At 36.8% G+C, this 57,671-nt stretch carries 57 protein-coding genes and 4 pseudogenes (1 of these 61 running past the window's edge); 11 read left to right on the forward strand and 50 right to left on the reverse strand.

The window, feature by feature from the left end:
• Positions 1-159: 159 nt before the first annotated feature.
• The 5 genes from GXK58_RS21825 to GXK58_RS21845 form a co-directional block, all read right to left on the reverse strand.
• Positions 160-438: a GNAT family N-acetyltransferase gene (locus GXK58_RS21825; RefSeq protein WP_237389746.1), complete on the reverse strand. Its 279-nt coding sequence runs from the start codon at positions 436-438 to the stop codon at positions 160-162.
• On the reverse strand, positions 348-845 hold the full coding sequence (locus GXK58_RS21830) for a DinB family protein (RefSeq protein ID WP_160725300.1): 498 nt from the start codon (positions 843-845) through the stop codon (positions 348-350). Before GXK58_RS21830 ends, GXK58_RS21825 begins: the two co-directional genes overlap by 91 nt.
• Positions 846-1,133: 288 nt before the next feature.
• Positions 1,134-1,742, reverse strand: coding sequence for a hypothetical protein (locus GXK58_RS21835; RefSeq protein WP_160725301.1), 609 nt, complete (start codon positions 1,740-1,742; stop codon positions 1,134-1,136).
• A gap of 11 nt (positions 1,743-1,753) precedes the next feature.
• On the reverse strand, positions 1,754-2,191 hold the full coding sequence (locus GXK58_RS21840) for a hypothetical protein (protein WP_160725302.1): 438 nt from the start codon (positions 2,189-2,191) through the stop codon (positions 1,754-1,756).
• Positions 2,184-5,798, reverse strand: a complete 3,615-nt coding sequence (locus GXK58_RS21845; protein ID WP_160725303.1) for an AAA family ATPase — start codon at positions 5,796-5,798, stop codon at positions 2,184-2,186. Before GXK58_RS21845 ends, GXK58_RS21840 begins: the two co-directional genes overlap by 8 nt.
• A gap of 290 nt (positions 5,799-6,088) precedes the next feature.
• Between GXK58_RS21845 and GXK58_RS21850 the strand changes: the two genes are divergently transcribed.
• On the forward strand, positions 6,089-7,189 hold the full coding sequence (locus tag GXK58_RS21850; protein WP_160725304.1) for a DUF4236 domain-containing protein: 1,101 nt from the start codon (positions 6,089-6,091) through the stop codon (positions 7,187-7,189).
• 204 nt (positions 7,190-7,393) lie between these two features.
• On the opposite strand, the gene glgA is transcribed toward GXK58_RS21850, so the two are convergent.
• The 18 genes and pseudogenes from glgA to GXK58_RS27390 form a co-directional block, all read right to left on the reverse strand.
• Positions 7,394-8,839, reverse strand: coding sequence for a glycogen synthase GlgA (gene glgA, locus GXK58_RS21855; RefSeq protein ID WP_160725305.1), 1,446 nt, complete (start codon positions 8,837-8,839; stop codon positions 7,394-7,396).
• Complete coding sequence (locus GXK58_RS21860) at positions 8,836-9,861, reverse strand: sugar phosphate nucleotidyltransferase (RefSeq protein WP_160725306.1); 1,026 nt, start codon at positions 9,859-9,861, stop codon at positions 8,836-8,838. Before GXK58_RS21860 ends, glgA begins: the two co-directional genes overlap by 4 nt.
• A 32-nt stretch (positions 9,862-9,893) precedes the next feature.
• Positions 9,894-10,997, reverse strand: a complete 1,104-nt coding sequence (locus GXK58_RS21865) for a glucose-1-phosphate adenylyltransferase (protein WP_442862494.1) — start codon at positions 10,995-10,997, stop codon at positions 9,894-9,896.
• A 143-nt stretch (positions 10,998-11,140) separates the two neighbouring features.
• Positions 11,141-11,367 (reverse strand): annotated as a pseudogene (locus GXK58_RS27380) (1,4-alpha-glucan branching enzyme); the annotation flags it as partial.
• A 180-nt stretch (positions 11,368-11,547) separates the two neighbouring features.
• Complete coding sequence (locus GXK58_RS21870) at positions 11,548-12,366, reverse strand: SDR family oxidoreductase (protein WP_160725308.1); 819 nt, start codon at positions 12,364-12,366, stop codon at positions 11,548-11,550.
• Positions 12,367-12,449: 83 nt separating this feature from the next.
• Positions 12,450-13,556, reverse strand: a complete 1,107-nt coding sequence (locus GXK58_RS21875; RefSeq protein ID WP_160725309.1) for a low temperature requirement protein A — start codon at positions 13,554-13,556, stop codon at positions 12,450-12,452.
• Between the two features lie 448 nt (positions 13,557-14,004).
• Complete coding sequence (locus GXK58_RS27775; RefSeq protein WP_442862495.1) at positions 14,005-14,088, reverse strand: putative holin-like toxin; 84 nt, start codon at positions 14,086-14,088, stop codon at positions 14,005-14,007.
• A 291-nt stretch (positions 14,089-14,379) separates the two neighbouring features.
• Positions 14,380-14,703, reverse strand: a complete 324-nt coding sequence (locus GXK58_RS21880) for a thioredoxin family protein (RefSeq protein ID WP_160725310.1) — start codon at positions 14,701-14,703, stop codon at positions 14,380-14,382.
• Between the two features lie 356 nt (positions 14,704-15,059).
• Positions 15,060-15,193: pseudogene (locus GXK58_RS21885) on the reverse strand (maltose acetyltransferase domain-containing protein); the annotation flags it as partial.
• 152 nt (positions 15,194-15,345) lie between these two features.
• Positions 15,346-15,789, reverse strand: coding sequence for a hypothetical protein (locus tag GXK58_RS21890; RefSeq protein ID WP_160725311.1), 444 nt, complete (start codon positions 15,787-15,789; stop codon positions 15,346-15,348).
• A 249-nt stretch (positions 15,790-16,038) separates the two neighbouring features.
• Positions 16,039-16,515 carry a PAS domain-containing protein gene (locus GXK58_RS21895; protein WP_160725312.1) on the reverse strand — a complete coding sequence of 159 codons (477 nt, stop codon included), beginning with the start codon at positions 16,513-16,515 and terminating at the stop codon, positions 16,039-16,041.
• A gap of 943 nt (positions 16,516-17,458) precedes the next feature.
• Complete coding sequence (locus GXK58_RS21900; protein ID WP_160725313.1) at positions 17,459-18,097, reverse strand: DUF2306 domain-containing protein; 639 nt, start codon at positions 18,095-18,097, stop codon at positions 17,459-17,461.
• A gap of 35 nt (positions 18,098-18,132) precedes the next feature.
• Complete coding sequence (locus GXK58_RS21905) at positions 18,133-18,789, reverse strand: VC0807 family protein (protein ID WP_160725314.1); 657 nt, start codon at positions 18,787-18,789, stop codon at positions 18,133-18,135.
• A gap of 60 nt (positions 18,790-18,849) precedes the next feature.
• The gene (locus GXK58_RS21910) at positions 18,850-19,350 is read right to left on the reverse strand and encodes a GNAT family N-acetyltransferase (protein ID WP_160725315.1); all 501 of its coding nucleotides are present in this window, start codon (positions 19,348-19,350) and stop codon (positions 18,850-18,852) included.
• Positions 19,351-19,695: 345 nt separating this feature from the next.
• On the reverse strand, positions 19,696-20,289 hold the full coding sequence (locus GXK58_RS21915) for a TetR/AcrR family transcriptional regulator (protein ID WP_160725316.1): 594 nt from the start codon (positions 20,287-20,289) through the stop codon (positions 19,696-19,698).
• A gap of 349 nt (positions 20,290-20,638) precedes the next feature.
• Positions 20,639-21,262 (reverse strand): class I SAM-dependent methyltransferase, encoded by a 624-nt coding sequence (locus tag GXK58_RS21920; protein WP_160725317.1) that lies wholly within the window; start codon positions 21,260-21,262, stop codon positions 20,639-20,641.
• A gap of 116 nt (positions 21,263-21,378) precedes the next feature.
• Positions 21,379-21,591 (reverse strand): annotated as a pseudogene (locus GXK58_RS27385) (IS1595 family transposase); the annotation flags it as partial.
• Positions 21,587-21,781, reverse strand: coding sequence for a hypothetical protein (locus GXK58_RS27390; RefSeq protein ID WP_237389754.1), 195 nt, complete (start codon positions 21,779-21,781; stop codon positions 21,587-21,589). The pseudogene GXK58_RS27385 and the gene GXK58_RS27390, both read right to left, overlap by 5 nt.
• Positions 21,782-22,252: 471 nt before the next feature.
• Between GXK58_RS27390 and GXK58_RS21930 the strand changes: the two genes are divergently transcribed.
• Complete coding sequence (locus GXK58_RS21930) at positions 22,253-23,434, forward strand: chromate transporter (protein WP_160725318.1); 1,182 nt, start codon at positions 22,253-22,255, stop codon at positions 23,432-23,434.
• Between the two features lie 219 nt (positions 23,435-23,653).
• On the opposite strand, the gene trhA is transcribed toward GXK58_RS21930, so the two are convergent.
• From trhA to GXK58_RS21945, 3 genes are all read right to left on the reverse strand, one after another.
• Positions 23,654-24,295 (reverse strand): PAQR family membrane homeostasis protein TrhA, encoded by a 642-nt coding sequence (gene trhA / locus GXK58_RS21935; RefSeq protein WP_160725319.1) that lies wholly within the window; start codon positions 24,293-24,295, stop codon positions 23,654-23,656.
• Positions 24,296-24,490: 195 nt separating this feature from the next.
• Entirely contained in the window at positions 24,491-24,913 is a 423-nt protein-coding gene (locus tag GXK58_RS21940) for a hypothetical protein (protein ID WP_160725320.1), read from the reverse strand.
• Between the two features lie 48 nt (positions 24,914-24,961).
• Positions 24,962-25,381: a DUF5677 domain-containing protein gene (locus tag GXK58_RS21945; RefSeq protein WP_160725321.1), complete on the reverse strand. Its 420-nt coding sequence runs from the start codon at positions 25,379-25,381 to the stop codon at positions 24,962-24,964.
• A 242-nt stretch (positions 25,382-25,623) separates the two neighbouring features.
• Between GXK58_RS21945 and GXK58_RS21950 the strand changes: the two genes are divergently transcribed.
• On the forward strand, positions 25,624-25,977 hold the full coding sequence (locus tag GXK58_RS21950) for a DUF898 family protein (protein ID WP_160725322.1): 354 nt from the start codon (positions 25,624-25,626) through the stop codon (positions 25,975-25,977).
• Between the two features lie 71 nt (positions 25,978-26,048).
• Here GXK58_RS21950 and GXK58_RS21955 read toward each other — a convergent pair whose 3' ends face one another.
• From GXK58_RS21955 to GXK58_RS21965, 3 genes are all read right to left on the reverse strand, one after another.
• On the reverse strand, positions 26,049-26,759 hold the full coding sequence (locus GXK58_RS21955) for an endonuclease/exonuclease/phosphatase family protein (protein WP_160725323.1): 711 nt from the start codon (positions 26,757-26,759) through the stop codon (positions 26,049-26,051).
• 79 nt (positions 26,760-26,838) lie between these two features.
• Positions 26,839-27,147: a hypothetical protein gene (locus GXK58_RS21960; RefSeq protein ID WP_237389747.1), complete on the reverse strand. Its 309-nt coding sequence runs from the start codon at positions 27,145-27,147 to the stop codon at positions 26,839-26,841.
• A gap of 211 nt (positions 27,148-27,358) precedes the next feature.
• The gene (locus GXK58_RS21965; RefSeq protein ID WP_160725324.1) at positions 27,359-29,266 is read right to left on the reverse strand and encodes a 3'-5' exonuclease; all 1,908 of its coding nucleotides are present in this window, start codon (positions 29,264-29,266) and stop codon (positions 27,359-27,361) included.
• 195 nt (positions 29,267-29,461) lie between these two features.
• Here GXK58_RS21965 and GXK58_RS21970 point away from each other — a divergent pair, with 195 nt between their 5' ends.
• Positions 29,462-29,848: an ABC transporter ATP-binding protein gene (locus GXK58_RS21970; protein ID WP_237389748.1), complete on the forward strand. Its 387-nt coding sequence runs from the start codon at positions 29,462-29,464 to the stop codon at positions 29,846-29,848.
• A gap of 379 nt (positions 29,849-30,227) precedes the next feature.
• On the opposite strand, the gene GXK58_RS27780 is transcribed toward GXK58_RS21970, so the two are convergent.
• From GXK58_RS27780 to GXK58_RS21990, 5 genes are all read right to left on the reverse strand, one after another.
• On the reverse strand, positions 30,228-30,308 hold the full coding sequence (locus tag GXK58_RS27780) for a putative holin-like toxin (RefSeq protein ID WP_413310078.1): 81 nt from the start codon (positions 30,306-30,308) through the stop codon (positions 30,228-30,230).
• Positions 30,309-30,488: 180 nt separating this feature from the next.
• Complete coding sequence (locus tag GXK58_RS21975) at positions 30,489-31,535, reverse strand: 5-methylcytosine restriction system specificity protein McrC (protein ID WP_160725325.1); 1,047 nt, start codon at positions 31,533-31,535, stop codon at positions 30,489-30,491.
• The gene (locus tag GXK58_RS27120) at positions 31,522-33,624 is read right to left on the reverse strand and encodes an AAA family ATPase (protein ID WP_202171427.1); all 2,103 of its coding nucleotides are present in this window, start codon (positions 33,622-33,624) and stop codon (positions 31,522-31,524) included. The genes GXK58_RS21975 and GXK58_RS27120 overlap by 14 nt, the downstream gene beginning before the upstream one ends.
• Before the next feature lie 236 nt (positions 33,625-33,860).
• Positions 33,861-36,278 (reverse strand): DEAD/DEAH box helicase family protein, encoded by a 2,418-nt coding sequence (locus GXK58_RS21985; RefSeq protein WP_160725326.1) that lies wholly within the window; start codon positions 36,276-36,278, stop codon positions 33,861-33,863.
• The gene (locus GXK58_RS21990) at positions 36,271-36,597 is read right to left on the reverse strand and encodes a nucleoside triphosphate pyrophosphohydrolase (RefSeq protein ID WP_160725327.1); all 327 of its coding nucleotides are present in this window, start codon (positions 36,595-36,597) and stop codon (positions 36,271-36,273) included. The genes GXK58_RS21985 and GXK58_RS21990 overlap by 8 nt, the downstream gene beginning before the upstream one ends.
• A gap of 108 nt (positions 36,598-36,705) precedes the next feature.
• Here GXK58_RS21990 and GXK58_RS27125 point away from each other — a divergent pair.
• Positions 36,706-36,824, forward strand: a pseudogene (locus GXK58_RS27125) (D-lyxose/D-mannose family sugar isomerase); the annotation flags it as partial.
• Between the two features lie 208 nt (positions 36,825-37,032).
• Complete coding sequence (locus GXK58_RS21995) at positions 37,033-37,563, forward strand: type 1 glutamine amidotransferase domain-containing protein (protein ID WP_160725328.1); 531 nt, start codon at positions 37,033-37,035, stop codon at positions 37,561-37,563.
• A 449-nt stretch (positions 37,564-38,012) separates the two neighbouring features.
• Here GXK58_RS21995 and GXK58_RS22000 read toward each other — a convergent pair whose 3' ends face one another.
• Both GXK58_RS22000 and GXK58_RS22005 read right to left on the reverse strand, forming a co-directional pair.
• The gene (locus tag GXK58_RS22000) at positions 38,013-38,690 is read right to left on the reverse strand and encodes a hypothetical protein (protein ID WP_160725329.1); all 678 of its coding nucleotides are present in this window, start codon (positions 38,688-38,690) and stop codon (positions 38,013-38,015) included.
• A gap of 287 nt (positions 38,691-38,977) precedes the next feature.
• A complete protein-coding gene (locus GXK58_RS22005) occupies positions 38,978-39,421 on the reverse strand; it encodes a GmrSD restriction endonuclease domain-containing protein (RefSeq protein ID WP_237389749.1) in 444 nt (147 codons plus the stop codon).
• 1,299 nt (positions 39,422-40,720) lie between these two features.
• On the opposite strand from GXK58_RS22005, the gene GXK58_RS22010 reads away from it, so the two are divergent.
• Positions 40,721-41,197, forward strand: a complete 477-nt coding sequence (locus GXK58_RS22010; RefSeq protein WP_160725331.1) for a pyridoxamine 5'-phosphate oxidase family protein — start codon at positions 40,721-40,723, stop codon at positions 41,195-41,197.
• A gap of 287 nt (positions 41,198-41,484) precedes the next feature.
• The gene (locus GXK58_RS22015) at positions 41,485-41,868 is read left to right on the forward strand and encodes a MazG nucleotide pyrophosphohydrolase domain-containing protein (RefSeq protein WP_160725332.1); all 384 of its coding nucleotides are present in this window, start codon (positions 41,485-41,487) and stop codon (positions 41,866-41,868) included.
• Between the two features lie 111 nt (positions 41,869-41,979).
• Here GXK58_RS22015 and GXK58_RS22020 read toward each other — a convergent pair whose 3' ends face one another.
• Together GXK58_RS22020 and GXK58_RS22025 are read right to left on the reverse strand one after the other, a co-directional pair.
• Positions 41,980-42,813, reverse strand: a complete 834-nt coding sequence (locus GXK58_RS22020; RefSeq protein ID WP_160725333.1) for an NAD(P)-dependent oxidoreductase — start codon at positions 42,811-42,813, stop codon at positions 41,980-41,982.
• 49 nt (positions 42,814-42,862) lie between these two features.
• Positions 42,863-43,435, reverse strand: coding sequence for a carboxymuconolactone decarboxylase family protein (locus tag GXK58_RS22025; protein WP_160725334.1), 573 nt, complete (start codon positions 43,433-43,435; stop codon positions 42,863-42,865).
• 115 nt (positions 43,436-43,550) lie between these two features.
• On the opposite strand from GXK58_RS22025, the gene GXK58_RS22030 reads away from it, so the two are divergent.
• Positions 43,551-44,423, forward strand: a complete 873-nt coding sequence (locus GXK58_RS22030) for a LysR family transcriptional regulator (RefSeq protein ID WP_160725335.1) — start codon at positions 43,551-43,553, stop codon at positions 44,421-44,423.
• A gap of 165 nt (positions 44,424-44,588) precedes the next feature.
• On the opposite strand, the gene aroE is transcribed toward GXK58_RS22030, so the two are convergent.
• Both aroE and argH read right to left on the reverse strand, forming a co-directional pair.
• Positions 44,589-45,485 (reverse strand): shikimate dehydrogenase, encoded by an 897-nt coding sequence (gene aroE, locus GXK58_RS22035; protein ID WP_160725336.1) that lies wholly within the window; start codon positions 45,483-45,485, stop codon positions 44,589-44,591.
• A 45-nt stretch (positions 45,486-45,530) separates the two neighbouring features.
• Complete coding sequence (gene argH, locus GXK58_RS22040; RefSeq protein WP_160725337.1) at positions 45,531-47,054, reverse strand: argininosuccinate lyase; 1,524 nt, start codon at positions 47,052-47,054, stop codon at positions 45,531-45,533.
• A 435-nt stretch (positions 47,055-47,489) separates the two neighbouring features.
• On the opposite strand from argH, the gene GXK58_RS22045 reads away from it, so the two are divergent.
• Positions 47,490-48,389 carry an RCC1 domain-containing protein gene (locus GXK58_RS22045; RefSeq protein WP_160725338.1) on the forward strand — a complete coding sequence of 300 codons (900 nt, stop codon included), beginning with the start codon at positions 47,490-47,492 and terminating at the stop codon, positions 48,387-48,389.
• Positions 48,390-49,135: 746 nt separating this feature from the next.
• Here GXK58_RS22045 and GXK58_RS22050 read toward each other — a convergent pair.
• The 7 genes from GXK58_RS22050 to kynU form a co-directional block, all read right to left on the reverse strand.
• Positions 49,136-49,273, reverse strand: coding sequence for a YjcZ family sporulation protein (locus GXK58_RS22050; RefSeq protein ID WP_160725339.1), 138 nt, complete (start codon positions 49,271-49,273; stop codon positions 49,136-49,138).
• A 211-nt stretch (positions 49,274-49,484) separates the two neighbouring features.
• Positions 49,485-49,586: a YjcZ family sporulation protein gene (locus tag GXK58_RS22055; RefSeq protein ID WP_160725340.1), complete on the reverse strand. Its 102-nt coding sequence runs from the start codon at positions 49,584-49,586 to the stop codon at positions 49,485-49,487.
• 243 nt (positions 49,587-49,829) lie between these two features.
• Positions 49,830-50,231 carry a YndM family protein gene (locus GXK58_RS22060; RefSeq protein ID WP_160725341.1) on the reverse strand — a complete coding sequence of 134 codons (402 nt, stop codon included), beginning with the start codon at positions 50,229-50,231 and terminating at the stop codon, positions 49,830-49,832.
• Positions 50,232-50,472: 241 nt separating this feature from the next.
• Positions 50,473-51,096 (reverse strand): arylformamidase, encoded by a 624-nt coding sequence (kynB, locus tag GXK58_RS22065; RefSeq protein WP_160725342.1) that lies wholly within the window; start codon positions 51,094-51,096, stop codon positions 50,473-50,475.
• Positions 51,097-51,163: 67 nt separating this feature from the next.
• A complete protein-coding gene (gene kynA, locus GXK58_RS22070) occupies positions 51,164-52,012 on the reverse strand; it encodes a tryptophan 2,3-dioxygenase (RefSeq protein ID WP_160725343.1) in 849 nt (282 codons plus the stop codon).
• A gap of 64 nt (positions 52,013-52,076) precedes the next feature.
• Positions 52,077-53,495, reverse strand: coding sequence for an amino acid permease (locus tag GXK58_RS22075; RefSeq protein ID WP_160725344.1), 1,419 nt, complete (start codon positions 53,493-53,495; stop codon positions 52,077-52,079).
• A gap of 13 nt (positions 53,496-53,508) precedes the next feature.
• Positions 53,509-54,783: a kynureninase gene (kynU, locus tag GXK58_RS22080; RefSeq protein WP_160725345.1), complete on the reverse strand. Its 1,275-nt coding sequence runs from the start codon at positions 54,781-54,783 to the stop codon at positions 53,509-53,511.
• Between the two features lie 205 nt (positions 54,784-54,988).
• On the opposite strand from kynU, the gene GXK58_RS22085 reads away from it, so the two are divergent.
• Positions 54,989-55,603, forward strand: coding sequence for a TetR/AcrR family transcriptional regulator (locus GXK58_RS22085; protein ID WP_160725346.1), 615 nt, complete (start codon positions 54,989-54,991; stop codon positions 55,601-55,603).
• A gap of 67 nt (positions 55,604-55,670) precedes the next feature.
• On the opposite strand, the gene GXK58_RS22090 is transcribed toward GXK58_RS22085, so the two are convergent.
• From GXK58_RS22090 to GXK58_RS22100, 3 genes are all read right to left on the reverse strand, one after another.
• Positions 55,671-56,963 carry a Zn-dependent hydrolase gene (locus GXK58_RS22090; protein WP_160725347.1) on the reverse strand — a complete coding sequence of 431 codons (1,293 nt, stop codon included), beginning with the start codon at positions 56,961-56,963 and terminating at the stop codon, positions 55,671-55,673.
• Positions 56,964-57,017: 54 nt separating this feature from the next.
• Positions 57,018-57,368 carry a rhodanese-like domain-containing protein gene (locus GXK58_RS22095; RefSeq protein ID WP_160725348.1) on the reverse strand — a complete coding sequence of 117 codons (351 nt, stop codon included), beginning with the start codon at positions 57,366-57,368 and terminating at the stop codon, positions 57,018-57,020.
• 183 nt (positions 57,369-57,551) lie between these two features.
• On the reverse strand, positions 57,552-57,671 hold the end of the coding sequence (locus GXK58_RS22100) for a hypothetical protein (RefSeq protein ID WP_160725349.1). The gene runs 396 nt beyond the window's last position; only the last 120 of its 516 coding nucleotides appear in the window; its start codon lies off the right edge, out of view; the stop codon is at positions 57,552-57,554.

Raw genomic sequence — 57,671 nt, forward strand, 5'->3', positions numbered from 1 at the left:
TCGACGGGAATCCCACCCGTTATATGATACGACCTAGGCTCGGCCGCACACCTGCCCCGATAGTTAATAACAAAAAGGATCGCCGTAGCACCGCATCTTTCACATAAGCCCTAGTTACTGGAAGAAAGCTCTCACATATTCACCATACTTTTTGGAAATCTATTTTAATTTCTTTAGGAGTTTTACATATTCACCGTATTCATCTTCGCCAAAATATAATACGATTGTAAAACCTTTCTTTTTATATAGATGTCTTGCGTTTAAGTTATCTGTATCTACACCAAGCGTTATTTCCTCATATCCAAGTTGTTTGGCATAATCAATTAAAAAATCAACAATAATGCCACCTATTCCTCGATTTCGATATTCTTCTTTAACGAAAGGCCCCGTCCGATGAGGTTTGCTGAAACAGGCTTTCTTCCCAATTCTCTTGCCCATATTGATAGTTGTCCTATATGGTGAATTTCGTGAGCAATGGTATGTCTCATAATTTCACCCCAAGTATCCGTTACAATTCTTCCATCTGGCAGGGTATCGTAAAATAATTGATTTTCCATACTAGCATTCCAGTTGTTCACAAAGTTCTCCACTTCTAAATGAAATTCTGCGTCCAATTTACGAACCTTGTTCAAGCTTCTATAATTATCAAAACTCTCCTGAAAGTCAGTTTTACCCTGTAAGAGACGGATCCAGCTCCACTCGACATCAACAATATGAAAAAATGTATGTAATATATTTCCCATTCCACCCGTTCGGTTTTGCAAAAGCTCTGCTTCACTTAACTCTTCACACCAACGATACCAATCTTCTCTTACCATCCAGTTATACCTAAAAAGTGTTTGCAATAAAACCCCTCCATAACAAGAGAATAAATAACCGTAAAATATACATTGGGAATATTAAATCACCTATATATAATGACTATTTCAACAAACATAGGATAATTCCTTCTTCCACTAAACGTTATATTTAGCCATAAAAATACACCCCAAAGTTAGATTTTCACTCTAACTTTTGGGGTGCACTTCAGAAACACACTGCTTTTATAACTGTTTTTATATATGCTTTTTGCCATTAGGGTACCTCAAAAGAGAACAACTTACAAAAATAGAAGCTTCAGCTTTAGATTTATTCTATGGTCTAGGAAGGACTGTATAAGTATTCGATTGTCCAACTGAAACGACATTAAAGTAGGTTGTTTCATTATTTGGAAATTTAACCGCATAAGAGATTCCACCACCAACATCCTTCACTCCACTAATGGTCACTTTGCTAGGAACGGGTATGCTGAGGGCAGCAGCATTTTCGGTTATAATTAGTTTTTCCTTTACTGGGACTCCATCCACCAGTATCGCCACTTCATCCAAATCCTCTTTGTTAAAATCCCAAATTAACATTCTAGCTTCCCCGCCATCAGTGCCAGCGTTTGTTACTTCAAAATCTTTTGCTCTGATATTCGAATTAGTTTCATCCTTTATTAAGCTTTCACCCGCCGTTGTCGTTTTACTGATCCGGTTGGCAACCACTTCTTCTTCTGTTCCTTCGTCACTATAACTGGTAGTAAAGAAGCTCCCTAGAATGGCCATCCCTATGATAATTAACGTGGCCCACCCGGTGGATTTGCGTATCGATCGTTGATGCGGGACAATTTCTGGCTCAGTCTGTTCCTGGTCATACTCAGAAAGTGATGGGTTATACTCTGAATGATCGTTCTGATTGGGCTGCTGTTTTTCTTTCTTCATCGTTTATCCCCTTACATCTTGTGTACTTTATAACTGATCGGGTATTTACTGTACCAAAATGATAAATACACTCGTACGATAATGATGCTTAAGATGGCTAAGACAAGGGCTATCTGTTTGCCATAAACGAGTTTGTCAGCCCACAGATTCGCAAAAAAGATGGCCAATTCAATCCCTATTAAGGTAATAAAAAACATTTGTAATAAGGGCACCATAACAGGGAATCTTTTATATAGCCATCCAAGCCTTGGGTACCGATAGGATAAGTATAATAGGGCGCCGATAAAACCTAACAAACCTAAAGTTAACCCTTCTCTTGGTGAACCAAGTCGAAAAATCTCTAATAGAACCGGAAATTCCATAAGTGGTCCTAATAGGACAAAGATTAAAACAAATGGATAGCATAAGTAATAAACAATTGCTCCTAGAATGGCAAATAGTTTACCCATTTTGTTCACCAACTTCCGAAATATCTTGCGGGAGAATGGTTACTAATTGCTCTACTGAAGGATTGTTTATTTGACTGACTCGTACCGCATGATGACGGATCGCTAACTCACAAAGGTTACGCGCAAGTCTTCCGTTACCGGCATTTTCAACTTGCTTAGATTGATAAAACCTTTTTAGTAAAGCAGCTTCCGTATCTGAAGACACCTCATAACCCTTTGCTTTAAAGGTTAGCCGGCTAATCTGCAGCAGTTCATGTGGCGCATAGTCAGGAAAGTCAATAATCGTTGGAAATCGAGATCGCAGCCCCGCATTAGAATCGAGAAATCGCTCCATATCTTCATCGTACCCTGCTAAAATCACAACGATGTTTTCACGGTGATCATCCATAAATTTCACGATAGTATCGATCGCTTCCTGACCAAAATCATTGGTACCTCCTAACAGTGCATAAGCTTCATCAATAAATAAAACCCCACCAAGTGCCTTTTCAAGCACTTTCCTCGTTTTCAGTGCAGTTTGACCCACATAGCCTGCAACTAAACCAGACCGATCAGTTTCTACCAGTCGATCCTGTTTAATAACCCCTAATTCCTTAAAGCGCTTCGCTAAAATACGAGCAATCATCGTTTTACCCGTCCCTGGGTTTCCCTTAAAAACCATATGAAGGGATTGTGCACCGGCCTTCGGCAATCCCAATTCTTCCCGCTTTTTTGCGATTTCAATTTGAGCAGAAAGCGACCTGACAAATTCCTTTATTTTCACCAAGCCAATCACTTGTTCCAATTCCTTCAGAGCGGTTTCCTGTTTCTCCACAGCTGTCAGCTTGAAATCTTCTAAGGTTAATCGATTGAGCTCTTCTACCCTTAAATCCGGCTGCTCCACAATGCGAACGGATTGATTTCGGATGGCGTTCTCAACTGTATTCCTTACAAGACGGCCATTTCCGCTATCATTCTTACCTGGAATTTGCTTTTTCTCATAAAAAGACACTAAGGCAGTTTTTACTTCATCCGATACAACAAAGCCTTTTGATTTTGCCATCACATTTGTCATTTGAGCTAATTGCTCTGCTGAATAATCAGGGAACGTAATATTTAATGGGAAACGAGACGATAGTCCAGGATTTGAATCCAAAAACTTTTCCATTTCAATGGTATACCCCGCAAGGATGACTACTAGGTTTTCACGGTGGTTTTCAATCAGCCGTACCAATGTGTCAATGGCTTCCTTCCCAAATCCTCCCCCTGCCGTTCCTTCCTCTACCAGAGAATAGGCTTCATCAATAAATAAAACACCACCTAATGCACCTTCCACTACTTCTGTGGTCTTCACAGCTGTTTGTCCGGCATATTCGGCAACAAGGTGTGAACGATCCACTTCCACAAGGTGTCCACGCTTTAAAATACCCATCGATTTAAGCATGGCAGCAAACAGCCGGGCAATCGTGGTTTTACCGGTACCAGGATTGCCTGAAAAAATAATATTCAGCGTTTGTTCATTCCTAGTCTCAATTCCTGCTTCTTTCCGCCGTTTATTTGCGAGAATTTGCTTTTCTAAGGTACGAACAAAATTTTTAACATTGTCCAAACCAATAATTTCTTTAAAAGCGGCATCCAGATTAAACTCTTCCTTTACACCCATTCCAAAATCAGCATTCGTGAGAACATTTATAGCCGCCTGATTTTCTTTTTGGACACTTTCACTGATTCGAACAGACTGTTTGCGAATGGCTTCCTCAAACAAATTGCGAACCAGGCGGCCATTTCCACTATCATTTCTTCCAGGAATCTGCTTGGTGGCAAATAAATCGACCAAGCCTTCATGTGCGTCAGCGTCAATCACATAATCACGCTGTTTTGCGGTTAAGAGCATAATATCCAGCATTTCTTTTGGAGAATAATCCGGGAATTCCACAATAAAAGGAAATCGTGAACGAAGACCAGGGTTGGATTTTAGGAAAGTGTCCATTTCTTTGGTGTATCCAGCAAGAATAACGACTAAATGATCGCAATGGTCTTCCATTCCTTTAACCAAAGTATCAATGGCCTCCAGCCCGAAACTGTCATGTTTATTTCGAGCCAGTGTATAGGCCTCATCCACAAACAATACCCCACCTAGTGCACGTTGAATGACAGCCTCCGTTTTAGGAGCCGTTGAACCAACATATTCACCGACAAGATCCTGTCTTGCCACTTCAACAAGCTGACCTTGAGTTAACAACCCCATTGCTTTTAAAATTCTTGAAATCAACCGGGCAACCGATGTTTTCCCTGTTCCCGGGTTACCGGTATAAACCATATGTAAAGCCATGGGTGTTATTTTTCCACCAAGCGCTTCACGCTGTTTTTGTAATTTAACCGTTTGCAGCAGTTCATGAACAAAGGATTTCACAGAGTCCAAACCAACGAGACTATTCAGTTCGTTAAGAATATCTTCCAATGTTTCTTCTTTAATAATCGAGATGGTTTTTAGTAAAATTCTTACCTTATCAGCCTCCGCTATAAAATGTTGATTCTCCATTTTTACAAGGATCTGGCTGCTGGTGGTGAGTCTCCCTCTTGCCCGGGCATCTAATAAGACAGAAGAGAAGTGATTTTCCACAAGATCCTGAATTGCTTCACCATATTTTTTGGTGGTTAAAAGTTTTTCAGCTAATGTCGAAAAAACGTTGTGATCAAATTGAATATGTAACTGTGCCTGTGCTTGTAATGTTGCTGCTGCTTTATAAAGCTGAGTCTGTAATATGGTACGAAGAGAATCAACGGTTAATGGTGCTGTGTAAGCAAAGGATTTGATCTCTCTTAGTAACCCTGGAGGCACCTTATTCGCGATAGTTGCGGGTATTTGTTGGCCAGCTCCGCTTAGATTCATTTCAGCATCCATATACAGAATTAAAAAGTAATCGGAGGCACTCACGACAATTCCTTCCGGTGTTCGAAAATAACCATCTCGAAACAGCTTTGTCACATAATGAAGAACCTCTGCCTGTGCCTTTTCAAAACCAGTAAAACAGACGGTACCAATTCCATAGCTAAATAACGCCGAACAATCCACAATGAAGTTGGTATGGACATCTTTTTCACCATATTGACTTAAGTCAAGTGTCGAATAATTTTTATAAGGGGTCAGTTTTTTCTTGTACAATTCATTCATTAGAATAGTTAAACTTAAACTTTTCCCTGTTCCAGAAGGACCACAAAGTAAAATCGTGTTTTGGATGGTGCCTTTAGCTCTTGCTAAAAACGCCTTCTTAAAACAAACAAGCAAGTCATCAATGTATGTTTCTTGTCCTAACATATGGCTAGTTAATGTTTGCTTCATTTCATTAAATAATTGATCTAATTCTTCATTTGACCGATTTAACGTTAAATTCTTAATCCCCAATGTGGCATCCCGAGCCGCTTCTTTTATTGCCCCACTAGATTGAGGAACCGTAGCATGATATGGCGTGGGTTTGTTAGAACCGCTAGGAATACCACTGACTCCTGCCATTGCCTGCCTTCCCAAAACAGTGCTCTGTTTCCTTCCTTTGAAGCCTTCTTTTTGAATGAAGTCAATCAGTTGGATTTCAGGTAATACGGTACGCAGCCATTTTTGAAAGCCCATGTGCTCATTCACCCTAACTATGTATAATTCCAATCATTATTCAAGCTGAAAATAAAAAGGACAATTGGCCATTTTTTCACTCTTTGCAAATATGTTTCATCGTCAGGTGGCATTATATGATTATTTATATTAGATTCCTTCCATTTTTATAATCCTCCTTATATTTTGTTACAAATTTATCACTTCAAACCCCTTCATGTTTTTCTTCTGTGAGGTTGAAAGCAATTGTTTTTTAATATTTTCTTCATGAAAGATTATTTTGTTATAATTTTAAAAAAGGAGGGTCAGGAATGGGATTTGGGTTTAGAAAGAGTTTCAAGATTGCTCCTGGAGTACGTTTAAATGTGGGTTCCAAAAGTGTTGGTTTGAGTGCTGGAGTGAAAGGATTACGCTATAGTGTGAATTCTAGAACTGGCAGCCGGATGACGGCAAGCATTCCTGGAACAGGAATTTACTATACCACTTCAGGTGGAAGGAAGCGCAACACCCCAGCTTATAACCGGCAAAGAGAAATACAAGCAAGACAAAAAGAAATGGATCGATTAGATGCACTAGAACAGGCTGCTTTAGAGGTTGATCTCTATGAAAATAAATTGGAAAGAATTCATTCCATCCATAAGGAAGCCGATGAACCAATCAATTGGATCAAGGTTAGAAGCGCGAATCCTCCCTATCATAGAAATGAGGGGCAAATCGGCTTCCACGAGCAGACAGCATTAGAAAAGCTTCAAAATTATAAACCCAATTTGATCTCGAAATTATTCAAACAATCGGATAAGGAATTGGAAAACCTCAAAAATGAAGTAATTGAAGCACGACAAAGAGATGAAATCGACTACCGCTCCTGGGAAAGGGACGTTAGAATAGCCACAAAGGTCATCGAAGGGGATATTGATACCTACTTCGAAGTCATCCAAGAATTTAATCCATTAGATGACTTACTTGAATTTGGAAGCAGCTTCGAGTTCTTTGCTGAAGATTCAAAGACGATGGAAATCGAATTTGATGTACATAGTGATACAGTGGTTCCTAAGGAACAGTTATCATTGACAAAAACCGGCAAAGTATCCACCAAACAGATGCCTAAAGGCAAATACTTCGATATCCAACAGGACTATGTCTGCAGCTGTTTATTAAGAATTGCCCGGGATATGTTTGCGCTTCTGCCGTTGGACACTGTATATATCCATGCAACGGAGACCATGATGGATACCTCAACCGGCTATAATAGGAAGATTACAATCCTTTCTGTAAAAATAGAAAAAAGGACGTTAAACAAATTGAATTTCGACAAAATCGACTGTTCGGACGCCATGCAAAATTTCATTCATCACATGAATTTTAAGAAGACAGCAGGTTTTAGTGAGGTCGATCGATTAACAATTGATTAATAATGAATTTTAAAAAAAGACCTGACATGCATCAACATGTCCGGTCGAGCAATAGACGGTCCCACTAAGGGGATCGGCTAAAGTAGTGTGATCATCCACCCGAGCCATTAACTCAAGGGTGGATTATTTATGTTTTATAAAAAGGACGGCTTTTAAAAAAGGATGTAACAAACTTATTGCTAGAAAGATCCGTACTTATCATGCTTACTCAATTCCCGAGTTTAGCAGCAGTTCCCTATAGATATCGTTGTATTTCTTCGCGGATTGCAGCCAACTATAATCCTGACTCATCGCATTTTTTACTAAGCCACTCCAAATTTCATTTTCCTGATAATAATTAACAGCCCTTCTAACGGTGTGCAGCATGTCATGAGCATTGAAATTTTTAAAAGTGAAACCATTCCCGTCACCTGTAAACTCATGGTAGGGTAGAACCGTATCGTTCAACCCGCCTGTTTCTCTGACAATGGGGATGGTACCGTATTGTAAAGCAATCAACTGCCCTAATCCACATGGCTCAAACTGAGATGGCATTAAAAACAGATCAGCCCCTGCATAGATTTGATGCGCTAATGCTTCATTAAAACCGAGATATAGCCCTACCTTATCGGGATACTCTTGCTTCATTTGGTTAAAAAAGTTTTCATAATGGGTTTCACCTGAACCAAGGACGATGAATTGAAGATCCTCCTTCATCATTTCCCTAAATACATGGAGTACTAAATCTAACCCTTTTTGATTGGTTAAGCGTGTGACCATCGCAATAATGGGGGTGTTATATTTTTCTGGTAATCCGAAATAGTGCTGTAATTCTTGCTTGTTTTTTGCTTTACCCTCTAACGAATCAATATCATAGGAAACAGCAATATCTCGGTCTATCCTAGGATTGTAAACCGTATCGTCTATCCCGTTGACTATACCGATCAACTTATTTCTGTGCTTTCGCAAGAGGCCGTCAAGTCCTTCGCCATAATAGGGATATTGGATTTCATCTTTATAGGTTGGGCTGACCGTCGTCACCATATCTGATGCAACAATGCCTCCCTTCATAAAATTGACATACCCATCAAACTCCAACTGCTCGTTGTTAAAATATTGATGACTTAAGCCTAACAGATCACTCATAACCGAATAAGGGAAAATTCCCTGGAATTGTAGATTGTGAATCGTAAATACGGTTTTCATATCCCAATAGAGCGGATTGAGACGATAGTGTGCGTCTAATAAAAAATTAACCATCCCTGTGTGCCAGTCATGGGAATGAATCACATCAGGAACAAAATCTAAATGAGGAATACTTTCAAGAACCGCCTTACAGAAAAAAGAGAATCGCTCCCCATCATCGTAATGACCATATAGAGAATCTCGGTAAAAATAATATTGGTTATCAATAAAGTAATAGGTAATCCCGTCTTGCTCTAGTGTAAAAATGCCGCAGTGTTGATTCCGCCATCCAACCTGCACACGAATCTCTTTTTGAAACTGAAATGATTTTTTTAACTTTTCAGGAATTAAGGAGTAATTGGGTAAGATAACTCGTACTTCTGTCCCAAGATCTTTTAACGCTTTAGGAAGTGCCCCCGCTATATCAGCAAGGCCACCTGTTTTCACAAACGGAACACACTCTGATACAGCAAATAAAACCTTCATGAATGAGCAACGCCCCTTTGCACGGTACCTTTTTTGACTACAAGAGGCGCCTCGGTTGTTCCTGTCATTTGGATCCCATTTCCGACAATGGCATCCTTATCTAAAATGACTCCTTCCAGTACACAATTTTCTTCAATTTGACACTTCTGCATGATGATCGAGTTACGAATAATCGCACCTTTACCGATTTTTACGGCACGGAAAATAATGCTATTCTCTACTTCTCCTTCAATCATGCACCCATTCGCTATGATGGAGTTCCTAACTTTTGAACCCTTTTTATACTTTGTTGGGGGCTCATCTTTTACCTTTGTAAGAATGGGCTCGTCATTAGTAAAAATCTGTTTCCATACGGTTGGCTGTAGAAGATCTAAGCTAGATTGATAATAACTGTTAAGGGAATCAATGTTGGAAATATAACCAGTCCAATCATACCTATTTATTTGCAATGTATGGCGTTTATCATGCACGACATCAAAAATACTGTAATATCTCTGATCCTTGTATTGTTCAAACAAAGAGAGCAATAATTTTTTGCTCAAAATATAGGTCTGTAATGATTCGCCATTATGAACGACCTCTGTAATATCCGCTCCTGTTTCCAAATGGCGATCTAAAATCTTACAAAAGTCAATGGTTCCGACGGTATAGCAATTGGCAACAACTACATACTGTTGCTTACTACGTTTGAAATACGTCATATTATTTGCAAAATGAGCAAAGGATCCAAATCTCTCGATCTCCGAATTGCCTTCAGGTGAAAACACAAACAGCCCATCACGCTTTCTGCCCAAGTCCCATTGCTTACCTGATTCCAAGTGATCCATCAGGGACCGAACCTCTTGTCCGGTGAAAATAGCTACATTCGTAATTCCTGAATTCACCATATTGGATAACATAAAATCAATCAATCGATAGCGTCCTGCAAACGGAAGAGAGGCTAAAGTACGGTGAGCAGTTAAAGTTTGAAATGTGTCAAACTCAGTGGTTGCATTGATAATTCCAAGCATTGAACAAGACAAAAGTATCACCCTTTCTTCTCTTTTTAGTTTTCTTACGATTCTTCACCTGCATACAGGATGACACCATCCTCATTTGATGGACGAATGACCGCATGATCTTCAACTTCAATCCCTGGGGCGATAATCGCTCTCTCTATTACGGCATTTTTTCCAATTCGGGCATCAGGCATAATAACAGAATCGCGAATCTGACACCCTTCTTCTGCGGATACTCCCTGGAATAATACAGAATGATGAATTATCCCTTCCACCGTACATCCTTCATTAATCAATGACTCTTCTATTTGTGCGGCCGGGGCAATATATTGGGGCGGCCGGTTTGGATTAGCAGAGTATATTCTCCATTCTCGATCATAAAGATCGAGTTCTGTTTCCTCTTTTAATAAATCCATATTGGCTTCCCATAAGCTGCTAACTGTTCCGACGTCTTTCCAGTAGCCCTTGAATGGGTAGGCGACAACCTTTTTATTTTCTTCCAGCAAGAGTGGAATAATATCCTTGCCAAAATCATTGGTTGATTGTGGATTTTTATCATCCATTTCTAGAAAGACTTTTAAAACCGGCCATTTAAAGATATAGATACCCATGGAAGCTAAATTACTTTTAGGAGATTTCGGTTTTTCATCGAACTCAATGATTTCTAACTCCTCATTTGTATTCATAATTCCAAACCGGCTTGCTTCTTCCCAAGGCACTTCAATGACAGAAATAGAAACATCTGCATCCTTTTCAATATGGTAATCAAGCATTTTAGTATAATCCATTTTATAAATGTGGTCACCGGACAGAATGATTACGTATTCTGGATTGTATTGTGTTAAATAATTTAAATTCTGATAAATCGCGTTTGCCGTACCTCTATACCACCTAAGACCGGAAGTTTCCGAATAAGGAGGCAATACGGTTACACCACCATGCATTCGATCTAAATCCCACGCGCTGCCGATCCCGATATAGGAGTGCAAGACGAGGGGCAAGTACTGAGTTAATACTCCTACTGTATCAATACCAGAGTTTGTACAGTTACTTAAAGGAAAATCAATAATTCGATATTTGCCCCCATAGGCAACAGCCGGTTTCGCTTTATCTTTCGTCAGTAAACTTAGCCGGCTGCCTTGTCCACCTGCCAGTAACATGGCCACGCACTTTTTTTTCTGTTTCAATGCTTTTACTCCCCTTTCTATTAACAGGTTGGAAGATGAAGATTTCATTTCGCGGGATGGTGAGTTCCAGATGCTAGGGCTGGTTGTAGAAGGATTTGGATGCGGTTCCAATTATCATGATCCAACTCCCCCAATGCCTTAGAACGTGGATAATTGCTTCATCCATTCTTTAAAGTAATTATTCATTAAGCGATACATCTCATAATTGTGTAATACCCAATATAAATCTTCTAAATCCTTCCAACATCAAACTGCCCAAACTCTACGCCCATAAACAATAGCTTTTTTTCCAGGATTGTCATTAGATACCCTAACAGGAACGAAGTTGAGCAAATCTTTCCCATTAATCTTTCATTTTATTTAATTTTAAAAAATAATAGTAGTTTCCCCATTGACTTATCACACCCAATGAGAATATAAAAAAGCTTCAAACTCTATTGCCATTGGAGTTTGAAGCCTGCCTATTGAGATTTCATATATGGTAATAAACGATGTGAACATAATTTCTCTAAATCTATTAAACTTATGACAACATCATCTGGCTTATCTGGTTTAAATACGCTTCGTCTCCTGCCTTTTCTTTCAAATTGATTAAAGCTTTTGCATCTTCACCGACAATATATCTAAGCTGGGATGAATCATCAGAAGCTGCATGAAAAACAATTTCTGCCACTTTTTCAGTAGAGATCATCTTTGAATTGCCCTCTCCTTTTAGAGATGTTAAATTTAGACGATCAATGTATTCTTTATAATCGGTTAAAGAAGCATCGAAGTAATTGTCTGATGGTCTTCTGCCAAAATCAGAATCGACCGCACCCGGTTCAATCAATTTCACCTTAATGTTTTGTGATTTTAACTCGTAATAAATAGCTTCGGAAAAGCCTTCTACAGCAAATTTGGACGCATGGTAGAGCGACATACTTGGGAAAGTCACCTTTCCTCCCATAGAAGACATATTCATAATGGTACCGCCCTTATTTTTTCTAAAATGAGGCAGGATGGCTTTTGTCACGTTCATTACACCAAATAGATTTACTTCAAATAATGATCGAATCCTCTCTTCCGATGCTGCTTCAAAGATTCCCCTGGATCCATTTCCGGCATTATTGAGAAGTACATCAATCTTTCCAAAATGTCTAATTCCTTGATCGATCGACTCGTAGATTGTATCTTTATTCTCAACATCAAGCCTTGTAACAAAAACATTATTCTGTTCCGTTAATTCCTTTTCTATCTCGGGTGATCGCATGGTTGCAACAACATTCCAATTTCTTTCCGCAAAATATTTAGCCGTCGCTTTCCCAATTCCAGAAGAAGAACCGGTAATCATTATGGTTTTCATAAAAACAGCCCCCCTAGTCAAAGTAATAAAATGAAAATTAACCCCTATTAAACATTTTATATTCTCAGATTAATATTATTTGTCTAAGGTTGCTTTTTATTTGAAATTGTTAGTTTAGTATAGATTATAAAAAACAGTGTTAATTCAGCTATTATCAAAATATTGGGTACTACAATAATCAAATTAATAATAAAAAAGACGGCTAATATTCCTAAAAATAACCCTAAATGATAAATTTTCAAGCGGTGATGCACATATCTATATTGATGGAAAACAAAGGTCGTTGACAGGAAATAGAGCAATACAGCTCCAAATACAAAAAATAAGATAAATGAGTAATGGACCTCATGTAAAAACAATAGTCTGATAGATGCTGCAATCATGCTCAAAGACATTAGAATAAAAAGATGACCATAAATAATGATTTGGCCGGATGTTTGTAGAGACTTGTCGAGTTTCTTCTCCATGTTATCGAAATATTGCCACCACATCGATATAATCAAGATAAATGAAATGACCGCAAAGCCTATTGAATTCCAATTTTCTTGTGTAGGCTGGATGACCGCAAGTGTACTAATAAGAGCTTCCCCAAAGAGAATAATGGTAAATAAACCAAATCGCTCTAATAAGTGAGCCGTATTTGTGGGAACCTTTTGTAAGCATTTTCGTCCAAGCACCGGGACAATGATATCAATAAGGATTCCAGTATACAACACAGCATATCGAATCCAAGAATCAAAAAAGACGGACACTAATGAAATGACGATTCCAATCCAAAAATACCTTCCCAGAAATAGGGCTGCTTGTTTTCGAACTCCTGTTTCTACACGCTGGATAATAAGATACTGGATAGCAGTCACAGCTCTTAACCCGATATACCCAATTAAAAAAGAAAAATAATAAGGATCAAAATCAACTGATAAACTTGATGTCATAATTAGTACAAAAAACATTTGCAGAATTAAAAAGATACGTTGCTGAAATAAATCATTTCCAAACCGGTTAATAAATATGGTTTGACCAACCCAAGCCCACCATATAGGAATAAAAATTAATACAAACTTTAATAAATACTCTGCATGGATATGACCATCTTCAACATGAAGTAAAACATGAGTCGCAGCCGCAACCGCCGCCACAAATAACAAATCATAAAAGAGTTCTAACCACGACACTTTCTTTTCTTCCATTTCAGCACTCCCTCCAATTCTTTTAGTTACTAGTATGGTTGAAAAATATGGTAATTGGAAGAGAAAATAAAATTGACAATTTCATAAGAGAACCTTATTCAAAGTAATCTTTTCTATACTCCTCCACCTCCTCATCACTAAGGAATCTGTTCGATTCACCTATTGTCCCGCCTTGAATCTCCCAATTTTATTTTGGTCAGAAATAGCATCATTAAAATTACCCGCATGTCTTTAAGAATGAAAACAAGAATTCGCAAAAGTTTCCTCTTAAAAATTTATTGAAAAATTTTACGATAGAATCCGAATCAGTTATAATATGACTATTAATGAATAAATTAAAAAAGACCAGACATGCAGCCACATGTCCGGTCTAGCAATAGACGGTTCCCTCTAAGGGCAATCGGCTAGGGAGAAATAATCCACCAGAGCCTTCTAACTCAAGGGTGGATTATTTTATTGATTTAAATGACAGTACGGTTACGATTAAACTTGCAAAACCAATCGCAAACATTAATGATTCATAAACTGTCATGCGGTATCACCCCCTTTCAAATGGGAGTGCGCCGACCACCCTTGTGAAATCCTATTCTATTGTAATTTATAGTTTATCATATTTAACAAAGAAACAGAACACATGTTTCTACTCCTTGATCTATTCAATTACCATTTAAAAATCTCATCAACAGCTTGGTGATATCCCCCTGATTTTTGAAAGAATTCCTTCACTTTTTCGGTCAGGCTTCGAAAATCCTTAATGGTGTCAGAAGGAATTGTAGCAGAAATACAAAAAACAAACGACCAGAGATTTCTGGTCGTTTCGATGTTATTTTTGATTTTGTTCGTCCAAAAACTCTCTAACTTGTTCTGGAGATTTGGCATTCGCACTGTGTAAATGAGCAAGTTTTTCTCCGTTTTGGAAGATAAGCAAACTCGGGATGCCCATGACAGAATATTTTTCAGCTAACTCAGGAAATTTATCACGATTGATTTCGTACCAATCATATTGAGGATAATCCTTAATCACCTCATCAATGAACATGTTCATCCGCGTACAATCCGGGCACCAGCCAGCAAAAAACTTAACGATAACTGGTTGAGCTTCCGAAATCACTTTATCAAATTTTTCAACGTTAGTAATCGTCTCCATTTAAATCCCTCCAATCCAATTCATGTTTTTACTATAACAATAGTGTAAAGTCGTTAGACATTTATTTCAATATATTTGATTGATTAAAATAACGAGTTACCATGCTTCTTCCGTTTGGATTTTCTTCCATTCCTAGCATCAAGTAATCAATTAGGTCCAAAAAGTTTTGAATTTTATCCTCGACAACAGGTTGACTCCAGTAGTACCCTTGTCCCTCATGGCAATTTTCTGTAAAAGGTAGGATAATTGTTTCCTGTTTTCTATTCCTACGGCTAAAACATTTAATTTCAAACGATTACCTAAATAGATGATTGCATTTACAATAATCTCATGTCTTAATCTAAATCATTAATAAATGACTTATCATCCGTTTCAAGGGTCTCATTATACAATCTCGTTAACCTTCTAGAATTTAGTCTTTCTTTTACTAATTCTGGTCGGCTGCATTATATAGTTCACCAATTACCATTTTTACTTTTTCTGTTTTCATTTTTTAAACTCCTAAATTTGTTTTATATAGCCTATCAATATCTTAAATAAGTTGTTTGAGATTGTAAAAATGATTACCAATGTCTAATTATTCATGAATAGAAAAATGCGATCTATTTATCCTTTGATCTATACGATCATTTATTATGTAAACTAAAATGGTAGTTCGTCGTCTAACATAAAAGGATTATAATTTTTTGATTTGGTTATATTTTGCTTATCCTCATCCTCTTCCATTTCCTCTTTCGTAAGACCAAAGGGAAAGCCGTTTTCAGTATACCCTGCAACATAATAGAACATATTATCCCATTCATCATTAAACAACTCTTTTTCTTGCTTCCTTTTTTCCTTCTGCTTTTGCCTGGCCTCAATTGTTTTCTTTACCTGATCCTTGTATGATTGTCTTATTTTAAAGCCCAGCATTTCAAGCTCGGCAATCGCACAAATCAGATCTACACCATACCACTTACTGTAACCTTTGGCTAGATTCTTTCCATCATATTGCTCAATCCACTTTTTCGCGTTTTGAAGCCGTTCTTTTTGATTATATCGTTTTCTTCTCGGCGTGTTATTTGCGTTATGCTTCTGTTTTGCCATTTGCTTCCTCACCGTATTTCTAATTGTATTATGTAAAGTCATGAAATAAATTGATTTCCATTGAAATCATTCTGCCAAGTAGCCTATTTCTCTTTTATCCTTTTCTTCCAATAGGTAGATAATTCCTCTTATAGTTGTTTAAGCATAAGTAACCTCCAAAATTGATAAGTCTATTATAAAGAAAAACACATTGAATTGTGGAATTCAATGTGTTTTCAGCAGCTTCTCAAATGAGAAGGGTACTATTTTTTATTTAGGCTTTACAGCAATAAATTCATCAATCGTTTCAGGGGTATTTATTCCTTCTTTTCCTTTGAAATGGTCGATATTAACGGTCACATCCATACAGCCAAGGTATTTTCCATTTTCATCACGTACTGCCATAAACTTTTGATAGATTTGACCAGATTCACCAGAGCGTTTTGGGAACCAAAATTCCCATTCGTCGCGTGTTCCTGAACGGAAATCATTCAACAATTTCTCAACGTGGTGGGCCACTTTTGGGTGAAGCTCAAGCACAGGGCGGCCAATCGCTTCTTTACGGCGACCATGTACGCGGTTTGGATTATTTGAATACCAGCGGAAAATATCGTTAGCATCACAAAAGCCCATTTCAAATGGCAAAAGTTTAATAATTGAATCCAAAGTGCTTGCTTTAATCGGACCAGTTTCAAAATTAATGACAGCTTCAGGACTTATTAAATCTAACAATTTTTCTTCAGACATTTTTAAATCTCCTTTATGAGAAAAATATAATTCCATAATAGTAAGCAAAATTATCATTTAGGTTTACAAGTTTAGTAATTCTTCTAAATCGGGTAACCTAGTTCATATACGGTCTCTCCAATCCTGTTTTTAGTTGGCGATTATCTATCATTTGATCCATTAAGAAAAGCTTGTGCTTTTAAATTATTGGACAAAGTTGTAGATTTTCTCGTATTCATTTTAAAAAAACAAACTCTTATAAGCTGATTATCGTTCTCATTTATATTTACCTTCTTATCATAACGGAAATGCATTTCTATTTCCTTGATTTAAATCACTTATACAAAAGCAGTTAATATTTTTCTGATTTATAATAGCCATTTCCCACTCTCTTATTTTGTTTGTCTTAAGTAATGATTCAAAAAGGATAATATTCAAACTGCCAAAACATGCATCAGTTAATTTCCAAAAACAACATAACATCAAATCTAGACGAGAAAATTTAATAAAGGTAGGTTCTTTTTAACTCAGTTTAAGTTCAAAAGATATATGATGTGTTTTTCTATGATCATGAAAAATAGCAGTCAATATTGACTGCTATTTCTACTATCGTTAAATTACTTATATTATTTCTTTGGCATTCTTGAAAGTTTAATAAAAACTCCCAACCCAGCTAAGAAAAAGCCTAAACAAAACAAACTTGCGGGACTACCCCAAACTATATCCGCCATCATATTACCTCCTATAGTTTCTAACAACAGTATGTTTTTACCTAATATATAATTGAAGCCTTTTCAACTCCTTTCATAATGAGGAATTTATTTAGCAAATCAGCAAAATCCTCCATAGAACACTCCAACGAATCACCATATTCTAGCATTATTATATACCTCGCTTTTCTACTATCTTTAGGTTAATAAGTATCAATTTAATAATATGTTATCAGTATATTAATAGGTTTCTTCTAATGAGTTTTGACTAATGAACCGTGTGTACTTTTATTGAGATAAACTTGGGTAATTAATAAGTTAATAATGATGGAAAGATATACTGAAAGCGGGAAAGCTACGTTAAAGGAAGCATGAGTCGAAAACTGAATAATGAGCAGAAAAATTCTAAATGTGACAAAAACGAATGTAATAGCATAGCTTCGAAGAATCCACTCTCGGTGCCGTATAACATTTTTAAGTCTGATATAAATAATGGCGGTTGCTGTTGTGAGCAGCCAAAAAATATCAAGCACAAGGAATGCAATCGTAGAATGGAATCCTCCTGTTGCATACATCGATATATATGGAACTAAGAGTACATTAAGTAAAATCGCAAATCCATAAATCCGCCCCAGCAGTTGATGTCGTTTTCGATTCTGACGGCTCTTGTTGGTTAATTGATAAGCACCAATTAATAATGCCATGATACCTAGTATTATATGAGGGAAGAAGAAAAGCTTCCAAAACATATACGGAAAATTGGGATCCTGGAGCTTGGAAGAAACCATACCCGATTGACTGGGCTTATAGATGATATATTGAATAACAATATACAGAGTAAATAAATAAGCTAACCCGTATATAACTGGTAAAATAACATTCTTTTTTAACAATAAATGCTCAACTCCCAACTTAAAAGTTATTGTTTTCAAACATTGTTTTTGTTAGAGATAATGTCCTTGAGTCTTTTCTGAGAATGTTTTCGATAAATAACAGTAAAAACTATCGCAGCTCCTATAAAACCGTACATTACAAAATTCGAAACAGCCAGGAATTGAGTGACAGATAATTTAAAGACAAGAATCGAGCGCACTGCGGATTCCCCAATTAATGCTAATCCCCAAAAAATGGTCATTAATCTTAACACAAATCGAAAATAAGCATACTGCCAATTTTTTTCGAATGTAGACTTTTTATCTGGATCATTTCCTACCGTAAAACGAAGAGCAAAATAGAAAATTAATGGTCTGGGAAATAGGAGTGAGCCGATGAAAATCATACCCAGGATACCAGTTACAAATGACTCCCGAATTAATAAAAGGCGTTCACCTCCACCTATACTAATCATCGTGATACCTAGTATGAAACTAACTAACATAAATACAGCAAAAACATCTAAACTTCTCTTTTTAATAAGACTAAGTAAATTATCAAATAAAGGAATAATAGTCGCAATGGATAAAGCAACGATACTTGAAATATGAGCCCTAAGTACTTCGTACACAAGAAGAGGAATCGCCCCGTTAATGAGAAGGGTGATAAAAATACCCTTTATGATTTCTTTTTTTGAAATCTTTTGATTCATATACAGTCCCACCTTTTTCTACTATAAATCAATATATATTTGTGTTTTTCGGAAAGGTATCTAAAACATCTTTTCAAAACACAGATATGGAAGCTTACGAAAAGCATAATGGATTTGCCCTGCCGAGGAGTATAGAGCACGTTCATACATCTCTATTGCAGTAGGGTTTCCCGTATAGGCATCTAATCGATTACTAGTGTATTCTTCTGATTTTGCTAATTCCTCTGCATAGAAAAGTAGTTGCTTACCAATTCCCTTGCCCTGTGAATCAGGATGAACGGCTAAACGGTGGATAACTGCAGGTCTCCCTTTTGAATCACTCCAAGTAATCCCTTTATATTTTGAGCTTTGCACATCATTCATAACTACGGCACCTAGACATATTCCATCATTAAAAATAGCATGGAGATGCCCCCCTTTTAGGTCTTTAGCGATGACCCATCGGTTAGGGTAAAATATGTCCCATTGGTATACCCCATTCTTTCTCAGATGGTTGGTAACAGATGCAAATAAATGTTTAATAGATTTCAAGTCATTCATCGAAGCCACTTCAATTTTCATATTCTCAATTCCTTTAATTTAGAATGGAAAACTCCTCAGTAATAATACGATGAGAACCCCATGGAATATGATATGTGTTACCTCAGACCTTCCTATTTTCTTTACTCAAGTATCTTAGCTCCCCCTCATTTTTTAATGAGATACAGCTCAACAAACCGACCGACGGTTTGTTGAGCTGTAAAAAAAATCCTAATTTCAATTTTTGAAACCAGAAATCAATTTTATATTCTTTGAGTACAGGTAGACACAAATTAGAAACGAACCACCCTCAGTGTTCTTATGGAACTAATTATACAAACCGTCAGTCGGTATGTCAATGAAGTGATTGAATTTTTTTCCAAATAATTATTTGAGTGAGCGCAGTAATAAATTAAATATATCTTCTACTTGTACACTTGGCCCTGAATTTTTTGATATTAGGTTTCGAACACGCAGTCCATAAGTGAAAACCATAAAAAGTGAAGCCATTTTTTCAGCGTTGATCTCTTCAGGGATAGCACCAGCTTTTTGCCCTATTTCAATCCAACTCTTAGCAGTGTTTAAAGAGGCCCCATATATTTCGCTAAGAAGAGATTCCACTTTTGGATTATCTATTTGACCTAGCAAATAAGTCATGATTTTACTTGATACATCTTGCCCTTCTGTTTGTGCCGCCATTCCTTCTGCAATAAATTGAATAGGAAGAACAGCATCCTTTGGAGCGGTTTCAGCCACTACACCATTAAAATTCGCATTCATCTGTTCCATTTTAGATTTAAGTACTAATCCAAATAATTCATCCTTTCCAGATACATAATGATAAATAGCTCCCTTAGACAAACCAGATCGTTCAATAATATCCTGTAAAGTGGTATGTCTGCATCCTTTTTCCTTTATTAATTGTTCTGTTGTATCCAATATATGTGGGAAGCTGCTGTTTCTTTGTAGATTATTGGACATACATTAAAACCTCCAATTTAATACTAAGAATCATACCGTCAGTCGGTATAATACTACATATTAAAAAACATTAAATTACTTGTCAACAATATAAACAATGAGATCATGTATTTTTTTATCCTTAAAAAAGAAACTCCGGTTTCTTTAGATTCCGGAGTAGATCTAGCTCCTGTAAAATTCAACAAGTCTATTAGCAATAACTTATTCTATATGATGATTATTCCTTTTATTTATTTTGTTGGCTCTGTTAAACGTTTATGTTGATAAACTGTAAAAACAAAGGACCCCAGAGGTCCTTTTGTTCGTTTTCTAAGAAATGCTACTTGTTTGTTGAAAAGGGATTATATACTTAGGAATGTTTATGACCCAAAACTGCAATCGTATGGAATTGTCTAGATTTTGGACCTTTTAATAATGCAACATCGAGAAATCCATTTTCCTTAGCAATAGGAATTAATCGTTTTTCAATCATACTTTTTATCCCTTCCCAAATCTCATCATCTTTGCCATCACAAAGGGTGATTACGAAATAACCTCCAGGTTTTAATACCCTGTAAATTTCTGATAAAGTTTCAGATAAATCGTCCCAAAAATAAATTGTATGTATGCTAAACACTCTGTCAAAGTTTCCATCTTGGAACGGTAATCTATTAACATTTGCTTGAACCAATTTTGCCTTTTTAGCATTTAATGCGGTTTTATTTCTAATCGTAGCCGACCGAATGATGGTAGGTGAAAGGTCCACTCCTACTACTTGTTCTACTAAAGTTAGGTCTAGGATAAGTTTCATTGCATAACCAGCACCACATCCTAATTCTAATACATTGTCACCCTGCACAATGTTTAATAGCTCAATAGTCCATAAAGTTTCAGGTTTATGTTGCTGTACCATCTTTTCACCGATATACGTTCCTAATAGACCTTGCGGCTTTCCATACTGTTTATCAATTAATTCCTTAATCAACTTAATCATATCCATCACCCTCCCTCTTCAGTTTAAAAGTTAGTGTTTGTATTAAATGTTTCCTAAAGTTTTGTTTATACCATTATTGCAAATCCTGCCTCGTTCCTGAACAAGAAAAAATCTTATTATAACTGAAAAGTGGTTAGTCTGAGCTTATCATAAGTGACATTTATTGATAACAAGCAACTATCAACAATCATTTTGCTTACCGTAGTATTATCATTGCGGTGTTTGATAATATCTAAGAATTGAAACCAACTCAAATAATGGTCGAGGTATTTAGTTGCAACGCCATTGAAACGGTCCATCCAGCCTTTAAGACGACTGTGGTAGTTATTTGCGAACAACACTTTTCGAATGGCAGTGAATGCAAGTGTACCCATCTTTATGTTTTTGTTCGGATACTTCTTTAAACACAGGTTCACTTGCAGCATAAGACTCAAGGGATTTCGTGAAAAAATCTTTTAAACGATATTGGTCGGCTGTGCTAAGTTTTTCAATTTCTTTAATAATCTCCTTCAAAGCCATTCAATACCACTCACTCTCATCCTTTTTCTTCATTGTAGAACAATTGTTCGTTTTATTCAATTATCAACAGAGATGATTAACAGAGCCTATTTTTAAAGAAACTAACTCTTATATACTGATTATCATTCTCATTTATAAGTATATTTTTATCATAAGGGAAATGTATGGCGATTTCCTTGATTTAAATCAATTTTTTATCATCAAATAGGTTTATAATGCAGCGATTGGGATATAAACATCCTACTAAAAAATGAATTAGAATGTACCACATTTTTCTAAGTTGATATAATAATATAGAAATTGGAGTTAATTGGAGAGTTCAATGAGAAAGTCTCCCATTTTATTGATTTATTTCTCTTTTGGTAATTGCCGCTTGCGGGTATCCCTATACAACAACTTTTATTTGAACGCTGTTAAAAAAGAACATTCAAAAGATTTTAAAGAGATTAAGGATTAGGAGGGGAAGCTAGTTTGAAACGTATTCTGGAAGTTTTAAAGGTTTCGACCCGTTTAGGACTTACATCATTTGGAGGTCCAATTGCTCATTTAGGATATTTTCATGAGGATTATGTGAAGCGGCGTAAATGGCTAGATGAAAAAAATTATGTTGATTTAGTCGCACTTTGTCAGTTTCTCCCTGGACCGGCAAGCAGTCAGGTTGGCATTGCCATTGGAATTCAAAGAGCTGGATTGATTGGCGGACTAATGGCATGGCTTGGATTTACGCTTCCCTCTGCTATTGCACTCATGCTCTTTGCTTGGCTGCTTCATGGGCTAAATTTGCAGCATGCGGGTTGGTTACACGGATTGATGATTGTAGCTGTAGCTGTTGTGGCTCAAGCGGTCTGGGGGATGGCAAGCAAACTTGCAACCGGCAAAATGCGGGGTTCAATTGCAATAATTTCTGCTGTTGCCACCCTGTTGGTCCCTATATCAGTGGTTCAAGTGCTTATAATTATTATATCAGGACTTATTGGATGGATCATCTTCAAACAAAATACAGCACAGGAAATCGAGCCGATGCAAATACCAATAAGTAAAAAAACAGGCATTACCTTTCTGATACTATTCTTTGCCTTTTTGATTGTTCTGCCTCTCTTAAGGCTTGTTATTCATAATCAGGGACTCGCTATGTTTGATAGTTTCTATCGTGCAGGAGCATTAGTTTTTGGTGGCGGTCACGTTGTTCTACCGTTGTTACAGCAAGATGTTGTACCAACAGGTTGGATGACAAATGCCCAATTCCTAGCTGGTTATGGAGCTGCACAAGCGGTGCCTGGACCTTTGTTTACCTTTTCTTCCTACCTTGGTTTTGTATTGAAGCCGTACCCTAATGGGATAATTGGAAGTATACTTGCACTGATTGCTATTTTCTTACCTGCATTTTTCCTTGTTGCAGGTACACTGCCATTCTGGAATATCCTTCGTTCAAGACCAAGATTCCAATCAGCACTTTCTGGGATTAATGCAGCTGTTGTAGGAATATTGATTGCTGCCTTGTATAATCCTGTATGGACCAGTGCCATTAAAACGCCTTATGATTTTTGCCTCGCAATTATTGCTTTTGCTTTACTCATGATTTGGAAGCTTCCACCTTGGATTGTTGTAATTGTAACGGCATTCGGTGGAATCGTCATATCAGTTCTAACTTAGATGGTTTTTTCGAAATAAATTAACGCTTTCTCTTAAACTGGACCACGGAAAAAACCGTGGTTTCTTTAAATACAATTGGAGATTTTGATCGGTCTTCTCGTTTTCTTCCAGCGTCCTAGGATTAACTGCCATTAGCACACAACAAAAAAGCCGCCATTATGGCAGCTGATCCTAATTATTTGTTACCTAACTACTATAAATTAAGTTCATTAATGGTAATCATTGCAAAAGTGTTAGTACGCTAAAAAAGTGCATCACACTTCCGGCAAGAACGAAAAGGTGCCATAATGCATGGTGATATTTGAACCCCCTCCAAATGTAGAAAACAGATCCAAAAGTATAGAACAATCCTCCAATAATTAAATACTTTAATCCAGTATGCGGCATGTGTTCCGATAAAGGTTTCCAAGCAAAAACAATTAACCAACCCATTACTACGTATAACCCAGTCGATGTAAATAAAAATTTCTTTACAAAAAAGGATTTAAAAATAGTTCCTCCGATCGCCAGTCCCCATACGATCCCAAAGATAGTCCATCCTAACCAACCTTTAACTACTAAAAACAGATATGGTGTGTACGTTCCAGCAATAAAAAAATAGATGGAAGAATGATCGAAGATTTCAAATAAATCTTTCACTTTGCTTCCTTCAGGGAACGCATGTAACAGGGTTGACGATGTATACATTAAGAGCATCGTAGAACCAAAAAGAGTGAAGCTGACAATATACCAAGCGTTTCCGTATAATGAAGAAGACACAATTAATAGTACTAAAGCTGCAATGCTGAGAAGAGCACCTATACCGTGAGTAATTGAATTAGCGACTTCCTCGCCTTTGCTAAAAGTGTGTGTGTTAGCCATAAATAAATTCTCCCCTAATGGAATGGATATTATTTATTGTAACAAGTCTATTAGCAAGAACGTAATATACAAATGTCATATTTAAGGATTAAAATTCACCCATAATCTTTCTAAATTTCACTAACATAAAATGTCTCCCGCCTTAGCAACGGTCTCAAGCAGATTTGAAAACTGTCTGAGGACACCTGTTTTTATTTATAGCTGACTTTTATTTATTTCTTTTACATATACACTGAAAAGTTCCTTCCATAAATTTTTAATATCTATTTCCGCATTCGGGAATGTATTAAAATACTTTAAGAAGGTTGGAAATATCAGACTCATAGTATGGGTAATTACTGTGCTAATTCCTCCAGAATAATAATTACTATTTTTATTATTGAGTTCATTAATATCAAAAGAAATATGATCATTAAACGATAGGTTAATTCCAACAGAAGAACCGTGGATAGATTGTGAAGTTAATTTATACATTGCCAAATACTTTATTTTGGCATTTTTATCAATTCCATTGATATGAGCCAACAGCTTTCTTATACTAATCTGTTTTTCTTCCTTTAAGCAGTCTGCCATTTCTGCCCAAGCAAAGTTTGTTCTTGGATGAAGATAGTCTTCCATCGACTTTAGATAATTATTAATGTACGCTACTGCAACTTCCTCGCCTTGCTAAATAATGAAAATAATGATGATCGAATATTCAAGCAATGTTCTCCATCGCTGCATCGCCCCGTCTGGAAAGCCATTTTCTAAAAGACAGACTATTTCATCAAAAACGTCTATGTACTTTATCATCAACGGATTTAATGCATTATACCTTATAATAGATGTTTTAAAATACTCTTCATTCTCGCTAGCCAATAAATCTACACTTTGAACACCAAGGTCGCTTAATTTTCTTATACATTGTATGACAGCGAATAAATCTGCGTATTGGTGCAATATCTCTTTACGTATTCTATTTCTGTCATTCTTATATCCTCTGCTCAAATTTAATAACCTATTATTATCTCCTGTTAATTTTAATATTTGGATTTTTTCACTTAAATGATCTAGCTCTTTTATTAATTTCTTTTGCTTGCTGCTCAAATTAAAACTCTCCCTTATAATAATAGGGTTCCAAATTCTGTACAATATGATGTCATTATGTAAATATGATTTACTAGTAATAAAGGAAAAATAAAATATTAAATTCGAATAAATTATAATAGGTTATCTGTCGTGTTTTTCCTCTATATTATTGATCGTTTTATAACATCCTAATAGATACCCATCCATAAAAGGTAATTTTATAGTATAATTTACCTATATTAATCTTAGGAGGTGATATTATGAGTGATTTAACAATAAATGTAAACCAGAGCTATACTTCACAATCGGAAGGAAACTCTTATTTTGATGGTGGTTTATTTCAATACATAGGTTGGTCCATTTTAGGTGGACTTGTAACCATTTGCACAATTGGAATTTGTTATCCTTGGGCAATTACTATGATTCTAGGATGGAAAACAAGACATACTGTGATAAATGGACGAAGATTAACTTTTACTGGTTCAGCTATCGGATTGTTCGGAAACTGGATAAAGTGGTGGTTATTGTGCATCATCACTATAGGAATCTATAGTTTCTGGTTATTTATTGCAATGGAAAAATGGAAAATAAAACATACAGTATTTGCTGATTAGCAAATAAGCCTCTCGTCAAAGAGAGGCTTATTTTCATTGACTAAAATTTGTTGATTGGACTCATGAGTCCTCTAAAGTTCAAATACAAGCGGTAAATGATCACTTAACTTTGCCCAATCCTCATCATTATCAACATAAAATTGCTTCGTCCTTTGAATCATCTCCTGTGAAGCAAAACAATAGTCAATATGAAATGGCAGGGTACTTTTCCTATAATGATAGTAAGTGGCTTTGCTTTCAGAGCCAAATTCTTCATTAGAAAAATAATGGTAGCAACTTGTTAACCCACAACTATGAAGCAGTTCAATTATTCTTTCAAATCCTAGGCGGCCTTGAATCCCTGAGTAACTACTAGGTAGATTTTTATCAATATTAAAATCGCCAATTATGATTACTCGTTTATTTTTAAGAAAATGTTCGTATTCTTTTAAAGCTGAATATAGGATATGTCCATAGGATGAATATCCCGGGGTTCTTTTGGTCCATACGGCAAGTAGAATAAAGTCTTCCTGTCCGGATACCTGTATTGGAACTACCCATTCATATTTTATTTCATCTACTAACATAGATAATTTATAGTCCTTAGAGAAAGAAATAATCCCAAGTCCAATTCCCTTTTCTTGCCCATACCAAATAGAGTTCTCGATAGTCACTTCATTTTGAAACATACTTGGGTCTGGTAACTCTGGTATCACAGCCAAATCTGGGCAAAGTTCAGTTATTTTCTTAAACTTGTCCTTTATCAAGGATCCCCTTAGACAGTTCCAGGATATAAACTTCATTCCTATCCCCCCTATATTTCTGATTTTTGCTTTCTCTATGAGAAATATAATTCTATGATATTTGTTTTAAGCAATTTACTTATTCATCTGGTTCATAACCATATTGTTTTAATAGTTCACTAACCGTGTGTCTCTCTTCATCGGTAAACAACTCTTGATACTTCTGCTTTAATATTAATGCTTCCACCGTCAAGTCTAATCTGCCAAACTCCCAAAGTGTTGTAAACCCGTCGGTTGGTTGATTTTTATGAATGAAACTTTTCGCTACTTTTACACCATCCTGAGCAGCTACCATTTGAAGAAATCTAGTCGCATTATAGCCACACTCTCTTTTGGCATTTTGGTAGATTGATATCATGTCCTTATGAAATTCTTTTCTTAAATCCACAAAAATTCCCCCGATTAATTTGAATTCAATAATTAATTTCTAATGTCCTTGGTTAACGATCAATGCCGATATTGGAGAACTATCTATAAAAAAAGATAAATGTTAACGATAAATACGAAATAACTCTTTCAAGAACTTATACTATATAATTACCCCAGCAGATCGGCAAACGGAAAGAGTCTACCCATAATAGACTCTTTTAGTTGATAGGTTAATTAATCTGCCCAATTTCTTTATTCTTCGGTTTTCTCTCTTGAAGTATCCCATCAAGATAGAAGGTGAATTCGGATTCACCTGAGTAAGAAAGACACAAAAATTCCTTTGCCCTAGTCATCCCTATGTATAAAAGCGACACTTCCCTTTCCTTATTTTCTTCTAAAGGAAATGGCATCGAGTCTACGTTGACAATAAACACTGCACGAAAATCAAGACCTTTGCTGCTGTCAATCGTGCTAATCTTCACTTTGCTGTCTTCCTTCTCAAAGGATCGCTTCGAAACGTCATTTTCTGTTATCCAATAAAATGGCAATCCTTCATTCGTTAAAGATCGTTTGATCATATCAATAATCGGATATTGATGCGTTCGTTTCACCCGGTACAGGATTAACATATCATCAAATGGGACTTTTCTCTCTTGGTGAAGCTTTTTAATTTGCCGAGCAACCAGTCTCATTTCATCAAAGAAATTAGCAGCTCTTACAATCCCCGCTTCCGGTCCTTTTCGTTTGGTACTTTTGGGGGCAATAATTTCCCCTTCTAGATCACGATTGACCACTTTATTCTTAAACATGGAATGCTTACGGTAAAAATCCCAAGCGAACTTTACAATCTGCTGGGTGTTCCGATAATTGATGGATAATACCTTTGACCGGCCTTGGAAGCTTAAACCGGTATCCTGAAGGTAGGACCGTTTACGATTATAAATCGTTTGGGCCCGATCTTCTACCAATAAAAGTGATTGCGTATCCGAATTGATAAGTAAGCTGACAATTCGCAGCCACTCTGCTTCAAAATCTTGTCCCTCGTCAATTAATACCGCATCATAAGTCGGCAGAATGGACTCTTTCCTCTCAATTTTTTCTATGATATCAGGCAGCTGCTGCTCTCTGATTTTCAGATCATTCTTCAACCATGAATGGAAATTGCGGACGATGATGTTTTGATTCTGAACCTTCTTTACGTTAGGATCAAAATCAAATAGATCCTCGGGTTCATTTAACATATGATGAATCATTTGCTGTATCGCATTAGCTAGTGAGATATTATAGCAAAGGATAAGAATCTTCCAATCGGGATTTTGTTTGGATAGCATTTTAGCACGACTTGCCAATATAATCGTTTTTCCGCTCCCTGCCACTCCCCGTATCAACCGATTCTTATCACCAATCTGCTTTGCCAAATTCTCTTGATGGAGATCCATGGTCTTAATATCATGAAGTGATAATAATAGTTGATCTTGATAAGGGACCGGTGCTTTAAACTCTGCACTAATCCGAACTTCAGGGAATAAATGATAGCGAATCGCATTGATGTCCTCAAGTGTGAGGGGTTCCTTCAGTCGGAATGGAACAACAAACATATTCAAGATTTTCTCCATCAGGATTTCTTCGGAAAATTCCTCTTTATCGGGATCAATTTCATTCCTGGTTAAACAAAGATTTGGCTCAATAACCGAATATAACCCTTCTTCAATAAAATCTTTGGAATACATCCTAGTAAAAACAACCCCATGGCCGTAGGGGAACTTTAACTGAAATTTATATTTACCATCCAATTGAACAAGATTTTTATCTTTTTTCAACACATCAACCACATGGAACATATTATCCCTTGCCTGCTTCATCGGGCTTTTGACCACGGCTTGATCACCAGAAGTAGCGACAATATGCCATTCATCATGGTTAATTTGAAATAAGGTGTTTTTTGTATAATCCTTTACTTCTAAAATCACTATACCTAGGTCAGGACCAATGATCACAAAATCAGGACGTTTGCCTTGAATTTCTGGTTCGTAGTAGACAATATAATCATCGGGTAGAAAAGTTTTCAATGTCCGAAATAACAACCGCTCCCCTGCTGTAGCTGTTGAACGGATGGTTTCAGGAATCGTGACTGCCATAATAACCGCTCCAAAATTTGCATTTTTCTCCATTATACTACAAATAGGAATATTGGCATGAAAAATAACAATTTTTAGACATTTTTCCCGCAAAAATCTGACAAAAGTATTGTTTTTTTTCCTATTTGTTAGAATAATAGAATGAAGGAATATTTTACTTACATAGTTAATAAATGAAATAGCGATGAAAGCGATGTGTCAAAATTGTTAAAGGGGATTTTTGATAAACTATTCAATACCACTCAAAAACCTTCCGAGGTTGAGAATAAGTCAATCAGTCATGAGGAAATAGAAGCAATCGTAGAAGCAAGATTGCGCGAGCATGCTGCAACTATTGAACAATCTGTGGAGGAAAAGGTAAACTCGGCAGTCCAATCAAAAAATCAAGATGACTATTCACTGTCTGCTAAGCAAATTGATTTTGCTCTAGAATTAATTAAGAGAACTAAGGAATTTGAACTAGCAACCGATACAGCAAATCTTACTGTTAAAGATTTAAATAAATTAATAGCTTACAATAAGTTTAAAAATAAGGGTATCCTAGTTAATCTAGTTAAAAAGGGTGTTCTAAAGAAAAAATAACTATTTAGTTTCTGAGGAAAATCAATAATCACTTTGCTTTATCTGTTAAATATCGAAAGGCCAGGCACTTAGGTCATTCTAGGCCCTCCCCCTCCTGAATCGAGTAGGGAATTCTTTGTATAGCTCATATTCTTAGTAACATGCAAAAATACTTGAATAAACATATTTACCTTGTTTGACATATCCCTTTTATCGAAAGGTATTATTGAAAAGTTTTACGAAAGCATAGAAATCAGTTATAATAATACTTAATAATGAATAAATTAAAAAAGACCAGACATGCAGCAACATGTCTGGTCCAGCAATAAACGGTTTCCCACTATGGGGGATCGGCTAATATATGGTGATAATCCACCCATGCCGTTAACTCAAGGGTGGATTATTTTTGTTTAAATGACAGTACTGCAACGATTAGACTCGCAAAAGCAATCATAATCATTAAGGTTTCGAAAACTGTCATTCAGCATCACCCCCTTTCTGTTGGGAGTGAGCCGACCACCCTTAAGAAATCCTATTCTATTGCATTAATAGTTTATCATATTCCGAATAAAAAGAGAACTTATGTTCTTGTATTTTATTCTCATTTTCCGAATAATGATTCGAAGGATGTTTAGTATATACATAAAGCGAATTTATAAAACTATGCAAAAAATTGATTGGCATATGCTAATAAGTTTTCCTTTATGCCGCTAAAATCTTGTTGTAAGTCAAGAGATACAACAAAAATTTGATTACCTTTAATGTGATAAATATGGTTAGGTTGATTTAATGAGGTTGTTTTCGCATAAAGTAACATACCTGCAACCGTTTCATCCGGCTCTTTTTTCCAGTTATTTATATATGTAAATATTTGATAAAGGTTACCTGATTTTTGTTTTGCAGCTCCGCCTTCAAACCTTGCTACCATATTCTCAGAATAAAATTTGGCATCCACAATCAATGTTTTTTTATCTTTTTGAAGTACAAGGTCTGTTTGCATAATTGGTAATGCATCTGTGAATTCATCATCAACACTCCACTTAATTTGAGGATGGGACACATTATATTTCGTTTCACGTTTAAAAAATGCATAGATGAACTTTTCATATAAAGAAGATAATCTTTGTTCATCCTGAACCTCTTTCATCATTTGAGATATCGAGCTTTCATCAAATAATAACTGCTCATAAAGATATCTACACACGTCTACAATAAATTGATAGCGAATGTTTTGGCGGTTATATCTAACGTTTTTCCATAGCTTCAAATCTAGCTCTACATCTAGTACCCCTGTAAAATAAGGCAGCAAACCATAAAACAATCTACGCATTTTTTGACTTATTTTATTTGAGTGCGATAGGTAAACGAGTGTCGCTTTAATAATTTGATTCAAAAATATATTTTCAGAGAACTCATCATAAACCACTGCAACTTTCTTATTTACCAATGCATTTTTCTTTATCGTAGAATTGATATCAATTTTCCCCTTAATAACATTGGAAGTCTCTTCAACACTTATATAATCTTTACTTAATCCTCCGCGAATCAAAACAGGTATACCAATCGATAGAATTTCTTCGTAAAGCTCCTTGACGTTCTCGAACTTTTCTGTTCCGATTTGTTTATACTCGGAAAGATTTAACGTTTGATATGCATAGGAAAGCATATAGTATATATTACGAATTGGAATATTATTATTTCTCTCCATAGAAACAACCTCTTAGTCGTTCAGACCAATCGTTTGCCTTCTGTTCATCATCAAACCAATACTCGAATAGCTGTGGAATAATTTCATATTCAATTACTTCCTCTACACGATTTGCAGTATCTACTTTATAAGCATCACCTATAAAGTAGCTATGCCCAATTTGAAAGCCTGTCCCTAGCTCTTCAACAATTTCATTATTTAAGCTATTAATTTCATCAATGATACGATTTAAAGCTTCTGGATTATTTAATTCGTTTATATACAACTTAAATGTCTCATTTTTGAACGCCGGTTTAATTTCAAAAAACGAAAATCTTCTTCGAAGAGCGTAATCTAATAAAGCTAAGCTTCTATCTGCCGTATTCATCATTCCAATGATGTATAAATTCGATGGTACAGAAAACTTATCATTAGAATAAAGGAGATTGATTTGCTCGCCTCGCTTATCCGCTTCGATAAGCATCATTAATTCCCCAAATATTTTACTCATATTCCCACGATTAATTTCATCAATAATAAAGAAGTAGTCTCGTTCTGGATCTCGTGCCGCTTTTCTAGCAAACTTCACAAACGGACCTTGTTTCAGCTCAAACCCATCTCCTTCAGCTTTTGGACGAAAGCCTTCAATGAAGTCCTCATAACTATAGCTTTGGTGGAACTGAACCATATGGATACGCGTTTCATCTTTTTCTTCCATCATTACATACGCTAAACGTTTGGCAATAAACGTTTTTCCTACTCCCGGTGCACCTTTCAAAATAAGATTCTTCTTATTTTGAAGTAGAGAAATTAGACGTACAAGCTCCTTCTTCTCGATAAAAACATCCGAAAGAAATTCATCCATTGTAAAGGGTTCATTTTCTTGTACAGTAGGCTTAGATTCAATAAAACGAATGTAATAGTCAATTGAACTTCCCGATACGCCTTTATATTTTTTGTAGGATTCATCTGATACCACTATATCTTTCAACCGTTTTAGTTGCTCAATATCTGTTTCACCAAAAATTGAAGTATCAAAATGGTGCTCTATATCCTTTAACGCACTTACTTTTTGTTTAACTGTTTTATCATTCAAGCTAACTCCTGTATCAGTAACTTGATTGGATAACCAATTTTTAAAATCATTTACTTCAGCAATTTTGGGTTCAATAAGTTCTTCATTCATTACTTGATCAATTTCTTGAATTAAAATTGGATAAGGATTTAGACATGTTAACGTTTTTTGAGCAAATGTCTGATGTAGTTCCCACTTTCCAACTTGAAGCCAATCTACTTTTCTTCTATGTTTATACTCTGATGCTTCATCATCGAAGTAGTAATCTCCCGTAACAACACCGCGTGCGAGGATTTTCTTAATTCCTTCTTTCACATATACAACGTCGCCTGTTTTAATTTCACGATAGAAATCCCACACAGCCTTTGTATCATTGACAGGGCGCACCCCATCCGCTCTTTGCTCAGCTATTTTTCGTTCAACAGCTTCCTTTGAATCATAGTTATTTAAATCCCCTAAATAGTCCCAACCAAGTGCAATCATATTTCCTGCGTGGAACTGATCCCATAATCTCGAATATTCACCTGGTGAAATTACCCAATAATTAATGCTGTTATCAATTTCATTTTCTTGATTCGCAATTTTCTTCTCTTTTTTAGGATAAGTTAAAGTAGGATTTTCAACATAATATAAAAATATTAAATATGAGCGCATTAAAACGCCCCAGTCAGGTATCCCACCTAGATTTTCAGGCTTACTTCTTACCCCGCGATTATATTCATCTTCCGCATATTTTTTTCTAAATTGAATTCTTAATGTACCAAACTTTTCTGGATATCGAGGTGTACCTCCAGTTACTAATCTCTCAATATCCTCATCACTTTGTTCCGTCATTTGTTGATAGATATTTTTATACTCCGAATATGTTTGATAATCAAAGAAATTTTCCTTATAGCCGCTACCTAATCCAAACTTTTCTAACAGGTATCCAAGTTTTTCAAGATATGGCGTGTACCAGATACCTGTTTTTTCACCTAAATTTTCCGTAACCCAAGCTTTATATTTTTCTTTTTGAGTATTCACAACATCATTCATAGCGTACCTCCAGAGAAGAATTTATTACCTTAAATTATAACACTGTACTACATTAAAATTGCATTTACTTCCATTTTGGTTCTCTAGCATATACTAGACGATAATATGTTCGGATCAATCGTTTCAGAGGATTATATAAAGCGTTGCTACCTTTTAATATAAAAAAAGGGATCGCACCTTCCAAAACAGAAGTGACCCCTTAAGTTAGACTATATTTCCAACTAAAAGGGGTCACTTCAATTTTGATGAATTTTAGCTTTCCGTTCAAAATGATAATGCAGACGGTATTCACAAATCTCTTTTGTCCAATTGAATAGGATTTCCTCATCTTCTTTAGCAACATCAAGATTAAACCGAAAAACGTTATTTTCAAAAGAAGTTAGCTTACCTTTCCACATTGTCATTGGCATTGTAACAATCAATTTACTTACTTTTTCCTCACTATAATCCCAAAGTTTTACGGAAGATTTATCGGAAAAATCGATTCTCTTCCGATGCTCTTTCTCCATCAAAAAGTGATGAAAAAATGGTGCAGCCTCGGATGGAGTGATTGGATCAAACCAATGGGAAGGGCCGCGTTCTAGCATGGCCAGTAAGACAACCATCTTATAACTTTTAGTCATTCCTGTTTTCTCTACTTCAATAAACCAATCCTCATATCGATTAAATACTTCCAATTCCTCAGAGGTTAATTCGTCCGCCCATTTTAAAAACCCAAAATACGTTTTAAATTCCTGTTTATACTGAGGTGAATCAGAAGCACCAATTAAATGCAATTCCAAGTAAGTTGGTCTTCTACCAAGCTCCCTCTTCAAAACCATATAATCATTAAGCAGCTTTTCTCTTCTTGGCTGCCTTTTTCGTGACATTTCTCGGAGTAAATTGATTACTTCTATATCCAAGTCCATCTCACAAAATTGCGGCAGAGATGGCTGAATGTTTCTGGTCCTTCCTTCACTAGGCTGGGTATCAAGTAAACTAAGCTTAATATCTGCATTTCGATAGTTTCCAATAAGATCAACGATGACACAGCTTTCTTTCCCTGGATGTAATCGAAGTCCACGCCCAATTTGTTGTGTAAAGACCGTTAACGATTCAGTCGGTCTGACAAACAATAACGTGTCTACTTCTGGTATATCCACACCCTCATTAAAGAGATCAACTGTAAAAATCACATCCATTTCTCCCTTGGAAAGCTGGGAAATGGCTTCCTTTCTACCAACGCTGATTTGCTGTGAATGAAGACTTACAGTTCGATATCCACGGTTATTAAAATAGTCCGAGAGAAAGTTTGCTTGCTTTATGGAAGAACAGAAGCCAATCGTTCTTGTCTGTTTCTTCTTTTCCCATGCTTCCAGGATCTTTTTGGCCAATTCCTCTCTCATTTGAGCGAGAAGCAATTCTTCTTCATCATATCGGTTACCTAGCCAGGTAATTTGACTATAATCAGTATCATCATAAACGCCAAAATATTTAAATGGAGATAACCACTCTCTTTGGATTGCTTCAAGAAAATCAAGACGGAAGGCAACGTTCCCGTCACAAATCGCGTAAACGTCTTTATTATCATTTCGGTCAGGTGTAGCGGTTATCCCCAGCAAAAACCTTGGTTGAAAATATTCTAGTGCTCTTTTATAGGACTCTGCCGCCGCATGATGGAATTCATCCACAATGATTAAATCAAACTCTCCAGGATGAAACTTTTCGAGATGCGTTTTCATACTCAATGTATAAATGGATGCAAAAATAGCATCCGCTTCACTTTCTTTTACCTTACCATTATAAATACCATATCGTTTATCCGGCATAACTTTTGCGAAGGATTCTTTTGCTTGATGAAGAATTTCTTCCCGGTGGGCAATGAAAAGAATTTTATTAAAATTTTGAGCAAAAAATCCAGCCAAATAGGTTTTTCCTAGTCCCGTCGCCATGACAACCAGGGCCTTGTTATACTCTTCTTCCAGTGTTTTGTTTAACTCCTCAAGAGCTTCAATTTGAGCAAATCTTGGTTGAATTGCCCCATAGGAAGCTGGTGGGTCTACAATAATTTCTGGCTGTATTGGAGCCTCTTTCTTCGAAGGGAGCATTAAATCTAACTCTTCAAGTTCAGACCATTTTTTGGTTAGGTTTGGATATTTTCTTTGGTATCTTTCAAAACTAGTTCTATATTCTTCTAATGTTTCCTTATTCAAGGATACTGTCTGGTCAGCATAAAATAGTCTTAGAAATTCGGATTGAGCTTCATCAAACACTTCTTGTTCATCTTTAACAGCTAGGTTCCATTCCACTCCATTACAAAGTGCTGACCTAGAGAGGTTTGAGGAACCTACAAACAGGAGTTTTTGTTCATTTGACTGAAATATGTAGGCCTTTGGATGAAAGGATACTCCGTTACTTTTCCAAATTCTAATTTCAATTCGTTCATCAATTGATAGCAATTCATCAAGGGCATCCGGCTGCGTTATGTATAAATAATCACCGGTACAAATTTTAATATCTGCCCCATCTTTTGCCGCTCTTTTTAAACTTTCTTTTAAAAATTGTACTCCTGATTTCATAATAAATGAGGTCAGGATACAAATAGATGATGACTCTTCTGTCTTTTCTAATAAGTGCTTTCCTAGTTCCCCAGTTATTAGTTCAACCTTACTCATCCTCAACCTCTATTAAAAAGATCATATCCTCAAATCCTCCGCGATTTTCTGCCTTCATTCGGCGGACTTCTTCTACTTTTTCAATAGAAGATCCGTGGCACTTAGCGAGTGCATGGATAATTTCTAATAGATCAGCTAATTCTTCGATAGCTTCTTGATCATTTTCTGCTTTCAAATACTCATCAAGTTCTTCTTGGCTCTTATTTTTTAATTCAGTTGCGTATTCTTCATTGCCTAGAATTTTTGTGCTAAATTTCTTACCAGTGCTTTCTATTATTTTCGGGATCAGATCACGTACGAGTTTGTTGTGTATGGGCATGTCATGTTACCTCTCCAAATTAGTATAAGAATATTATAACTAACGGAAAAAAGGATTTAAATTATTAAGTTAAATAAAATATCCATAAAAACCTATATTCCTAGGTAGAATACAAAGCACTGGTTTAAAGCGGGAGAGATGGAGCCATTATCTCTGAATTTTCATCTAATAGTGAGGATGAATCGGATATCTTTACAGACCCAAGAATAAAACGTGTTCAAGATTAATTAGAGAGTAAAGATAGAATTATTTGTAAGAAACAGCCCTTGTTATTGGAATGAGTTTTTGTATGGTAACTCTATCCTTGGAGATGGACCGTATGCCAATTATCAAATTGGCATACGGTCCATTGTTTTGACAGCTCCTAAATACAAGTATCACTTGCCAGTCATTAACAGTTTCTAGTATAGTTTAATAAAAAAGGATGATGGTTCAATGCGTTTAAAAGGAAAAAAGATTATAAGCCTTGTTGATCATGAATTTGAGGACTTGGAGCTTTGGTATCCTGTACTTAGACTTCGTGAAGAAGGAGCGATTGTAGATATTGTTGGAGATGAGGCAAATAAAAAGTATATCGGGAAATACGGTGTTCCTGTTGAGTCTAGTTTTGCCTATGAAGATGTAAAAGCGGAAGATTATGATGCTATATTGGTTCCAGGTGGTTGGGCACCTGATAAGATTCGTCGTTTTTCATCTGTTTTATCCCTCATTCAAGAAATGAATGAGGCCGAGAAGCCAATTGGCCAGATTTGTCATGCTGGATGGGTATTAATTTCTGCCAAGATCTTAAATGGAAAGAATGTGACTAGTACGCCAGGAATTAAGGATGATATGGAAAACGCCGGAGCCATTTGGTATGACGAACCGGTTGTGACTGATGGACATCTCGTATCAAGCCGCCGTCCTCCAGATCTACCTGATTATTTACGGGAATTTATAACCGTATTGGAAGGTAAAAATAAATAGGAATGTATAAAAGCATGGATTTCCATGCTTTTTCATATAGATGAAGTGACTTATTTCCATTACTTAATATAAGCCTTAAGCAAAATCCGTGTTAGGTTTTAGTCGAAAAATTTACTTTCATGGCTTCTTTAACTAACAAACCGCCTTTGCCTGCTCTTTTAATCCCCCCTCCCCCTCCGTATAAATTCTCTAATACAGCCTTTTATCCAAACTTACTTTTAAACTAAAAACCCCCCTAATATTATTAGTGCAATTTAAGGGGGGCACTTCAGTTTGCAAGTTGCAAAATGGCTGTATTTTTCCGTTAAATCAACATAGTTATTTTTTATGAGTTTCGAATTTAATATCAAGCAAACTTATTGCTAATAAATACTGAACTATATAAAAAAACTTATATTATTCCTGCTTTTAAAGTAAGCAACTCTAGTTCAACGGTCTACCAAAAGAAGCTATGATTTCATCCCACTTAAATTGGAAATTGGTTTTGCCATCGCATTGCTTATTAGGTCTATTAAGGACTTAGCTCGTTTAATGAAATAATCATCAAAATTATTCGTATGTAAATCTTGAACATCTATCTTATGTGATGCTATATAACTATCAAGATTTGCACTATCTACATGATTATTTAACTTAATTCTCTTCAAATATTCACTTGGTGAATTTCCTCCAATTATTCGGTTAGTTCTAGCAAATAATGGTGTTTTGTTTACGATGGAATTCCATTTTGTTTTACTTATATTTTCTGATTCACAATATGCACGTGGGAAGATATGGTGAATATCAGTATTTTCATCCAAGAAAACAGTAAAATCCATAGGACTTCCACTTATAAAATCTAAGCATCCCGCTTTTAAAAGTAATGCCATTACTCCTTTATATGCAGCACTCAATCGTGATTGAAGAGATAATAGCCTAGTCGGTTGGAAATACGCTCTCTGAACGGTATCTGGTTCGCTTCCTCCGTTAATCCATTCCAACATTCCGCCAACATCATTTGCATATCTTGTTTCATTTGCTCCACCATACATTTCACCAAATACACCACACCAATACCAAGAAGAAATTTTCTCTTTAATAACGCTGTCTTGTGTTTTTGACTTTAGGATTGTGAATATTACTGCCATTGGAATTAACTGTGTACTATATGGTAAATCTCTCGACGAAAAAATACGTTGTTCTTTTAAAAAGATAGCTGCTTGAATAAATCCTTCCGTTAACTCATCAGCATATTTTTTATATTTTGATAAGGAAAGTTTTAATACATCCCGCTTTTTACAGCTTATTGCTTCCCCACCGTTGATTTTTATGTAGTATCTGTCTAATAAGGTAATTGCAGTTAAAAAATCCGTCGACGAGACAACAGATAAGATAGCTTCTTTCTGGTTTGAAAGAGATAAAGTGGATTTTTCACTTACCTTTTATATCTTGTTTCCCAATCTTTCCTTAGTTCAAAATTATCAGCTGCAAAGGTAGCTGTAATTAATTCAAACACAGTTAATGAGACTCCACCTGTATTAACATTCTCGAATACCTGGCAGACAGCTTCTTTAGGGGTATCTTTATTCAATGAAATCACCGGAACTTTAAAACTTTGAATAGGAACCAGAACCTCAGCAAAAAACTGAGCATACTTTTGTAATATAACTGGGTCGTAGTTATAATACTTTTGGTAATCATTCATCCACATTTGACTATCAATTGGATCAAAAACAATATTCAAAGGAAACATATGATTTTTACATTCTTTATCCCTTGTACTTAAATCAAGCTCTATATCCCTTCCAAAATTTGATCGCACAATTTTATCTTCAGGTACTGAGATAATTGCATTCACTCGATCAGTTGTACTATTCAAACTGAGTTCTATATCTAAATAGTAGAATCGTTTTATTTCCTTATTCTTTTCCTTTATATGTTCCCCTAACTTCCGCTCTATTTTTCAAGTGTTGCAATCTCCATGTATTAGGGAATCCTTTAACTTTTTCCAAATCACTTGAATCAATCATAACTTCTCCGGTCAAGTTTTTCGAAGAGTCATTTAAGAATATCTTTGTAACATTATTACAAGTCTGATAATTATTATTCATTTATCTTGACCTTTCTCTTTTAGTAGTTGCGCTTCATATTTCCATATCTAGAATACTATCAATTCCGCAAAAGATCATTACAGAACCTTTCGGAATTTGTCGGACAAATTATTGGAACCACAGACCATTGTAAGGCTAGAATAAATATTTTAACAAAGAAAAAAATGTTCAAAATGCAAACCACTAAAAAAATTCATATAGAACATCTTATATCGATAATATAAAACCATTCAAAACGTAGTTGCTGGCAAATGAATCCGCGGATAGAGGTTTTGCCATTAAACGACAGCTTGAAATTATGGAATTTATTTTGAATAACTACATTAAAACCAAAGATATCAAATTGAAAATGATACGTTGAAAAATCTTGTGAGAATTTGAACTGTCAAAACCCAAGTAAAAATGACTGGGCCTGGGGTTCCGGCTGGCTATTTTTCACTTAAGTTACTATTTCATTAATCCTAATATGGCTAAAGGAAGAATTTCGTCTTCAACTTTTACCATTATGTTAGTTGGAATGATTATTTATATACACAAATTGGATCCAAACTTTGTCACTAACCTCTTCCTACTCAAAATATTTATCTGTCATGTCTTGCCAACCCCTCATCCTACGTATTTAAATGCTTGTAAGCCTGCAAATGGTTGGATACAACTATATGAATAGCACCAAATAGGAATGATTCAAATGAAACCGATTTGTTTTGAGTTTATTGGTGAAAAAAATAAAGTGGGTTGAATACATGAATTTCCTATGAGGAAAAAGCGACAGCATGAGTCCACATTAACAACTAATTAAAGGGTTCAAATGATTATTATTGATCATCTTTTTGCTATATCTAGCAATCCAATGGGAATGAGTCGGTGTTATTGATGATCATCTATATGTTCTACCATATAGATTCCTGTTTTCACACAGCATTCATAAATTACATAATAGATGTGAACCCCTCTTCCAACATGAATGAAGCCTTTACCAAAGGAAGTTCCCGAGAATCTTGAGAACAAGGATTAATGATATTTGTAAAGGGTAATATACCTTTAATAACACTATGAGGTGATGAAACATGATGAAACAAGAAGAAATCGAAACATTAAGAGAGTTAATCAAAGACGTAGACACGGCCATGCTGACTACATTATCTGAAGAAGGGCTTGTTTCTCGCCCTATGAAAACACAAGAAGTGGAGTTTGATGGTGACTTATGGTTTTTCACTAAAAAAGAGACTGATAAATATGAAGAAATTATACACGATCAAGATGTTAATGTGAGTTATGCAGGTAAATCCTATGTTTCCGTCCGTGGACGAGCGGAAATCGTAGAGGATTTAGACAAGAAAAAGGAATTGTGGAGTAAAGTATATGAGAAAATTATGCAAACTTCTTATGATGATCCTAACGTTGTCTTGATAAAAGTAAAAGCGGAAGCAGCCGAATATTGGGAAACCGGTAATTTCACGAAGAAAATTGCCTTTATGTATAAACGCATGACTGGGCAAAGTTCTGAATCGACAGATGTTAATGAAACGGTTGAATTGAATTAAATAACTGCAAAAAAAGGGTTGTCTTGTTGTAGGACATTCCATTTATCTCCGTTGAGTTACTTTGATCCATTATAGCCTATTAAATCCATAATCCTAGATAATGAAAAATAAAGATAATACCCTCTTTAGGTATTGTCTTTTTTCTTGCTGATTTTTAATTTTATATTGTTAACCCTAAAAAAACATTGAGACAGCCAATTTTGCGCTTTAAATTTATAATAAACCTTGAACTCTTTGTTATCTATTTATCTAATATTTATAATTATCATTTTGTAAGAGGTGCCACAATGAAGGAAATGCAGAAGTTCTTAAAAAAATATCATGAAGAAATGAACTGGGAAATCAATAATGAAAGTTATGAGACAACACGAGCTTCCCTTTTGAACAACTATATGCTCTTAACAACTGAAGTAGCCGAAGTCGCAGAAGAACTTAGAAAAGCTTTTAATTTTACCAATAGCAATATTTTAAACGGAATGGATGAAAGTGAAGCTTTTGATTTAGCGAAAGAAAATGCAAAGGATGAGTTAGGTAAGGAATTAGCTGATTGCTTAGCCTATATTATTAAATTTGCCAATTACTTTGAAATTGATCTGGAAGAAAGCTTTTACAAAAAGATGGATGAGGTCAAAAACCGCAAAAATAAAGATGTAAGTTTGTCTATAAAATAATATTCTTTTAAAGTTGGAAGTCATTAAATTGTATTTTATTGATTTTTATATAGTTATTAGGGGACCATCAATAGTCGTGGTCCCCCTTCCAATTAAATCTTTATTCCATTCTTAGGCTCTTGGTTTCTCTTTTCCCATTGCGTCAAATAACTGTGTGGATGATAGAGCGTTGAATGGTAAGGATATATTATGTTTAACCCCTTGGTTGTAGGCCGCTTTTAAGTCTTTAAGTAGAACAGACAAGGCGGTGTCTGCGGTCCATTCAGAAACATCGCTCCAATTTCTAACTACCCAGCTATCACCTGTACTAACTTGAAGTAAGTTCAATAACTCCTCTTGAGGTAAGTTATAGTGGTTCGCTAATTTAAGTCCTTCAGCGACAGCATTCATATTGATGCCGAGAATAAGATTATTAATTAATTTTGCTGTTTGGCTATTGCCTGTTTGATCCCCATAGTAAAAAATATTTGATCCCATCGCCTCAAAGTATGGTCGGAAGGATTTCACGATTTTCTCTGGACCTGATGTCATAATCGATAATGTTCCCGCTTGGGCTCCTGAAGCCCCTCCACTTACTGCCGCATCAATTAATCTCAAATCACTTTCTTCTTCCACCTTTTTGCCTAATTGATTCATGGTATCAGGGTCAAGTGTACTCATAACAATAATGGTTTTATCTTTAGGTTGGCCGGATACTAGACCGTACTGACCAAAAATAATGTCCACATTTTGATCATAGTCACGAACCATGGATATTATTGCTTCGTCCGCTTGTTCCGCCACTTCTTTTAAAGTCTCTACCATTGTTATTCCTGCAGCTTTTGCCTTCTCGTAAATACCTTTAAAGGCATCATAACCAATGACCTCAAAACCAGCTTTCTTTAAGTTAACTGCCATCGGGAAGCCCATGGTTCCTAATCCTACAAATCCAATTTTTTTACTCATGATTACGTTCCTCCCATTCTCTAACTGTAAATTTTACTTTTCTATTCTCTTACCCCTTGATCCAGTTTCCGTTCTCCTGCGCATCAATAGGAATGTTAAAAGTTTGGATAAAGGTTGATAACATTTTGTAATAACCAATGACAATCATGGCATCCGCCAATTCTTCAAGGGAGAATTGTTCAAGTGTGTGTTTGAATACAACAGCCGGCGCTTTACCTTGTTCAAGTATAAACTTTCCAAATCGCAACAAGGCCTGTTCCCGTACTGAGAAAGCATCATTATCATCAAAGCGTCGTTCAGCGATGGCGACGAATTGATCTTCACGCACCCCTGCCGCTTGGGAAATGGATACATGTTGTTCCCATTCATATTCGCAGCCTTCATGCCCTGCTACCTCCAGAATCAGAAGTTCTTTATGGTAATCGGATAGTGTAAGCTTTTTAAAAATGGCGTCGGTTAGATCCATTACTTCCACACAGGTACCTGGGCTATATCCCATCATCAGGAAAAAATTCACTATTGTTGGTAAGCTTTCATATCTTTGCCTTACTTGCTCAGGCAATTTGGTAAAATCAGGAAAATCAATATCTACTTTTGCACTTAACTTTTCATTACTAGACAATTTGTGTCACCCCTTTGAATGTTACAAGGCTAGTATACATCTGAGTTAATTATGGGTAAAATAGATAATTGGAATGCGAATCATGCGTATTTTTCATAGATCGGAGATAACAATCATGGACATACGTCACCTCACTTACTTTATCGAAGTAGCCAAATACAAGAGTTTTACCCAAGCTTCTAATTCCCTCCATTTGTCACAATCCACTATAAGTAAGGTAGTCAAAAACTTAGAAGAAGAATTAAATATTGAGCTTTTTGATCGGTCTGCAAAGAAAATTGAATTAACAGACGCAGGGGAAATTGTTTTAGCGGAAGGAGAAAAGATCTTGGAATCCCTTAATGATCTATCAGTCCACCTCTATGATTTATTGAACTTAAAAAAGGGAAAAATAAAAATTGGCATTCCGCCAATCATTGGTTTTTTATATTTTCCAACTATCATTAAGGGATTTAATAATCTATATCCTGATATCAAAATCAAGATTTTTGAAGATGATTCAAAAAAGGTTAAACAGGATGTCAAAGATGGAATATTAGATCTCGGTGTGGTTATCTTACCGGTGGATGAAAAGGAATTTGAAGTTGTCCCCTTTGTGAATGAAGAATTGTCTCTTTTTGTTCATCATTCCCATCCATTAGCGGAGAGAAAAGAAGTTGAAATGAAAGAGTTAAAAAATGAAACTTTTATTCTATTCAAGCAAGAATTTATACATGATCTTATCATTCAAGAATGTCTAAAAGCAGGTTTTCCTCCGAAAATTGCTTACGAAATCTCAGAGTGGGGTTTTATTAATGGAATGATCGCTGAAAACTTAGGGATTGCGATTTGCCCAAAACCGATGGCAAAAAAAGTCGACCAAGATTTAATCAAAGTGATTCCCATCATTAATCCAAGCTTTCCTTGGAATTTAGGGTTGATATCCAAAAAGCAGAAACACAATTCACCTGCCGTTCGCGAATTTATCCAGTTTGTTTCAGCTAACTGACCTATAATTTTTGATAACTGAAACTTCGTTATACTGTTAAATAAATACCCTTTAGGGTGAATATATATAGAAAACCAACAAGGTTAAATCACGATCCATGAGGGCATTTCTGGAGGTTTTTAGCTGGCTTTTGACTCCAAGAAGCCCTCTTTGTGAACACAATACTTAGTCAAACATGATTTTTTTAATCTCTTCAATGGGCATATCTTCACCCGTAAATAGTTTAAAGGCAATGGCACCCTGCCACAGCATCATACCTAACCCATTAATGACTGTTGATCCGGCCTCTTCTGCTAACTTTAATAGTTTGGTTTTGTGAGGATTATACACAACATCTGTTACGACTAATCCTTCACGCAGTACCCCTAAATGATCATCCACGATACTTAAGTGATCAAAAGGCTTCATCCCTAAACTTGTACCATTTGCTAGTACAGCACTTTCTGCCACTTCACGTTGGAAAGTCTTCTTATCTTCTAGTGAAAAGATATTTGCTCTAACACCATAATCTTTCATTTCATTGTTAATTTTATCTACATTCTTTTCAGCTTGGTGGAAGAATTTATCTTTACGTGCAAAAATACTGATTTCGCTAATACCCGACTGGGCTAATTCCATGGCGATAGGTGTGGCAGCGCCCCCGGATCCAACTAATGTCACTTTTTTATTATTCAACTCTACCCCGTGTACCTCAAGATTCTTCACATACCCTTTTCCATCTGAATTATATCCAATTAACCTGCCATCTTTATTTACCACCGTGTTTACCGCACCAGTATATTTAGCGCTTACATCTAGTTCATCCAAATATTGAATGATTTCCATTTTATTTGGCATGGATACATTGAACCCAGCTGCATCTAGAGCTCTCATTCCTTCTACCGCTTTCTCGAGCGTTTCATTCCCTACTTCAAACGCAAGATAAGCGTAGTTTAAACCCTTCAAGGTATATCCTAAATTATGCATTCTAGGTGATAAACTGTGTCCTATTGGTGTAGCAAGTAATCCTACTAATTTTGTCTTACCATTAATTTTTTCTAAGTTTTTTTGAAAGATTGTCATTGTTATATCACCTTGAATTTTTTTGATTATTTCTAATAACCGTTCTTAATTCTTGTCTTCATCCGTTTTGTCCCAATTGCTTGTTAGTTGATCTAGTTTTTCCATACAAACTTTAATTCTCTTAACTTCACTATGTTGTAAAGAAATATTGTGGTGCAGACTAGCTTCTCTTTCCATAATCGCCCGCTTCATTTCCTCGGGTGCTGGTCCGCCAGGAAGCGATCGAATTTTAACAAAATGTTTGGGATCCATTGCTGTACGAATGATCTCCTCCGGTACATTCAACGGATGTCCGATAACTGCATTTGCTGCTTCATCAACCAGTACAGAGGTAACCTGTGTAGCATTCCATCCTCTTGACATGGCGATTTTCACTACCTGACTGGCTACGGAGTGAGAGGTTCGAAACGGGATGTTTGCTTCCCTGAACAGAGTGTCGGCTAATTCCGTAATTGTCGCAAAACTTTCTTGGGCCCTTCTTTTTAACAATTCTTCATTCACTTCAATTGTTCCTACCACCACTTTTGTTAACCGAAAAACTTGATCGATAAGATGCAGGCCCTTCCATAAATACGGCTGAAGGTCATCTTCGGTATCGTTTATATCTCCGTATGGTGTATTATGTAACATTTGAAGGACGGTTTGGGCATTTCCAATCCCGCTTGAGCTTAAGGCACGAATATGCTCGAGTGAGACAGGATTTCTTTTTTGCGGCATAATGGAACTCGTTTGGACATAGGGATCTGCCACTCGAATTGCTGAAAATTCTTGACTGGACCATAAAAGAAGATCTTGTGAAAATCGGCCGAGATTAATAAAGGCTAATTGGATTGCAGTGGCAATTTCCCCTAAATAATCGGCACCGCCAATCGCATCATAGGCACTCTTAATGATGTTCGGAAATCCTAAAAGCTCGGCGACAGTCTTACGGTTAATCGGAAAACCGGTTGTTGTGAGGGCCGCCGCACCGAGGGGACTCACGTTGCATGTATCATAGGCCGCCTTTAGTCTTTTTAAATCACGGTCAACGACATCATACATTCCTAAGAGATAATGAGAGAACGTCATCGGCTGGGCCTGCTGTGTATGTGTATGTCCGAGGACAATGGTTTCCTTATAGGTGTCAATCACTTTCAAAAGTGTTTCTTGAAAGGAAAGCAGCGCCTCAACGGCGACTAGTATCTTTTCCCTAAGAACCATTCTGTACATGGCCACACCCATATCATTTCGGCTCCGTGCAAGGTGCAAACTCCCACCCACTTCGCCTGCAACTTTCATAATTTGGCTTTCTACAAGAAAAAACAGATCCTCATACTGTCCATCATAGGTGGATTGCAGAATGGTCTCTTTATCAATCGTGTTGATTCCTGCAAAAATTTTGGACGCTGCACTCTCCTGTAACAGACCTTGTTCCACCAGCATAATCAGGTGGGCTTTATGGATGGCGAGCATCGGCTCAAGGAAAGTTTGCTTGGCATGCTCATATGCAGGTGCCAATACTACCTCTGAATAGGTCGCTCCGGGAAACTTCCGCCCTTCCTTTTCAAATATGCGATCCTTTTTACTCATCACAATCCCCCCGATAGAATAAAGTCTGCAATTCTAGATTTAGTTTATGCTCCTAGCCTATTTATGTTAAAAAAAGCATGAACAATTGTTGTTCATGCCATCGGTTGTCCGGAAGACATTTCCTATCATTTATGTATATTGAATAATCTCCTGGTTTTTAATTTTTCAGGTTATCTAGTTTTTCAGATATAGATTTTAAGATATTGTTCTTTTCCTGCTGTATCTTTAGAATTTTTATTAAAAACCATATAATAAACACAACAGGAACAAGATAAAAAAGAAAGCTCACAAGTGGAAATATTGAAAAAAGTATATTCTGTGACATATCCAAACCCCCTTTATTTTGGATAATTATACCATACTATAACACTCTAAAGTTACATATATATTCACATTTCGTATCTGCATGGTTGCTTGTATTCAAGGAGGTAGAACATGGATTACATCTTACCGAAAGAAGCGTTGTTAAAGTTGAATAGGCGGCATAAAAATACCATAGCGGCGGGTCGTCGTCATACCGTTGGGCTTAAATCGGACGGTACAGTGACAGCTGTTGGTGATAATAAAACTGGCCAATGTAATGTTAGCAACTGGTACGATATTGTAGAGATTGCGGCGGGTAATGTCCATATGGCGACGAACACGGGAAATGCTCATACCATCGGACTTAAATCGGATTGTACAGTGATGGCTGTGGGGTGGAATCAACATGGCCAATGCGATGTAGGTGGCTGGCGCGATATTGTAGCAGTGGCCGCAGGCTGGCGTCATACTATTGGGCTTGTTTCTGATGGTACAGTGGTTGCTGTGGGTCCAAATAAGGAAGGTGAATGCAATGTTAACAGCTGGCAGGATATTGTGTCGGTGGCCGCGGGAGACTGGCATACCATCGGACTTAAATTAGACGGCACGGTGACGGCTGTGGGTAATAATCGGTATCGCCAATGCAATGTAAGCAGCTGGTGCGATATTGTGGCAGTTGCGGCGGGTTATCTTCATACTATCGGCCTTAAATCGGACGGCACGGTGACGGCTGTGGGTTTTAATAAACATGACCAATGCAATGTTATCGGCTGGAGAGATATTATCTCGATTGCTGTGGGTAGTAATCATACCGTCGGACTTAAATCGGACGGTACGGTGATTGCTGTGGGCTGGAATGAGTATGGCCAATGTAATGTATGTGATTGGCAGGATATTGTCGCCATTACAGCGGGCTGTGCTCATACTGTTGGACTTAAATCGGACGGCACGGTGGTGGCTGTGGGTGATAATGAATATGGCCAATGCGATGTAAGCGGGTGGAGCGGTATTCTACTTCCCGGCACCGTGTAGCATGTCTTTAAGATCCTATGAACCTAGTCCAAAGATGGATATCTTTTATGAAAAATGCGCCTGTCTCCAGATGGTGGACAGGCGCTGTTTTTTATCAAGGCTATGTAATTACTAATTGTTAAATTCACTGTGTTTGAAAAATAAACGGAAAAATTCCATTTAAAACGGGAAATACCCCTATTTCATTGAATATAAAGGAAGTTTTTCCGTTTATATATTCCAAATCTTTGGATTTTGTCTTGTTTAACGTAGTTAATCAGAAATTCTCCGCTTATATCTGCTTATTAAGCTATCTCTATATACATTAGCCGGAAATTCTCCGCCTATGAATTTCCATACCTATTCGAACTCAACAATGAATAAGAACGAAGTCTTTCAAATGTAAAAAACTATTAGGAAATACATCCACACTTTCAATTAGCTTACCACACACTAAAATTACCTCCACACCAACCTCCGGTCGGGAGAATCTACACACTAAGTAGAGCCGCATTAGCGAATAAAACTTTTACCTGCCCTAAAAATACAAAGAAGAAAGGCATTTGATTCCTTTCTTCTTTAGGAGGTATGCATCCAATGTATCCGTCTGTATTGGAGGCTTACAATAAAATATGCCTAATTGCTTATTCCGTGCGGGTACATAAATAATAAACATCAACTAGGCATACAGATTATCTACCGTTCACAGCTGTTAGTTTTTCATAAATAAAAAAAGGTCCTTTAAGTGAAGGAGCTCTCCTACTTAACTAATAAAAACAAGAACAGCCAATAATAATTAAAAGGATAAATAATACTACAATTAAAACAAAGGTGTTTCCGCAGCCCCCATAACCAGATCCGTAGCCATAGCCGTAACCGCATCCACATCCACCATATCCAAACATATAAAATTCTCCTTTCTTTACTTAAGGCTATTTTCGCAACGATTGTTGTTTATCGTATAAGTTCATCAACCCGTATAACTATATCCTCAGTAGCATCTTTCCGTAAAAACATTTGCGAAAATTGCCTACAATCTTAAGTTATGACCCTTATTTAGGTCCAAAAAAAACAAGTTTACGAAAAGATCCTTAATAAAACAAAATTAACTAAATCTTAATACCAACCACCACAAAAAGAAGCACCTATAATAATCAATAAAATAAACAAAACAACAATTAAGGCAAATCCGCTGCCGTAACCTACACCATCAGCCATCTATTTTTACCTCCTTTCGATTCCTTGGTATAACCTATGTAAAAATTCAAAAAGTGTTAAGTAGCAATTAAAAAATGCTATAAATAGCAGTATCTTTTTTGAATATAAAAAGAGCCAAAATACGCAAGTAGTTTATAAAAACTTGCCTATTTTAGCTCTATATTTTCCCCTTCATTGTGCGATCGATGGTGGTTAGTGCGATGTTCAAATCAGTAAAAAGGACTTTCAGAGAGTCCCTTTTTATTAGGATGCGGTGCTATGATGGTTAGGTTTCTCATCAAATACGTTGTTATTAAGATACCTGTGGAAGAACCATTCCCCTATACCAACCACAATAGCAGAAAGCAGGGCTGCTTCAAACATGTCATTGTCACCAGCAAAAATATCTTTTCCCATGAAATAAACAATAACAAAGGTTAATACCGCATCGGCTAGAGTTGCGGTGATGTTTCTTTTTGTGTAGTCGGAATCGTCACCTGCTTTTCGGAATATAAACAAATCACCAATAACATAAGCTAGAACAGTTAAGACAACGCTTATCCAGAGAGTATCACTAAATTCTCCGTCAAAAATACCAGTAAGAATAATTCCTAATACAACAGTAATCATCACCAGTTTAATAATGATTGCTTTAATGTGGTCCATTATATTCCCTCCTTTAATTGATATCGAATATATACCCAGTTGACTAAGTTATAAGCAGAAATATTTATATTTGCGTTCCCATTTTCACAGTAATTTTAATATAATTTAAACCTGCTCCGGAAGTTCAGGCTAGTTAGACAAACTTAGGAAAACTCAAAAAAACCACCCTAAGTAGGATGGTTGAGTACATGGCGGCCTTGCTTGGCTAGCCTTTTAAGGTATTTGGTAAACTGTAAATCTACTAAATTTTCCGCACCACTGCACGGACCGGACTCCCATCAGCATTAGCGAGTGCAAGCGGGAGAGCTGCTAGTTCATAGTCGCCTGGAGTGATGTTGTCTAACACCAAACCTTCAAGGATATGGATTCCATGATTGGCAAGTTCATGGTGTGCCGAAAGCTCTTTACTATCGATGGGGTCGACTGACGGCAAGTCGAGACCAATCAGACGGACTCCAAATTTTGCTAAATACGACGCTAATTCGGGTTCAATCCTAGGGATAACAGTCGGGAAATGCTGCCGTTTGGTCCATGCATCTGTCCTGATTAATAAACGAGTGACCCCTGTTAGCTCGAAATCAGATAATTCTTTGACTCCGATGGATGGCTTATTGGGCAAATGGATCACCCTAGACCTGCCAATGTATAAATTCACATCGAGATCGATCACTTTCTTCCCATCATCATCAAAATGAAAAGGGGCATCTATATGCGTGCCGGTATGGGTACTCATGGTGATTTGCCCAACATTGACTGAGCCACTCTCTTCTTTATTCCACGTTAGTTTATAGGAGAAAGGAGTATCACCTGGCCAAACAGCGACCTTTTCATTCAGTCGTTGTGAAATATCAATCCACTCACTCATGCAAACTACCTCCATCTCTTCTACCATTTCTTTACTTTGCTCTTTTTTAAATAAAAATGCTGCTATGTTATAGTTTCGTTCTTAAACTCCACAGTTCTGGGAAAAAGTGATGATCCAGCGCTCTCTTTAAATAGCTGACACCCGATGATCCCCCGGTTCCTTGCTTGTGGCCAATGATTCTTTCCACCGTACTCATATGATTAAAACGCCATAACATTTGCTGATTGCCGATATCAATTAGCTTCTCTGCCAACTCATATAAGTCCCAATATTGTCCCACATTACGGTAAACGGTCAGCCATCCTTCTTCCACGCTGTCATTTGGTTCATAATTTTTCGATACATCTCGATTAAGCACTTCTGAATCGACAGGTATTCCACGGGCAGCAAGAGCCTTTATGGCCGCATCATAAATACTTGGTGTATTTAGTGCTTCCTGCATTTGTTCATAAAGCTCTGTTTGATGTTGATAGACGGCTAAAGTGTGGACATTCTTGTTCCCCAATGCAAATTCAATCAACCTGTTCTGATAAGACTGGAAACCTGATGATTGACCCAGCTTATCCCTAAACTCCAAGTACTCTGAAGGGGTCAACGTAGAAAGAACACTCCACGACTGAATCAATTGCTGTTGAATTCTGGAAACACGCGATAGAATTTTAAATGATGGTTCTAAATCGTTTCGGCTTATACAATCAATCGCTGCTGTCAATTCATGGATAATTAATTTCATCCATAATTCACTTGCCTGATGAATAATGATAAATAACATTTCATCATGGTGACCAGATAAACGATGTTGACTGGACAAAATCTGATCGAGATGAAGGTAATCCCCATATGACATGGATTCTTGGAAATTTGTTTGAATGTTTCCCTCTAGCTTTGGGTTTGTCCCTTTTTCATTTGTATTCATATGATAACGCCCCATTCTTTTCAGTTAAATTGCCGTGGAATACGTAATCCTTACTATTAAAGAGTTAGTTAATTTTCTCATTAATTTCATCTGTTGGATTTTGATTCATTGTTCTTTTTTTAAAAAAAGGATAGATAGCAGTTAAACACAGTAACCATGGGATACCGAATTGCAGCATGATTTTAAAATCAGTAAACCAGGTGGTGATCATTAAGCTCAGGAGAAGGACTGCTCCTGCTATTGTTAAATATGGAAACCCGGGCATTTTAACAGGCAATTTTCTGCCGCCTGACTTCTCCCATTTTTTTCTGAAAAACAAGTGTGAAACAAAAACCATAAACCATGTGAAAATAGCACCGAACATAGAAATTCCCATCATAAATGCATAAGAGGAATCTGGTAATAAGGCATTTACCGCTGCTGCAAGTAAAATTCCTAGAGTAGAAATGGCCAGTGCCCCAAGAGGAACCCCTTTTTTGCTTAATTTCCCGAAAACGGCTGGTGCTTGATTTCCTTGGGAAAGTGAAAACATCATTCGGGTAGAAGCATACAATTGACTATTCATCGCTGATAAGGCAGCAGTTAAAATAACAAAATTCATGATTCCGGATGCACCAGGAATATTTAATAGCTCCATTACTTTCACAAATGGACTTTCTTCCACTCCCGCTGAGCTCCAAGGAACAATCATTAACATGATGCCAATCGTCAAGATATAAAAGACTGATAAACGGAAAAGTGTTGCCTTCAACGCTTTTGGCACGGCAACATCCGGGTCTTTCGCTTCACCCGCTGTGACCGCTATTAATTCTGTTCCTAAAAAGCTAAAAAGAGAAATAAAAACAGCCACCCACGTTCCCCACCAGCCGAACGGTAAAAAACCCCTGTCATTCACTAAGTTTTTTGGTCCCATATTCGGTTCTGCATGCCCGCCTAAAAAAACATAGGCTCCAAGGAGAATAAAACCAACGATGGCACTTATTTTAATCATGGAGAACCAATACTCAAAAGTCCCAAAAGCATTTACACTTGTGGCATTAATATAAATGAGGACTAGCGCAAATAGGACGATCCAAACGATTCCAGGCACATGTGGAAACCAATACTTCATATAAACAGCAATGGCACTTACCTCTACTCCCACAGCAAGAACGTTTGCGATCCAATAGGAATATCGGACAAGATAGCCTGTAAACGGATTAATATATTTTTCTGCAATCGTGCCAAAAGATCCGGTCGTAGGATGCGCTACCGTCATTTCCGATAAACACCCCATTAATAGTAGGACAATCAATGCACCTATTGCATAACTGAGTATTACACCGGGTCCTGCCGTACTAATGGCCATACCACTGCCCAGAAAAAGGCCAGTTCCTATGGCACACCCCATGGCAATCATCGTAAGCTGATTCGTTTTTAGTTCTCGCTTTAATCCCTTTTCTTTGGCATTTCCACTCTTCCGTTGAGCATTTTTGTCCTCCATATACATCCCCCTTTTAGGCTACGATTTCACGTTCATTCTCAAATTTTTCATATTGCTTCTCTTTCATAATAGTCTTGAGTAATTGTACCACAGTCCAAACTTCCTCGTAGGAGGTATAAAGGGCAACTGGTGCAAGACGAATGATATTCGGTGCTCTGAAATCTGGAATAATACCATTTTCTTTTAAGGATTTACATATCCTTGCTGCTTCTTTATGCTCAAGGCTTATATGCCCGCCACGGCGGTTGTCTTCTTTTGGTGTACCAACGAAAAATCCCATGTCCTTTAGCTCATTTTCAACTAAATCTATTAAATATTGATTTAGTTTAAGAGACTTTTGACGAATATTTTCAATGCCTGCTTCTGTAAAAATTTCTAATGACCCTAACAAAGGGGCTGCACTTAAAATATGAGGGGTTCCTATTTGGAATGCTGCAGCTGAATGAGCTGGTGTGAATGTATGCTCCATATCAAACTGTTTCTCTTTTTTAGAACCAAACCATCCTGCCAAGCCAGGAATTTCCCCAAAATGTTTTCGATTTACAAATAAGCCTCCAACACCTCCTGGGCCCCCATTTAAATGTTTATAATTACACCAAAAGGCAAAATCAACGTCCCACTCACTAAAAGAATGGGGAATCGCGCCAACCGAATGGCATGCATCAAATCCGATTAAGATACCTCTATTATGTGCTTCAGCGGTTAATCGTTTGATATCTAAAATTTGACCGCTGCGGTAAAGGACCGTAGGCAGGATGATCAGAGCAATGTCGTCGTTCATCGCTTCAATAATGTCATCCTCTTCTAAAAAGCGGCCATCACGGCTTTTCACACGAATGAGATGCGAATCGGGATCATATCCGTGGTTGCGTAACTGGCTTTGAAGCGCATAAATATCTGTTGGAAAGGTTAGTTCATCTGCTAGAATTTTCGTGCGCAGTCCTTCCGGTTTATAAAATGTGGATACCAACTGATGGAGATTGACGGTTGTAGAACCCGTGACCATGACTTCTTCAGCTGAGGCTCCCACTATCGGTGCAAGCTTCTCGCCCAACTCTTCTGTCATAAAGAACCATGGATGTTTCCCTTGTGTCCAGCCATCAATCCCATATTCTTTCCAATCCTCTAAGGATTCTAATAGAGTCTTTTCCGCTCTTTTCGAAAGAAGTCCTAATGAGTTCCCGTCCATATAAATGGTTCCAGGCTTTAGATAGAACTCTTCTCGAAAATGTCTAAGGGAATCTTCCTTATCCAATTCTTTCGCGTAATCTAAACCTTCTAGCATCATGATTCTCCCCTTTGCAATTAAAAGAATAGTTTTGTAAAACGCTTTCAATAATAATATTGACATCATGTCAGTATTATTATTGAATGAATATGACACTAAGTCAATATTATTTTTTGAAAGAAGGATTAGTTTAATTAGATCCCTTTATTTTTTTGAATAATACCTATATTCTAATATTATGAGATGAGTGTGTGGAGGAATAATAATGAAGCAAGATCATGTGGAGGATAAACGACATTTACGATCGATGTTAACGAGGCAGAAATTATTAGAGGCTGCCAAAGAGGTTTTTCTCAGGGAAGGGTACCAAAAAGCGACCATTTCCCAAATGATTAAAAAAGCGAACATCGGATATGGAACTGCCTATGTACATTTTGAAGGAAAAGAAGATCTCTTAATTGTATTAATGGAGGATGTCATGCAGCTTTTTTTTACAATCGCAGAGACCTCCTTTCACCCAAAAGTAAAACAAGAAGCGGAAGAAATCATCTACCAACAAGCCAAATCTTTTCTATTAATGGCAGAGGCTGAACAAGATATGATGCAGGTCTTTGAACAGGCCATTGGAATTTCTCCTTTAGTATCTGATAGATGGAAAACCATTCGGGAAAAATTTATTCAGCGAATTTCACAGGACATCGCCTATGTACAACAGACCGGATTGGCTAGGTCCGAATTAAATCATGAGATCGTCGCACGAAGTTGGTTTTTTACAAATGAAATGTATTTATGGGAAATTGTCCGAAAGGAACAACATCATTCTGTTGAGGAAATCGCTAAAACGATTACCTCTTTCTATGTAACAGGACTTTATATCTGATACTAAAAAGAAAGCACACGTTCCATTTGCTTTCTTTGAAGTATGGTTGAATATTTTTATATTACATTTATAAAAGTTTTAATGTTGTCCTGAATAGTACCTCGCACCCAAGGGCCACGTCTTCATACGAACTCCACTCATCTGGATGATGACTAATGCCATTCTGGCTTCTTACAAAAATCATGCCAATATCTGTGAGTTCTCCCATCACCATCGCATCATGCGCAGCCCCGCTTGGTAATTCATACACAGGAGACTGTAATTCTTGAAGAGAATCTTTTACTGCGTTCATCACGACCGGCGAACTCATCACAGATGATACCGATTGAACCTGCCTAATTTCACACTTTAACCCTCGGTTTGCAGCTATGGCCCGGATAGAATCATAGATTTTCGTAACCGTATTTTCACGCCGCTCATTCGCTATATCCCGAACATCCAGTGTAAAATCCACTCTCCCGGGAATGACATTACTGCTTCCGGGCTTGACTTCCAATTTTCCTGCTGTTGCGACACTTCCGTTACTTTCCTGGGCGATTTTCTCAATCGCTAGTATACATTCGGCTGCAGCTGTTAAAGCATCTTTTCTCTCTTTCATCCAGGTCGTTCCTGCATGTCCTGCTTCACCTGTGATCGTTACTTCCGCCCATTCTCCGCCAGAGATTCCCGTAACGACTCCAACAGCTAAATCTTTATTTTCTAACACTTTTCCCTGCTCAATATGTACTTCAAGATAAGCTTTTACTTCCCTCTTACTTAACTTAGCTTGTTCTAGACGGTCTGGATTAATCTGATTAAAATATTCCCCCTCTAGAGTGGCTTTCCTCATGACCTCAAGATAGGAGATCCCATCTTTATCTGTTGCTAAAGCTAAATTTTCCTTCAATTTTTCCGCACCTTCTGTTCCGACCAAAGCGGTGCTGCCTACAAAACCATAATCAAAACGAGCTCCTTCCTCATCTGTTAAGGATACAACCTTTATCGTTCGATCAGGTTGAATTCCTTTGTCTTTCAATGTACAAAGGACCTCAACACCCATCAGAACACCCATGGCTCCATCAAAACGACCGCCTGAATTCACGGTATCCAGGTGAGAACCTATAAGAATGGCAGGTAATTCTGGGTTTTTACCGATTATTTGCCCAAAGATATTTCCAGCTGCGTCCATATAAGGCGATAAGTCCGCTTGTTCTAAAAGTTTTAGAAACCATTTTCGTGCTTCGATATCCTTTTGATCAAATGAGTTCCGAGTAACCCCGCCATTATCTCCTTCTCCTATTTTTCCTAGAGCCATTAATTGGTTCCAAAGGCGGTTTTGATCAATGGTTAAATTTAAACTCTCCATAAAATTTGCTTCCATAGAATCCCTCTCAATTTCAAATTAAAAAACCTTTCTAATTCCTGATGATGCATGTTAATTTCTTTTTTGTGTATGTAGATACTCTTTCCAGGCAGTAATGCCGCCTTCTAGCAATGTGACATTATAGTTTTTTTCAGACAAGATTGTGGCACATTTTTTGGCAGAGTTTCCTGTTGTACAGGTTACTACGATTTCATGGTTTTTAGGTAATGATGCGACTTCTTCAACTCTCTTTTCCTCTAGTTCAAAAATCGTCGTTTTTGGTATATTAAAACTTTTAATCTTAGGAGCTTCAATGTGAAAATCATTGTATTTGTCCTCTGCACGGACATCAAGTATGTAAGTTTGGCCATTTCCTTTCAGTCTCGCTTCAAGTTCTTTTGGCGTAATCGTTTTTATGGTCAAAATCAACACTCCTTTTGAAGGTTTTAGTTCTTAGAATACCCCCATTTTTCTATGGAGTCCAGGATCGGAAGAGATATTGCAATCAATCCCTAAATCTAAGGAAAGCTTTCCCCAGAAATTATGGTGTTTAATAAATTAATTTATTCTGATATTTTGATACAAGGAAATAAAACTTAAGTGTTTTTATAATGATGTTTGAATACCAAACTTTTTCTTGTGGTAGTAAAGAAGGAACTCATAATAGAATAAGAATAAAGAAATAACTAGCAAATAGGTGGGAAAAGAATACACCAATTTCCAACC

Source organism: Bacillus sp. USDA818B3_A, from assembly GCF_009928415.1.
Taxonomy (GTDB): Bacteria; Bacillota; Bacilli; order Bacillales; family Cytobacillaceae; genus Neobacillus.

What these genes read in the sequence shown, in the direction of transcription:
- GXK58_RS22075 (WP_160725344.1), bottom strand. Translation starts at nt 53,495, where the DNA reads ATGGAGGACAAAAATGCTCAACGGAAGAGTGGAAATGCCAAAGAAAAG.
- GXK58_RS21870 (WP_160725308.1), bottom strand. Translation starts at nt 12,366, where the DNA reads ATGAAAACCATAATGATTACCGGTTCTTCTTCTGGAATTGGGAAAGCG.
- GXK58_RS21985 (WP_160725326.1), bottom strand. Translation starts at nt 36,278, where the DNA reads ATGAGTAAGGTTGAACTAATAACTGGGGAACTAGGAAAGCACTTATTA.
- GXK58_RS21905 (WP_160725314.1), bottom strand. Translation starts at nt 18,789, where the DNA reads ATGAATCAAAAGATTTCAAAAAAAGAAATCATAAAGGGTATTTTTATC.
- GXK58_RS21840 (WP_160725302.1), bottom strand. Translation starts at nt 2,191, where the DNA reads ATGGGTAAACTATTTGCCATTCTAGGAGCAATTGTTTATTACTTATGC.
- aroE (WP_160725336.1), bottom strand. Translation starts at nt 45,485, where the DNA reads ATGACAATCTTTCAAAAAAACTTAGAAAAAATTAATGGTAAGACAAAA.
- GXK58_RS22050 (WP_160725339.1), bottom strand. Translation starts at nt 49,273, where the DNA reads ATGTTTGGATATGGTGGATGTGGATGCGGTTACGGCTATGGCTACGGA.
- GXK58_RS21955 (WP_160725323.1), bottom strand. Translation starts at nt 26,759, where the DNA reads ATGAAGTTTATATCCTGGAACTGTCTAAGGGGATCCTTGATAAAGGAC.
- GXK58_RS22090 (WP_160725347.1), bottom strand. Translation starts at nt 56,963, where the DNA reads ATGGAAGCAAATTTTATGGAGAGTTTAAATTTAACCATTGATCAAAAC.
- GXK58_RS21865 (WP_442862494.1), bottom strand. Translation starts at nt 10,997, where the DNA reads ATGTTACTGGCAGGTGGACAAGGCAGCCGGCTAAGTTTACTGACGAAA.
- GXK58_RS27775 (WP_442862495.1), bottom strand. Translation starts at nt 14,088, where the DNA reads ATGACAGTTTATGAATCATTAATGTTTGCGATTGGTTTTGCAAGTTTA.
- glgA (WP_160725305.1), bottom strand. Translation starts at nt 8,839, where the DNA reads ATGAAGGTTTTATTTGCTGTATCAGAGTGTGTTCCGTTTGTGAAAACA.
- GXK58_RS21975 (WP_160725325.1), bottom strand. Translation starts at nt 31,535, where the DNA reads ATGGAGAGAAATAATAATATTCCAATTCGTAATATATACTATATGCTT.
- GXK58_RS21895 (WP_160725312.1), bottom strand. Translation starts at nt 16,515, where the DNA reads ATGTCTGAAGAAAAATTGTTAGATTTAATAAGTCCTGAAGCTGTCATT.
- GXK58_RS22045 (WP_160725338.1), top strand. Translation starts at nt 47,490, where the DNA reads ATGGATTACATCTTACCGAAAGAAGCGTTGTTAAAGTTGAATAGGCGG.
- GXK58_RS27780 (WP_413310078.1), bottom strand. Translation starts at nt 30,308, where the DNA reads ATGACAGTTTTCGAAACCTTAATGATTATGATTGCTTTTGCGAGTCTA.
- GXK58_RS21910 (WP_160725315.1), bottom strand. Translation starts at nt 19,350, where the DNA reads ATGAAAATTGAAGTGGCTTCGATGAATGACTTGAAATCTATTAAACAT.
- trhA (WP_160725319.1), bottom strand. Translation starts at nt 24,295, where the DNA reads ATGGCTAACACACACACTTTTAGCAAAGGCGAGGAAGTCGCTAATTCA.
- GXK58_RS22010 (WP_160725331.1), top strand. Translation starts at nt 40,721, where the DNA reads ATGATGAAACAAGAAGAAATCGAAACATTAAGAGAGTTAATCAAAGAC.
- kynU (WP_160725345.1), bottom strand. Translation starts at nt 54,783, where the DNA reads ATGATGCTAGAAGGTTTAGATTACGCGAAAGAATTGGATAAGGAAGAT.
- GXK58_RS21845 (WP_160725303.1), bottom strand. Translation starts at nt 5,798, where the DNA reads ATGGGCTTTCAAAAATGGCTGCGTACCGTATTACCTGAAATCCAACTG.
- GXK58_RS21835 (WP_160725301.1), bottom strand. Translation starts at nt 1,742, where the DNA reads ATGAAGAAAGAAAAACAGCAGCCCAATCAGAACGATCATTCAGAGTAT.
- argH (WP_160725337.1), bottom strand. Translation starts at nt 47,054, where the DNA reads ATGAGTAAAAAGGATCGCATATTTGAAAAGGAAGGGCGGAAGTTTCCC.
- GXK58_RS22060 (WP_160725341.1), bottom strand. Translation starts at nt 50,231, where the DNA reads ATGGACCACATTAAAGCAATCATTATTAAACTGGTGATGATTACTGTT.
- GXK58_RS27390 (WP_237389754.1), bottom strand. Translation starts at nt 21,781, where the DNA reads ATGGCTTTGAAGGAGATTATTAAAGAAATTGAAAAACTTAGCACAGCC.
- GXK58_RS21990 (WP_160725327.1), bottom strand. Translation starts at nt 36,597, where the DNA reads ATGCCCATACACAACAAACTCGTACGTGATCTGATCCCGAAAATAATA.
- GXK58_RS21995 (WP_160725328.1), top strand. Translation starts at nt 37,033, where the DNA reads ATGCGTTTAAAAGGAAAAAAGATTATAAGCCTTGTTGATCATGAATTT.
- GXK58_RS21965 (WP_160725324.1), bottom strand. Translation starts at nt 29,266, where the DNA reads ATGGCAGTCACGATTCCTGAAACCATCCGTTCAACAGCTACAGCAGGG.
- GXK58_RS22020 (WP_160725333.1), bottom strand. Translation starts at nt 42,813, where the DNA reads ATGAGTAAAAAAATTGGATTTGTAGGATTAGGAACCATGGGCTTCCCG.
- GXK58_RS21880 (WP_160725310.1), bottom strand. Translation starts at nt 14,703, where the DNA reads ATGGAGACGATTACTAACGTTGAAAAATTTGATAAAGTGATTTCGGAA.
- GXK58_RS22015 (WP_160725332.1), top strand. Translation starts at nt 41,485, where the DNA reads ATGAAGGAAATGCAGAAGTTCTTAAAAAAATATCATGAAGAAATGAAC.
- GXK58_RS22000 (WP_160725329.1), bottom strand. Translation starts at nt 38,690, where the DNA reads ATGGCAGTAATATTCACAATCCTAAAGTCAAAAACACAAGACAGCGTT.
- GXK58_RS21850 (WP_160725304.1), top strand. Translation starts at nt 6,089, where the DNA reads ATGGGATTTGGGTTTAGAAAGAGTTTCAAGATTGCTCCTGGAGTACGT.
- GXK58_RS21825 (WP_237389746.1), bottom strand. Translation starts at nt 438, where the DNA reads ATGGGCAAGAGAATTGGGAAGAAAGCCTGTTTCAGCAAACCTCATCGG.
- GXK58_RS21940 (WP_160725320.1), bottom strand. Translation starts at nt 24,913, where the DNA reads ATGGAAGACTATCTTCATCCAAGAACAAACTTTGCTTGGGCAGAAATG.
- GXK58_RS21920 (WP_160725317.1), bottom strand. Translation starts at nt 21,262, where the DNA reads ATGATTAAGTTGATTAAGGAATTAATTGATAAACAGTATGGAAAGCCG.
- GXK58_RS22085 (WP_160725346.1), top strand. Translation starts at nt 54,989, where the DNA reads ATGAAGCAAGATCATGTGGAGGATAAACGACATTTACGATCGATGTTA.
- GXK58_RS21890 (WP_160725311.1), bottom strand. Translation starts at nt 15,789, where the DNA reads ATGGCAAAACAGAAGCATAACGCAAATAACACGCCGAGAAGAAAACGA.
- GXK58_RS22030 (WP_160725335.1), top strand. Translation starts at nt 43,551, where the DNA reads ATGGACATACGTCACCTCACTTACTTTATCGAAGTAGCCAAATACAAG.
- GXK58_RS21915 (WP_160725316.1), bottom strand. Translation starts at nt 20,289, where the DNA reads ATGTCCAATAATCTACAAAGAAACAGCAGCTTCCCACATATATTGGAT.
- kynB (WP_160725342.1), bottom strand. Translation starts at nt 51,096, where the DNA reads ATGAGTGAGTGGATTGATATTTCACAACGACTGAATGAAAAGGTCGCT.
- kynA (WP_160725343.1), bottom strand. Translation starts at nt 52,012, where the DNA reads ATGAATACAAATGAAAAAGGGACAAACCCAAAGCTAGAGGGAAACATT.
- GXK58_RS21875 (WP_160725309.1), bottom strand. Translation starts at nt 13,556, where the DNA reads ATGGAAGAAAAGAAAGTGTCGTGGTTAGAACTCTTTTATGATTTGTTA.
- GXK58_RS22055 (WP_160725340.1), bottom strand. Translation starts at nt 49,586, where the DNA reads ATGGCTGATGGTGTAGGTTACGGCAGCGGATTTGCCTTAATTGTTGTT.
- GXK58_RS27120 (WP_202171427.1), bottom strand. Translation starts at nt 33,624, where the DNA reads ATGAATGATGTTGTGAATACTCAAAAAGAAAAATATAAAGCTTGGGTT.
- GXK58_RS21950 (WP_160725322.1), top strand. Translation starts at nt 25,624, where the DNA reads ATGAGTGATTTAACAATAAATGTAAACCAGAGCTATACTTCACAATCG.